The sequence below is a fragment of the Streptomyces sp. cmx-4-9 genome (genome assembly GCF_046548835.1).
Taxonomy (GTDB): domain Bacteria; phylum Actinomycetota; class Actinomycetes; order Streptomycetales; family Streptomycetaceae; genus Streptomyces.
Genome location: NZ_JAEBEE010000002.1, coordinates 1 through 55,377 on the forward strand (window position 1 = coordinate 1; position 55,377 = coordinate 55,377).

A 55,377-nucleotide genomic window follows, 5' to 3' on the forward strand; every position below is an offset into this window, starting at 1 on the left:
GGTGGTCATAGCGTTAGGGAAACGCCCGGTTACATTCCGAACCCGGAAGCTAAGCCTTTCAGCGCCGATGGTACTGCAGGGGGGACCCTGTGGGAGAGTAGGACGCCGCCGAACAATCATTGTGGGATAGCCCCGCACCAGCCCTTCATGGGCACGGTGCGGGGCTTTTCTGCGTTCCGGTCACCTGTGCGGTCTCCTGTAGGGTCAGGGGGCACCGTTCGATGCTTTTTCTACCGTCACAGTGGAGGCCCCCGGGTGGAGGTCCAGGAGACTCGGGTTCAGACCGACCGAATTTTCACCATTCCGAACATCCTGAGCATGGCTCGCCTGGCCGGCGTACCCCTGTTCCTGTGGCTGATCCTGGCCGAGCACGACGGATGGGCCCTGGCGGTCCTGATGCTCAGCGGCATCAGCGACTACCTCGACGGGAAGCTTGCCCGGCGCTGGAATCAGATCAGCCGCCTCGGCCGGCTGCTGGACCCCGCCGCGGACCGGCTGTACATCCTCTCGACGCTCTTCGGCCTGACCTACCGCGATCTCCTGCCCCTGTGGCTCACCGGAGCCCTGCTGGCGCGGGAACTGATGCTGCTGGTCATGGTGTGGATCCTGCGGCGCCACGGGTATCCGCCGCCCCAGGTGAACTTCCTGGGCAAGGCCGCGACCTTCAACCTGATGTACGCATTCCCCTTGCTCCTGCTCAGTGACGGCACCGGTTGGTTGGCCTGGATGGGGTCAGTTTTCGGATGGGCGTTCGCTGTTTGGGGTACAACTCTGTATTGGTGGGCAGGAGTGCTGTACGTGGTTCAAGTCCGTCGTCTCGTGAAGGCGGACTCCACGGCCGATTGAGCGCGCTCGGCGCCGGATGACGCGGAGGAGTTGCGGAGTCACCGCCCCGGACGGGTGAGGTCGGCGAGATCGTCGTCTCTCAAGGAGGACTCTTCCGACATGAAGGCCGTCGTGATGGCCGGTGGCGAAGGCACGCGTCTTCGCCCCATGACCTCGAGCATGCCCAAGCCGCTCCTGCCGGTGGCCAACCGGCCGATCATGGAGCATGTGCTCAGGCTGCTCAAGCGGCATGGGCTCAATGAGACCGTGGTCACCGTGCAGTTCCTGGCGTCGCTCGTCAAGAACTACTTCGGTGACGGCGAGGAGCTCGGGATGGAGCTCACCTATGCCAATGAGGAGAAGCCACTCGGGACCGCCGGCAGCGTGAAGAACGCCGAGGAGGCCCTGAAGGACGACACCTTCCTCGTCATCTCCGGCGATGCGCTCACCGACTTCGACCTCACCGACCTCATCCGTTTCCACAAGGAGAAGGGCGGGCTCGTCACCGTCTGCCTGACCCGGGTTCCGAACCCCCTGGAGTTCGGCATCACCATCGTGGACGAGGAAGGCAAGGTCGAACGCTTCCTGGAGAAGCCGACCTGGGGGCAGGTCTTCTCGGACACCATCAACACCGGCATCTATGTGATGGAGCCGGAGATCTTCGACTACGTCGACGCCGACGTGTCCGTCGACTGGTCCGGTGACGTCTTCCCCCAGCTCATGAAGGAAGGCCGCCCGATCTACGGCTACGTCGCCGAGGGCTACTGGGAGGACGTGGGCACCCACGAGAGCTACGTCAAGGCGCAGGCCGACGTACTCGAGGGCAAGGTCCAGGTCGACATGGACGGCTTCGAGATCTCTCCCGGCGTATGGATCGCCGAGGGCGCCGAGGTCAGCCCGGACGCCGTCCTGCGGGGACCCCTCTACATCGGGGACTACGCGAAGGTCGAGGCCGGAACGGAGATCCGCGAGCACACGGTCATCGGGTCGAACGTCGTCGTCAAGAGCGGCGCCTTCCTGCACCGGGCCGTGATCCACGACAACGTCTACATCGGGCCGCACAGCAACCTGCGCGGCTGCGTCATCGGCAAGAACACCGACATCATGCGGGCCGCGCGGATCGAGGACGGAGCCGTCATCGGCGACGAGTGCCTCGTGGGAGAGGAGTCGATCGTCCAGGGCAACGTCCGCGTGTACCCGTTCAAGACCATCGAGGCCGGCGCTTTCGTCAACACCTCGGTCATCTGGGAGTCCCGCGGGCAGGCACACCTGTTCGGGGCGCGCGGGGTCACCGGCATCCTGAACGTGGAGATCACTCCCGAGCTGGTGGTGCGCCTCGCGGGCGCCTATGCGACGACCCTGAAGAAGGGGGCCATCGTCACCACCGCACGTGACCACTCCCGCGGTGCGAGAGCCCTCAAGAGGGCCGTGATCTCGGCCCTCCAGGCCAGTGCCATCGAGGTGCGGGACCTGGAGAACGTACCGCTGCCGGTGGCGCGGCAGCAGACCGCGCGGGGCAGCGCGGGCGGGATCATGCTGCGGACCTCGCCCGGCATCCCGGACTCCGTGGACATCATGTTCCTCGACGAGCGGGGCGCCGACCTGTCGCAAGCCGGGCAGCGCAAGCTGGACCGGGTCTACGCGCGCCAGGAGTACCGGCGCGCCTTCCCCGGCGAGATCGGCGACCTGTCCTTCCCCTCCAGCGTCTTCGACTCGTACACGGGCGCCCTGCTCCGGCAGGTCGACACCACCGGGATCGGCGACGCCGGCCTCAAGGTGGTCGTGGACGCCTCCAACGGCAGCGCCGGACTCGTCCTGCCCAGCCTGCTGGGCCGGCTCGGGGTGGACGCCCTGACGATCAACCCTGGTCTGGACGAGTCCCGTCCGACGGAGAGCATCGAATCCCGTCGCGCCGGGCTGGTACGGCTCGGGGAGATCGTCGCCTCGGCGCGCGCCGCCTTCGGCGTCCGGTTCGACCCGGTGGGAGAGCGCATCTCCCTGGTGGACGAGCGCGGGCGGATCATCGAGGACGACCGGGCGCTCTTGGTCATGCTCGACCTGGTCGCTGCCGAGAAGCGCAGCGGCAAGGTGGCCCTCCCGGTCACCACGACGCGGGTGGCCGAGCAGGTGGCCGCCTACCACGGCACCCAGGTGGAGTGGACGACGACCTCGCCCGACGACCTGACCCGTGTGGGCCGGGCGGACACCACGATCTTCGGTGGTGACGGCCGGGGCGGGTTCATCGTCCCGGAGTTCAGCAGCGTCTTCGACGGGTCCGCGGCCTTCGTGCAGCTCCTCGGCCTGGTGGCGCGGACCCAGCTCACCCTGAGCCAGATCGACGCCCGCATTCCGCGGGCGCACGTCCTCAAGCGGGACGTGCCCACGCCGTGGGCGGTCAAGGGCCTGGTCATGCGCAGCGTCGTGGAAGCCGCCGGCGACCGCCAGGTGGACACCACCGACGGAGTGCGGGTGGTCGAGGCGGACGGGCGCTGGGCGCTGGTCCTCCCTGACCCCGCCGAGGCGGTGACCCACCTGTGGGCCGAGGGGCCGGACGACACCTCGGCGCAGGCACTGCTCGACGAGTGGGCGGCCGTGGTGGACGGGGCGGGGAACTGACCGCCGGGTAGGAACGAGCGGAAACGTCGTCCTGCGGGCCGGGAGCGCACTGCGCGCCCCACGGCCCGCAGGACGACTGCATTCGGTGCGGACGGCGCCGACATGCGACGATGTGCGGCATGTCGCAGCCGACCCCCAACAGGAGTTCGGCGTCCCCGCCCGCGCGCCCGGACGCCTCCATGTCGCTGCTGACGCACGTGATGGACCACAGTCTCGACGAGGGGTACGCCGAGGCCTCCGCCCGCCGGGAAGCCGACGGCACGGCAGGCCTGCCGCGCAGCCTGAAGGCGAAACTGGGTCTCGCGGCCGGTCTCGTGCTCGCCGCGATGGTGGTCACGCTGGGCGCCGCCGAGGCGCGGTTCTCCGCCCCCGTGCTGGCCAAGGAGAGGCAGGAGCTGATCGACCGCGTGGAACGCGCCGACGGGCGCGCCACCGGTCTGGAACGGGACATCGAACGGCTGCGGGCGAACGTCGCGGACCGCCAGCGGGCCGCGCTGGAACAGCACGGCGGTGACCAGGGGCAGCTCGTGGGCCTGCTGTCCGGTGCCACCGAGGTCCGCGGACAGGGCGTGAAGCTCGTTGTGGACGACGCGAAGGGCGCGTCGGCCGCCGGCGGCGGTCCCCGGGAGAGCGCCGGGTTCTCCGACACCGGCCGGCTCCGGGACCGCGATATGCAGAAGATCGTCAACGGGCTCTGGCAGTCCGGCGCGGAAGCCGTCTCGATCAACGGGCAGCGGCTGACGGCGCTCTCGGCGATCAGAGCCGCGGGCGACGCCATACTGGTCGACAACAGGCCGCTGGTGCCCCCGTACGAAGTGCTGGCGATCGGGGACAAGAAGCGGCTCGGCACCGCTTTCCAGGACTCGGTGGACGGCCAGTACCTGCACGTCCTGCAGGAGAACTACGGAATCGGCTCCACCCTGACCGCGGCGGACGACCTGCGGCTGCCGGCCGCCTCCAGTCTGACCGTACGGACAGCCACAGCAGAAGAGCAGCAGAAGGGTGCATCGTGATCGCGGTACTGGGCCTCGTGGCCGGAGTGGTGGTCGGACTTCTGGTCCGGCCCGAGGTGCCGGCCGTGGTGGAGCCTTATCTGCCGATCGCCGTGGTGGCGGCGCTGGACGCGGTGTTCGGCGGCCTGCGCGCGATGCTCGACGGCATCTTCGTGGACAAGGTCTTCGTGGTGTCGTTCCTGTCGAACGTGGTCGTGGCCGCGCTGATCGTCTTCCTCGGCGACAAGCTGGGCGTGGGCTCGCAGCTGTCCACCGGCGTGGTCGTGGTCCTCGGCATCCGCATCTTCTCCAACGCCGCGGCGATCCGCCGCCACGTGTTCCGGGCGTGAGGCCGATGAGTACGAACGAAACCCCGCCCGAACCCTCCGCAGGACCCCTGGGACCTGCCGCGTCCGGTCACTCCGCGCCGCCCCCGGCGCCCGGGCCCCCGCCCCCGCCGCCCCCCACGCCGCCGGCGCCCCCCGGCGGACCGGCGCAGCCGCCGGACCCGGCCGGACCCGCCGAGCCCGGGCAGAGCGGCCGGCAGCGGCTCGCGGCCGGGCTGTGGCCGCCGCGGGTGAGCCGGGCGCAACTGATCGTGGCGCTGCTCCTGTTCGTCCTCGGGCTGGGGCTGGCCATCCAGGTGCGGTCCAACAGTGACGAGAGCGCCCTGCGCGGCGCCCGTCAGGAGGACCTCGTACGGATCCTGGACGAGCTCGACGGGCGCACCAAGCGCCTGGAGGACGAGAAGCAGCGGCTGGAAGACCAGCGCAGGGAACTGGAGAGCAGTTCCAACCAGGCCGAGGAGGCCCGCAAGCAGACCGTCGAGAAGGAGCGTCAACTCGGCATCCTGGCCGGTACGGTGGCAGCGCAGGGACCGGGCATCACCTTGAGGATCAGTGATCCCACGGGCCAGGTGCAGTCCGACCAGCTGCTGGACACCCTTCAGGAGCTGCGGGCGGCCGGAGCCGAGGCGATCCAGATCAACGGCGTGCGCATCGTGGCGGGCTCGTACTTCTCGGACGAGGACGGCGGGGTGGGCATCGACGGTAAGAAGATCACACAGCCCTATGAGTTCAAAGTGATCGGCAAGCCGCAGGACCTGGAACCCGCGCTCAACATCCCCGGCGGCGTCGTCCAGACGCTGGAGAAGGAGCAGGCCGCCGTCACCGTCACACGACCGGCGAAGATCGTCGTGGACGCCTTGCGGGTTGCGGAGCAGCCTGACTACGCTCGGTCGTCAACGCCGTGAGACGGGACGGAGCGCGGACCGGCTCACGTGGGCGGATGCCTGCGGGGGGTCGGCGCACGGAAGTCGCCGTGCGTGGTGGAAACTGTCTGGTGGTTACGGACGTTGTGAGGGTGTCCGGGTCGGCAGGTGTGTGCATGTGGAGTTCGTCCTGCCCCACGGGCGGGTCTATTTCGGTCAAGGGGAATCGCCCGTGAAGTTGTTTGAGAAGTTGTTCGGCAAGAAGAACCGCGAGGAAGGCGGCGCGGCACGTCACCGTGCCGGGCACGGTGACGTGGAAGGGCAGGGCGACCGGCCGCTCTTCCGCGACGAGGTCGCGGGCGCGGGCGAAGTTCCGGGCGGCCGCGGCGCGTCGTCTGTTGACCCTGCCGGTACCGGACGCATAGGTTTCGGGGAACCGTCAACCTCAAGTTCGGGTGGAGGGTTTGCCCCCGATCCGTATGCCACCAATGCCTCCGCGGGGCAGCCGCGGCGCGAGGAGCCGTCCATGTCGGCCGAGCAGATTTGCAGCAGGTGCGGGCACCGCAGCGACGCGGCGAGCCGGTTCTGCTCCAACTGCGGGGCGCCGCTGCGGGCGGGCCTGACGCCGGAGCGGGCCTCGGAGACCACGTCCACCATCTCGATCTCGGGCCTTGAGGCCTACGAGGCAGAGGTGTCGGGACAAGCGCACGCGTCGTCCTCGCTGTCCCCCGAGGCCCAGGCCGCGGTGGAGGCGCTGCCCCCCGGTTCCGCCCTGCTGATCGTGCGGCGCGGGCCCAACTCGGGCAGCCGCTTCCTGCTGGACGGCGAACTGACCACGGCAGGCCGGCACCCGCAGAGCGACATCTTCCTGGACGACGTCACCGTCTCCCGGCGCCATGTCGAATTCCGCAGGGGCCAGGAAGGCGGCTTCACCGTCTCCGACGTGGGCAGCCTCAACGGCACGTACGTGAACCGTGAGCCGATCGACTCGGTCGCCCTGCACAACGGCGACGAGGTGCAGATCGGCAAGTACCGGCTGGTCTTCTACGCGAGCCTGCGGGGCATCTGACCTGCAAGGAAGGCCCCATGCTGCGCACCCCGACCGGCGGTGCCCCGAAGAACGGCACCGCCGGTACCACCGGTCCGGCCGGGCGGCTGGTGAGCATCGGCACGGTGCTCACCGAGCTGCGTGACGAGTTCCCCGACGTCACCATCTCCAAAATCCGCTTCCTGGAGGCGGAGGGGCTCGTCGAGCCCCGGCGCACACCGTCCGGATACCGCAAGTTCAGTGCGGAGGACATCGAGCGGCTGGCGCGCATCCTGCGGCTGCAGCGCGACCACTACATGCCCCTGCGGGTCATCCGCGAGCAGCTCGACGCCCTGGAGCGCGGCGAGCAGATCCGCATCCCGTCGCCCGCGGGCCACCGGGAGGCCGGCGGCGCGTCCGACCCCGCCGGTCCGGCTGCCGTGTACGGCGCGGTGGGCCGCGAGCGGGCCACCGCGCCCCGGGTGGGCCGGGCGGAGCTGCTCGCCGCCGCGGAAGTGGACGAGGTGCAGCTGGCCGAGTGGGAGTCGTACGGGCTGCTGGCCGAGGACCCGGGTGGCGGATTCGACGCCGAGGCCGTCACGGTGGCCCGGCTCGTCGCGGATCTGGGGCGGTTCAACCTGGAGCCGCGGCACCTGCGGGCCATGAAGGCGGCCGCCGACCGGGAGGCCGGGCTGGTGGAGCAGGTCGTGAGGCCGCTGCGCAGGCACCGCAACCCGCAGACCAGGGCCCATGCCGAGGCCACGCTGAAGGAGCTCGCGGGGCTCTCCGTACGGCTGCACGAGGCGCTCGTCCAGACCGCTCTCGGCGTCCGGTTGCGCTGAGCGGGCTGGTCGCAGAGGGGCCCCGACTACCCAAACCTGCCGGGCAGGTCCTAGGGTTGCTGTGTGAACGAGCTCGACGTTGTGGGTGTCCGGGTGGAAATGCCCTCCAACCAACCGATCGTGCTCCTGCGTGAAGTGGGAGGCGATCGGTACCTCCCCATCTGGATCGGTCCAGGGGAGGCGACCGCCATTGCCTTCGCGCAGCAGGGCATGGCCCCTGCCCGCCCGCTGACGCACGACCTGTTCAAGGACGTGCTGGAGGCGGTCGGTGAGGAACTCACCGAGGTCCGCATCACGGATCTGCGGGAGGGTGTCTTCTATGCGGAGCTCGTCTTCGCCAGCGGGGTCGAGGTGAGCGCGCGGCCCTCCGACGCCATAGCGCTGGCCCTGCGGACGGGGACGCCGATCTACGGCAGTGACGGCGTGCTGGACGACGCCGGGATCGCCATTCCGGACGAGCAGGAGGACGAGGTGGAGAAGTTCCGCGAGTTCCTCGACCAGATCTCGCCGGAGGACTTCGGCACCGGCCCGCAGTGAGACACCGACCGCGTGGTCCCCGGAGCATGGTCAGCCCATTCGACTAGCCCTTCCCCGCGATGGGGTACGGGAAACCACTCTCAGGGTGATTATCACTCGGCGTGCCGAGTGTGGCGATCGTTGACGCACCCCTGGTGACTGCCTACCTTCGAGGTGGGCAGGTCAAGGACGGAGGGTCGGCGTGAGGATCACGGGCGACGGTACGACCGGGGGCACCCCCGCACGCAGTGGCGGTGGGCCGTACCCGTTGCACAGCACCGCGGCGGGTTCCTCGCGCCGCCAGCCGGACACGACGCCGGTCGGGCCGGCGGACGGCGAGCCGGCGCCGGAAGAGGTCGGCTACCGGGGACCGACCGCGTGCGCCGCGGCCGGGATCACCTACCGGCAACTGGACTACTGGGCGCGCACCGGACTGGTCGAGCCGAGTGTGCGGCCCGCCTACGGATCGGGCACGCAGCGCCTCTACAGCTTCCGGGACGTGGTGGTCCTCAAGATCGTCAAGCGCTTCCTGGACACCGGGGTGGCGCTGCAGAACATCCGGGCCGCCGTCCAGCACCTGCGCGAGCGCGGGTTCTGCGACCTTGAGCGCATGACGCTGATGAGCGACGGGGCCAGCGTCTACGAGTGCACCTCGCCCGACCAGGTGGTCAGCCTCCTCCAGGGCGGCCAGGGCGTCTTCGGCATCGCCGTGGGCGTCGTGTGGCGCGACGTGGAGAACGCCCTCTCGCAGCTGCACGGCGAGCGCGTGGACAGCGGTGAGACCGTGGTCGGGCACAATCCCGCGGACGAGCTGGCGGCCCGCCGCAACCGCGCGGGCTGAACCCGCGGCAGACGGCGGGCGGCCCCGGGGCGGCCCGCCGGCGGCGCCTTCGGCCGCGCGGGCCTGCGGGCTTGGGCCGCAATGTCAGTGCGGTAGGGCAGCATCGGGGCGTGAGAGCCGCGCCGACCATCCTGCACCTGGACATGGACGCCTTCTACGCCGCCGTCGAGCAGGCGTCGAAGCCGAGCCTGCGGGGCAAGGCGGTCATCGTGGGCGGTCTGGGACCGCGCGGGGTCGTCGCCACCGCCTCGTACGAGGCCCGGCGCTTCGGGGTCCATTCGGCGATGCCCATGGCCCAGGCCCGGCGGCTCTGCCCGAACGGCGCGTGCCTGATCCCGCGCTTCAGCCTGTACCGCGAGGTCAGCGAACTGGTCATGGGCCTGCTGCGGGAGCTCTCGCCGTTGGTGGAGCCGCTCAGTCTGGACGAGGCCTTCGTGGACCTGGAGGCCGGTGGCACGGCCTTCGACGCGGCCGGGGCCCGCGCCACGGGCGAGAGGCTGCGGGCCGACATCCGGGCCGCCACCGGCCTCAGCGGGTCGGTAGGGCTGGCGGGGTCCAAGATGCTGGCCAAGGTCGCCTCCGAGGAGGCCAAGCCCGACGGGCTGCTGCTGATCGAACCGGGCACGGAGCGGGCGCTGCTCGCGCCGATGACCGTACGGACCCTGCCCGGCGTGGGACCGGCGACGGGGGAGCACCTGCGGCGGGCCGGCATCACCACGGTGGGGGAGCTGGCCGAGGCCGGTGAGGACGAGCTGGTCCGGATGCTGGGGCGGGCGCACGGGGTGGGGCTCCACCGGATGGCGCTGGGCCGCGACGACCGGCCCGTGGTGGCCGAGCGGGACGCGAAGTCGGTGTCGGTGGAGGACACCTTCGACGTGGACCTGCACGACCGGGTCCGGATCCGGGGCGAGGTGCAGCGGCTCGCCGACCGCTGCGTGCAGCGGCTGCGCGCCTCCGGGCACTCCGGGCGCACCATCGTGCTGAAGGTGCGCCGGTACGACTTCTCGACGCTGACCCGCTCGGAGACGCTGCGGGGGCCCACGGACGACCCCGGGGTGGTCCGGGAGGCCGCCGCGCGCCTCCTGGAGGCGGTGGACACCACGGGCGGGGTGCGGCTGCTGGGGGTCGGCGTCACGGGACTGGCGGACTACACCCAGGAGGACCTGTTCGCGCAGGCCCTCACCGCCGAGCCGGCGGAGGCCTCTGCGACGGCGCGTACGGCCGAGCCGGACGGGCCGGCCGGTGCGCGCGGGACGGACGCAGGCTCGGAGGCCGGCCGGGCGGCCGCGGAGGCCCAGGGGGCCGCGGAGCCGCCTCGGGAGCCGGGGGCGGGGTCCGCGGCCTCCGCGTCCGGAGCGGCCGCGGAGGCGCCTGCCGAGCCTCCTGCCGAGCGGCGCTGGGCGGCCGGCAGCGACGTACGGCACACCGTGTACGGGCCGGGGTGGGTGCAGGGCAGCGGGGTCGGGCGGGTGACGGTGCGGTTCGAGCAGCCCGGCTCGCCGGTCGGCCGCGTGCGGACCTTCCGGGTGGACGACCCGGAGCTGGAGCCGTCCGCACCGCTGCCCCTGGTGGGCGAGGTCGTGGAGGGGCCCGCCGGGGAGGCGGGCCGGGACCGGCAGGATCCGGACGGGGCGGCTTAGCCCTCCCCGCCGGCCAGGCGGCCGAATCCGCGGTCGGGGCCGGTGGCGGGCGGGTGGCGGAACTCGCCCGGCAGGGTCACGTCCAGGCCGTAGTGGTGGTAGAGCTGGAGCTCCTGTTCGGGGGAGAGGTGGCGGCCGACGCCGAAGTCGGGGGCGTCCTTGATCAGCGAGCGCTCGAAGGGGACGTGGAGGCTGTCGCCGACCAGTTCGCTCGGCTCCAGGGGGACGAAGGCGTCCCGGCCGAACAGGCCGGTCCGGACGGCGGCCCACTCGGGGGCGCCGGTGGCATCGTCGAGGTAGACCTCGTCCACGGTGCCGATCTTGGTGCCATTGCGGTCGAACGCCTTGCGGCCGATCAGGCTGCGCGGATCGATGTCGGTCTGCACGGTCCCTCCAATTGGTCGCAACTGCTCCGTAATGACTACAGAAGGGCATATTCGAAGCTGAGGCCACTCGGGGAGGGCCCGGATCCTCGCTGGTAGGCTGGGTGGCGGCTGTCGACCCTGTGCGGGAGAGTCCTCCGAGTGAGTACGACGGAGGCGCCGAAGGAGCAAATCCTCCCCGGAATCTCTCAGGCATACGTACCGCACGGACGAGGCCACTCTGGAAAGCAGGGGAGACACCGGGCGCAGTGCCGGTGCCTCTCCTCACCGACGGTGAAAGCCGGATCTCTCGGGCGACCCCCGCGAGGCCCGGTGAAGCTCTCAGGTTGAGATGACAGAGGGGGAGGCCGTCCGGGTGCCCGCGCCGTGGTGCCCCTCGCAGGTCATACGACCAGGAGGCCTCCGTCATGACCGCCAACCGCATTCCGCTCTCCCAGCTGGAGCGAGGCATCCCCTTCGAGCAGCGCCACATCGGCCCGGATGCCGAGGCGCAGGCCAAGATGCTCGCCCACGTGGGCTACGGCTCCCTGGACGAGCTCACCGCCGCCGCGGTCCCGGATGTGATCAAGACCGCCGAGGCGCTGAACCTGCCCGAGGCGCGGACCGAGGCGGAGGTACTGGCCGAGCTGCGCTCCCTCGCCGACCGCAACCAGGTCCTGACCTCGATGATCGGGCTGGGCTACCACGGCACCTTCACGCCGCCGGTGATCCTGCGCAACGTCATGGAGAACCCGGCCTGGTACACGGCGTACACGCCCTACCAGCCGGAGATCTCGCAGGGCCGCCTGGAGGCGCTGCTGAACTTCCAGACCGTGGTCGCCGACCTGACCGGCCTGCCGACCTCCGGCGCCTCCCTGCTCGACGAGGGCACCGCGGCGGCGGAGGCCATGACCCTGGCGCGCCGCGTGGGCAAGGCCAAGGGCAACGTCTTCCTGGTCGACGCCGACGCCCTCCCGCAGACCATTGCCGTCATCGAGACCCGCGCCGAGCCGCTCGGCATCGACATCGTCGTCGCGGACCTCTCCGAGGGCATCCCGGCCGAGATCGCCGAGCGCGGCGTGTACGGCGTGCTGCTCCAGTACCCGGGTGCCTCCGGGGCGGTCCGGGAGATCAAGCCGGTCATCGAGCAGGCGCACGGGCTCGGCGCGATCGTCGCCGTCTCGGCCGACCTGCTGGCCCTGACCCTGCTGACCTCCCCGGGTGAGCTCGGCGCGGACATCGCGGTCGGCACGACCCAGCGGTTCGGCGTCCCGATGGGCTTCGGCGGCCCGCACGCCGGCTACATGGCCGTCCAGGCCAAGCACGCCCGCTCGCTGCCCGGCCGCCTCGTCGGCGTCTCCGTGGACGCGGACGGCAACAAGGCCTACCGGCTGGCCCTGCAGACCCGCGAGCAGCACATCCGCCGCGAGAAGGCCACCAGCAACATCTGCACCGCGCAGGTGCTGCTGGCCGTCATGGCCGCGATGTACGCCGTGTACCACGGCCCGGACGGCCTGCGCACGATCGCCCGCCGCACCCACCGCTACGCGGCCCTGCTGGCCGCGGGCCTGCAGGCCGGCGGGGTCGAGATCGTGCACGGCTCCTACTTCGACACGGTCACCGCCCGGGTTCCGGGGCGGGCCGCCGAGGTCGTCGCCGCCGCCCGCGAGGGCGGGATCAACCTGCACCAGGTGGACGCCGACCTGGTGTCCGTCTCGTGCGACGAGACCACCCTGCGCGCCCATGTCGAGGGCGTGTGGACGGCCTTCGGCGTGACCGCCGACATCGAGGCGCTCGACGCCGCGACGGCCGACGCCCTGCCCGAGGGCCTGCTGCGCTCGGACGAGTACCTGACGCACCCGGTCTTCCACCAGCACCGCAGCGAGACCGCGATGCTGCGCTACCTGCGCAAGCTCTCGGACAAGGACTACGCGCTGGACCGCGGCATGATCCCGCTGGGCTCCTGCACCATGAAGCTCAACGCGACCACCGAGATGGAGCCGGTCACCTGGCCCGAGTTCGGCCAGCTGCACCCGTTCGCCCCGGTCGAGCAGGCCGAGGGGTACCTCACGCTCATCACCGAGCTGGAGGAACGTCTCTGCGAGGTCACCGGCTACGACAAGGTCTCCATCCAGCCCAACGCCGGCTCCCAGGGCGAGCTCGCCGGGCTGCTGGCCGTCCGCGCCTACCACCGCGCCAACGGCGACGAGCAGCGCACCGTCTGCCTCATCCCGTCCTCCGCGCACGGCACCAACGCCGCCAGCGCCGTCATGGCCGGCATGAAGGTCGTCGTCGTCAAGACCGCCGACGACGGCGAGGTGGACGCGGCCGACCTGCGTGCCAAGATCGAGCAGTACCGCGACCAGCTCGCGGTCCTGATGATCACCTACCCCTCCACCCACGGGGTGTTCGAGGAGCACGTCGCCGACATCTGCGCCCAGGTGCACGAGGCCGGCGGCCAGGTCTACGTCGACGGCGCCAACCTCAACGCCCTGGTGGGCCTGGCCAAGCCGGGCCACTTCGGCGGCGACGTCTCGCACCTGAACCTGCACAAGACCTTCTGCATCCCGCACGGCGGCGGCGGCCCGGGCGTCGGCCCGGTCGGTGTCCGGGCGCACCTCGCCCCGTACCTGCCGAACCACCCGCTCCAGCCGACGGCCGGCCCGGAGACGGGCGTCGGTCCGATCTCGGCCGCCCCCTGGGGTTCGGCGGGCATCCTGCCCATCTCCTGGTCGTACGTGCGCCTGATGGGCGGCGAGGGCCTCAAGCGCGCCACCCAGGTGGCCGTGCTCGGCGCCAACTACATCGCCAAGCGCCTGGAGCCCCACTACCCGGTGCTCTACACCGGCCCCGGCAACCTGGTCGCCCACGAGTGCATCATCGACCTGCGCCCGCTGACGAAGACCACGGGCGTGAGCGTGGACGACATCGCCAAGCGGCTGATCGACTACGGCTTCCACGCCCCGACGATGTCCTTCCCCGTCGCGGGAACGCTGATGATCGAGCCCACCGAGTCCGAGGACCTCGGCGAGATCGACCGGTTCTGCGACGCGATGATCGCCATCCGCGCCGAGATCGAGCGGGTGGCGGGCGGCGAATGGCCCGCGCAGGACAACCCGCTGGCCAACTCCCCGCACACCGCCGCCGCGCTGGGCGGCGAGTGGAACCACGCGTACACCCGTGAAGAGGCCGTCTTCCCGGGCGGGGTCACGCCGGCCGAGAAGTACTGGCCGCCGGTCCGCCGCATCGACGGCGCGTTCGGCGACCGCAACCTGGTGTGCTCCTGCCCGCCGCTGGACGAGTACGACAACTGACCGCAGCGCGTGCGCGAAGGGGCCGGCCCGGGAGACTCCTCTCCCGGGCCGGCCCCTTCTCGCGTCCGTCCGGTACTGCTCCCCGCTGTTACGCCACCGCGAGCGGGCGGTGCGGGGCGATGATCTTGCCGTCCGGCAGCAGCTCACCGGTGTCCTCGAAGAGCAGGACGCCGTTGCACAGCAGGCTCCAGCCCTGTTCCGGGTGGTTGGCCACCGGAAGCGCTGCCTCCCGGTCGGCTGAGTCGGCTGACGGGCAGGCTGGCTGGTGCTGGCACATGGATGCGTTCTTTCGCTGCGGTGTGGTCTGCGTGCTACGGCTCGATGCGTGGTTCATGGCCGTCCCCCTGGGTCATCCCCGCACCCGCGGGGAGCTTGTCATCAGTGTTCCCCCACGACAGCCGCTTCGCAGGTATTTCCCGGCAGCTGTCCTCATACAGTGATGACGCATCACCCGTGCGGGCGGTTCAGGCCAACTCCCCTGTCATTTTGGGTGGTTCGCGAGTGGTCAGTGTGGACTAGGCCGAATGGGTCAGGCGGGTCAGGCTGCGGGCGCGGCCACCGTGGGAGGCGGCGCGGGGGTGAGCCGGTGCGTCAGTACGGGCAGCAGTTCGGAGACCAGGTGCGGCCGGTACGCGGCGATCCCGGGCGGCGCCGGAGCCAGCGGGATCAGCAGGTCCTCGCCGGCGGGCAGGCCGGCGGAGGCGTCGGCGCCCACCGCCCCGTGCAGCCACAGCGTCAGCATGTACAGCTCCGGCACGGACAGCAGCCGCGGCTGGTAGCTCTTGCCGAGCGACTCCGCCTGGTGCAGGGCGCGTTCCGTCGCCGCCACGTAGGGGCCCTCGAAGAAGTGGGAGAACGCCCATCCGTCCGGGGTCAGCCGGGTGTCGGCCGCGGCGACGTGGCGGTCCCCGCTGCGGATCAGGAACCGCCAGCCCGTCAGCCGGGTGCGCGGCGGCCGGCCCGCCGCGGCGAGGCTCGACGGCTGCAGCCGATCCAGTACGTGGACGGGCAGCGGGAGTTCGGCGGTCAGCGGGCCCTGGATCGCGCGCAGGGCCGGAGTGTGCGCCTCGTGGACGGCGGTGGGGGATCCGAGTGCCGCGAGGACGCTGCGCAGGGCGGGTGCGGGAGCCGGGGGGACATGCAGCGGCATGGTGGGTCGCCTCTCACTTGGGAGACCGTGGGAACGGGGGCAGGTGCGGACGGCGCTGTCGCATTCTGGGGCCAGAGGGGGGCTGAGGGGCAATGGCCGCGCGCCAACTCTCTGCCTCGTCAGCGGAGTTTATACGACACGTGTTCACGCAATGTTTCGGCTAGCTGTCCCGGCTATTGCCGACAAGGCGCTTACCGGTCCCGCTGTCACGGGATTCGTGCCGTACGGGCCGGAAGTCACGGTCCTGACCTGGGAGGCTACCGGAAAGGGGCTCGGCTGGAAAGCGCCTGTTATCGGAAACAGGCAAAGTCGCCGGGGAATGTGCAGAGAGCGAGTTGCCACGTGAATGTGCCGAAGCGCCGTTCGGCCAAACCGGCGCGCGCTCCCGGCCGCACGCGCCCCCGCCGCGTTATGGATCACTGCGCCGGGGCATCATCGACCGTAACGCGCGCCTGGGTGCACTGGGCCAGGCCCACTCGAGGGAGGGACGCTTCGATGGGGGAGAAGGTCGTGGCGGGCGGATTCGACCTGTCCGATCGGCAGCGGTATCGAAGGAAGCTTCACGAGTGCCTGGAGGGGCTGGAGCGACTTTTGGCGGAGAAGAGGTTCGATCGTCCCAAGAACATGATGGGGCTGGAGATAGAACTGAATCTCGCGGGTGCCGACGGGATGCCGAGAATGGTGAATGCACAGGTCCTGGAACGGATTGCGAGCCCCGATTTCCAGACTGAACTCGGAATGTTCAACCTGGAGGTCAACGTCCTTCCGCACCGGCTCGGCGGACGGGTATTCGACCAGCTCGCGGAAGAACTCAGCACGGGCCTCGCCTATGCCCACCGGCAGGCCTCGGAGATCGACGCGGGGGTGGTGATGATCGGCATCCTGCCCACGATCTCCCGCGAGGACCTCGTCACCGCGAACCTCTCCGCCGTGGACCGTTACTCGCTGCTGAACGAACAGATCCTGATGATGCGCGGAGAGGACTTCCGGCTCGACATCGACGGGGTGGAACGGCTCGTCTGGACCTCGGGGTCCATCGTGCCGGAGGCCGCCTGCACCTCCGTGCAACTGCACCTCCAGGTCACCCCGGCCCGGTTCTGCGACGTGTGGAACGCGGCGCAGGCGGTGGCTGCCGTACAGGTGGCCGTCGGCGCCAACTCGCCCTTCCTGTTCGGGCGGGAGCTGTGGCGGGAGTCGCGGCCACCCCTGTTCACGCAGGCCACCGACACCCGGCCGCCCGAACTCCAGGCGCAGGGGGTGCGGCCGCGCACCTGGTTCGGGGAGCGCTGGGTGGACTCCCCGTACGAGCTGTTCGCGGAGAACGTGCGCTACTTCCCGGCCCTGCTGCCGATCTGCGACGAGGAGGAGCCGCTGCGGGTGCTCGCGGAGGGCGGGGTGCCGAACCTCCAGGAACTGGTGCTGCACAACGGCACCGTCTACCGGTGGAACCGGCCGGTGTACGGGGTCGCCGACGGGGTGCCGCACCTGCGCGTGGAGAACCGGGTGCTGCCCGCCGGGCCGACCGTCGCCGACGTGGTCGCCAATGCCGCGTTCTACTACGGCCTCGTGCGCACCCTCGCCGACGAGCCGCGGCCCGTCTGGGGCCGGCTGCCGTTCGCCGAGGCGGAGGCCAACTTCGACGCGGCCTGCCGGTACGGGATCGACGCGCGGCTGCGCTGGCCGCGTCGTGGCCGCGCCGGGGGACTGGCGAGCGTGCCCGCCGTACGGCTGGTCCAGGACGAACTGCTGCCCATGGCCGCCGCCGGGCTGGACGCGTGGGGCATCGAGCCCGCCGACCGGGACTACTACCTCGGGATCATCGGGGAGCGCTGCCGGCGCCGGGTGAACGGGGCGACCTGGCAGGTGGACACCTACCACCGGGCGCTCGCGGCGGGCCTGGACCGGGAGCCGGCGCTGGCCGCGGTGACCCGGCGGTACAGCGAGCTGATGCACCGGGGCGAGCCGGTGCACACCTGGCCCGTGGGGCTCGCCGAGGAGGAGGTGGACACCGCCGTGTCCGCCGGGCGCTGAGCCCGGGCCGCCGCCGGCTCCCGGCGCGAGCACCCCCCTGACGCGAGGAGGAGGCAGTATGGGGTGATCGCGAACAGGCCGTCGCGGTCAGCGGGCGACGGCGGGACAGGAGTCGGACGTGCGGGCGGAGCCGGAACCGGTGGTGGCGGGGCTGGACGGGGACGGGCTGCGCCCGGGGCGTGCGGTCCTGCGCACCGAGACGCTGCTCGTGCTGGCGCTGTCGCTGGGCGCGAGCGGCGTCTCGGCGCTCATCAGCTTCATCGGCTCCCTCACCAAGCCGGGCGGGCTCAAGGACCAGGCCGCCACCCTCAACGGCTCGTACGCACCCGGCCGCCCCTGGCTGGACCTGGCCTGGCAGCTGTTCGGGATCGCGAGCGCGCTGGTCCCCGTCCTGCTCGTGGCGCACCTGCTGACCCGCGAGGGCGCACCGGGCCTGCGGGTGCTGGGCTTCGACCGCACCCGGCCGCTGGGCGACCTGGGGCGCGGCGCGCTGGTCGCGGCCGGGATCGGGAGCGCGGGCCTGGCGTTCTACCTCGGGGCGCGGGCCGCCGGCTTCAACCTGACGGTGGTGCCGGAGGCGCTGCCCGACGTGTGGTGGAAGTTCCCCGTGCTGATCCTCTCCGCGGTGCAGAACTCCGTGGTGGAGGAGGTCATCGTGCTGGCGTACCTGCTGCGCCGGCTCGACCAGCTGGGCTGGTCCCCGACGGCCGCGCTGCTGGCCAGCTCCGTGCTGCGCGGCTCCTACCACCTCTACCAGGGCATCGGCGGGTTCATCGGGAACATGGTGATGGGCGCCGTCTTCGTCCTGGCCTACCGCCGGTGGGGCCGGGTGGGGCCGCTCGTCGTGGCGCACGCGCTGCTCGACATCGTGGCCTTCGGCGGGTACGCGCTGCTGGCGGGCAAGGTGGGCTGGCTGCCGACCCCGTGACGGGGCGGACGCGGGGGCGGTGCGCACCGCCCCGGCACGCCCCCGGCGTCGCCTCACGGAGAGCTGAGGAGCTCCCCGTCGAGCACGGTGACCGCGTGTCCGGTCAGCAGGGTGCGGGCCCCCGCCAGGGTGACCCGCACGAGGCCCCTGCGGGCCCCGCCCTGGAGGCCCGTCAGCTCCGTACGGCCCAGGCGGGCGGCCCAGAACGGGGCGAGGGCGGTGTGCGCGCTGCCGGTGACCGGGTCCTCGTCGATCCCGAAGGCCGGGAAGAAGCCGCGTGAGACGAAGTCGTAGCCGCGGGAGGGGTCCTCGGCGGGGGCGGTGACGATCACCCCGCGCTTGGCGAAGCTGCGCAGGGCGGTGTGATCCGGGGCCAGCTCGTGGACGGTCCTCTCGTCGGCGAGCTCGATCACGAGGTCGCCGACGTGCGCCGCGGTGTCGTGCACGGAGAGGATCGGAGCGCCGCCGAGCGCGTGGTCCACGGCTCCGGGCGCGTCCACCGGGGTCAGCGAGGACGTCGGGAAGTCCAGGGTGATGCTGCCGTCCCCGGCGGTCTCGGCGGTGAGGATCCCGCAGCGCGCGGTGAACCGGATCAGGCCCTCGGCCAGCCCGCCCGCGGCCAGGACGTGCGCGGTCGCCAGGGTGGCGTGACCGCACATGTCGACCTCGGCGGCCGGGGTGAACCAGCGCAGCGCCCAGTCGGCCTCCCCGCCGGGCGGCAGGGGGTGGGCGAAGGCGGTCTCCGAGAGGTTCATCTCGGCCGCGACCTGCTGGAGCCAGGCGTCCGGCGGGAACCCGCTCTCCAGGAGCAGGACCGCGGCGGGGTTGCCGTGGAAGGGCCGGTCGGTGAAGGCGTCGACGATTCGGATGCGCATGGCTCGACGTTAGGACGCCCGGCCGACCCCTGACAAAGGCCGATCGGCCCCTCTCCGGGAGGATTCCGGGCTCCGGCCGGCCGGGCGCGGGCTCACAGGGCCGCGAGGCGGGTCCTGAGCAGGCAGAACTCGTTGCCCTCAGGGTCGGCGAGGACGTGCCAGGTGGCCTCGGCGGGCTGGCCGATGTCGACGGGTTCCGCCCCGGCGGCCAGCAGGCGTTCGAGTTCGGCGTCCTGATCGCGGTCGGTGGCGTTGACGTCGAGGTGCAGCCGGGTGCTGCCGGCCTTCGGTGCGTCGTCGCGGATCAGGAAGATCGTCGGCTGCGGGCCGCCGAACCCCTCGCGCGGACCGATCTCGATGCAGCCCTCCGCCTCCCGGCCGAGCTCGACGAAGTCCAGCACCTCGCACCAGAACCGGGCCAGGACCTCGGGGTCCCGGCACTTGAGCACGATCTCGCTGATACGGCACGCCATCGAAGGACCTGCTTTCCGTGGGAGGACCGCCCGGCAGCCGCACGCTTGGCGGGTGGCGGCCCGGCAGCGGGAGCCGTGGCGACGGTACCGGGCGGGGGGCGCGGAGGCGAAGGGATTTCGGACTGCCCGCACGGGTCCCCGAGCGCGGCAGGGCCGGTGCGGCGCTCTGTTCGAGGATCGGTCCCGCCGGCCGTTCGGTGAAGAGTTTCCGATATATCGTTGACGCATCGCGATGGGTCAGTGATAGTGGAGGAGTCGGACAACCGACATGACATGACAAATGATGGAAGGAGCGCAGCCATGCGTTCACACGGACAGCACGAACAGCACGGCCACGACCACGGGCACGAGCGGGGCCGGGGGCACGGGCATTGCGGGCCGGACCGCCGGGAGGAGTTCAGGGGGTTGCGCGGCGCCTTCGGTCCGTTCGGCCCGCCCTTCGGCGGCGGCCCCTTCGGCGGGCGCGGCGGACGCGGCGGGCCGCGGGGCCGGGCGCGGCGCGGTGACGTGCGCGCCTCGATCCTGGCGCTGCTCACCGACCGGCCGATGCACGGCTACGAGATGATCCAGGAGATCGGCGAGCGCAGCGGCGGGGCCTGGCAGCCCAGCCCCGGGTCGGTGTACCCGACGCTCCAGCTCCTGGAGGACGAGGGGCTGATCACCAGCGAGAGCGAGGGCGGCAAGAAGCTGTTCACGCTCACCGACGCCGGCCGCAGCGAGGCCGGCTCGGGCCCCGAGGCCCCCTGGGCCGAGGCCGGGCGCGGTATCGACTTCGAGGCGATGAACGAGATCCGGACGGCCGGGTTCGGCCTGATGGAGGCCTTCGGGCAGGTCTGGAAGACCGGCTCCGCCGAGCAGCGGGACAAGGCCGTCGCGGTCATCAACGACGCCCGCAAGAAGCTCTACCTGATCCTGGCCGACGAGCACTGACCGCCCCGCACGTACGGGGCGGGAAGGTCAGGCGACCAGGCCGGCCAGCTTGCGCAGGGACTCGTTCAGGGCCGCGCTCGCCGAGTCCTTGAGCTTTCCGGCCATCAGGGAGACCGCGGCCCCCGTGAACTCCCCGTCGATGCGGACGGTGGTGGCCCCGCCGTCGGGGATCAGGGTGTAGCGCGTGAGCACCGCCACGCCCATCGGGCCCTTGCCGGTGATCGCGAAGAGGCGCTCGTCCTCCAGCTCCGAGACGGTCCACAGCACCTCGGCGGGGAAGCCCATCATCTTCATGTTCTCCGCGAAGGTCGCGCCGACCGCCAGGTGCTCCGGACCGCCCTTCGGGAAGTTCGTGTGGGTCATGCTCCACCGGCCGTAGGAGTCCCAGTCCGTCAGCTGGGCCCAGAGCTCCGCGGCGGGCGCCTCGATGCGTGATTCCGCGGTGACTTCGGCCATGCGACCACCCCTTCTCGTCGGGCTACGTGCGGCGGAAGGTAGCCCCGGCGGGCGGAACATTCAATACTGACGACCCGTCAGAAATAGCCTTGGCCGACACGGCCCGGCGGGGAGCCGTCTCAACAGGCGTCTGGTCGCGGACGGTGCTGACCGATCCTGTCATGATGGCCCGATGCAAGCGTCAGGGAAGAACGCCGGACTGGGCCTCGCCCTCGTCTCGGCGTGTGCGTTCGGTGGTTCCGGGGTGGCGGCGAAGCCGCTGATCGAGGCGGGTCTGGACCCCCTCCACGTGGTGTGGCTGCGGGTGGCCGGGGCGGCGCTCGTGCTGTCCCCGCTGGCCTGGCGACACCGTGGTCTGCTGCGCCGCAAACCCGCCCTGCTGGCGGGCTTCGGGCTGATCGCTGTCGCAGGCGTCCAGGCCTTCTACTTCGCCTCCCTGTCCCGGATCCCGGTCGGCGTGGCCCTGCTGCTGGAATACCTGGGGCCGGCCCTGCTCCTCGGCTGGATCCGCTTCGTGCAGCGCAAGCCGGTGACCCGCGCGGCAGCGGCCGGAGCCGCGGTGGCCGTCGTGGGCCTGGCCTGTGTGGTCGAGGTGTGGAGCGGACTGAGCCTGGACCCGCTCGGAGTGCTGCTCGGCATCGCCGCCGCCTGTTGCCAGGCCTTCTACTTCATCCTGGCCGACCAGGGCGCGGAGGGGGACGAAGCCCCGGACCCGCTGGGCGTGATCGCGTACGGGATGCTCGTCGGAGCCCTGGTGATGACGGTCGTGGCCCGGCCCTGGGAGATGGACTGGGGCGTTCTCGGCGGGACGGCGGCCCTCGGGGACACCGCAGTGCCTGCGGTGGTGCTCCTCGGCTGGGTGGTGCTCGTCGCCACCGTCTTCGCCTACCTGACCGGCGTGGTCTCGGTGCGCAGGCTCTCCCCGCAGGTCGCGGGCGTGGTGGCCTGCCTGGAGGCGGTCGTCGCGACGGTGCTGGCCTGGGTGCTGCTCGGGGAGCACCTCGCGGCCTGGCAGGTCGCGGGCGGGGCCCTGGTGCTGACCGGAGCCTTCGTGGCGCAGTCGCTGCGGCCCACCCCGCCGGCCGCGGCCGATCCGGCGGTACCGGACCCGCAGACCACCGGCGTCCGCTGACCGCGGACAACCGGCGCTGACGGGGGACCCCGGGGTGCCTGGCGCGGGCGGCGCGGCAGCCCGTAGGGTGGCGGCCATGCAGACGACCGTGCTTCCGCCTCCCGCCGCCTAGGCGGGCGGCGCCCTCACCACCGAACCACCCGGCCCGGGCTGTTCCCGGGCGGGTGCGCGCTGCCCGCGAAGAGATGACCTGTTCCTCTCATCCTTCACGCATGCGCGGAGAACCACGTGTCGAACCATTCGCCCGCTGCCGGGCGCAGTCTGCTGTACCTCGTCGTCGCCGGAGCTGCCTGGGGCACCGCCGGGGCGGCGGCCTCCCTCCTTTTCCTGGCCAGTGACCTCGGTCCGCTCGCCCTGTCCTTCTGGCGGTGCGCGGGCGGGCTCGCGGTGCTGCTGGGGGTGCTCGCCGTACGCCGGCGGCCCGTCCCGGCGCCCGCCCGCCCCTCCGCCCGCTCGCTGATCGCGACGGGGCTGCTGTTCACCCTGTTCCAAGCCGCCTACTTCGGCGCGGTCCGCGAGACGGGGCTCGCCGTCGGCACCGTGGTCACCCTCGGGGCCGGGCCGGTGCTGATCGCGGTCGGGGCCCGGTACTGGATGGGCGAACGCCTCGGCCGGGGCGGGACCGCCGCCGTCCTGGGGGCGCTGGCCGGGCTCGGCGTCCTGGTGCTCGGCAGCGGGGCGGGCGAGGTGCGCCCGCTCGGGGTCGGCTGGGCCCTGCTGTCCGCCGCCGGGTACGCCGCGATGACGCTGCGGGCCCGGTGGCTCGGGCAGCGCGGAGCGGGCGGGGACGCGCTGGTCACCACCGCCTGGTCGGTCGGGGTCGGCGCGGTGTGCCTGCTGCCGCTGGCCGCGCTGGAGGGGATCCTGCCGCACACCGCCGCGCCCGGCCGGGTGTTGTGGCTGCTCGTGTACGTCGCCGTCGTGCCGACGGCCCTGGCGTACGCGCTGTACTTCACCGGCGCTGCCGCCGTGCGGGCCGCGACGGTCTCCGTGATCATGCTGATCGAGCCGGTGAGCGCGGCCGCCATCGCCGTCCTGCTGCTCGGGGAGCGGCTGACCGGCGCGGTGGTGCTGGGCACCGTCCTGCTGCTGACGGCGGTGGGGGCCCTGATCGGGGCGGAGTCGCGCCGTCCGGCCGCCGGGCCGGCCGGCGCTCCCGCCGTCGGGCCCGCCGCCGCGCCGCAGGCGCCTCAGAGCGCCGCGAGGTAGTCCGGGACGGGGATGCCGGGGGTCAGGTCCGCGGCGGGCTCGGGGGTCCCGTACGCCGGGGCCACCGGGACCACGCCCGCCCAGTAGGGCAGGGTCAGGTCCTCGGCGTCGTCGTTCGGACCGCCCGTCCGCACCTTCGCGGACACCTCCGCCAGGTCCAGGCGGATCACCGCGGTGGCCGCCAGCTCCTTGGCGTCGGCGGGCCGGGAGTCCGCGGAGCGGCCGGGCACGACCTGGTCCACCAGGGCGTCGAGGGCCAGGCGGCGCTCCGCCTCGTCGGTGACCTGGTAGGCGGTGCCGTGGACGACCACCGAGCGGTAGTTCAGCGAGTGGTGGAAGGCCGAACGGGCCAGCACCAGCCCGTCGACGTGGGTCACCGTCACGCACACGGGCAGCCCCGGATCGGTGGTGCGGGCGGCGAGCAGCGGCCGCGAGCCGGTGGAGCCGTGCAGGTACAGGGTCTCGCCGACCCCTCCGAACAGCGTGGGCAGGACCACCGGGGCGCCGTCGCGGAGGAAGCCGAGGTGGCAGAGGTACGCCTGGTCGAGTATCGAGTGCACCGTCTCACGGTCGTACCGGGCCCGTTCGCGGGAACGGCTCGGGACCGTGCGGACGGTGGGCTCGTAGCGGCCGGTCGGTTCGGCGGCCGGCCCGGTGGTCTGCTCGGCGGCGGGAGTGGTGGCCATGAGGTCGGCTCCGTTGTACTAGTGCATAATGGGCTTTGTGCTAGAAGATTATAGGATCGTGGGGCGGCGCGCATCGGATATCGCCGCCAGTGTCGAGACGGGCGTCGGCTCCGGTGCGCTCGCGCCCGGCACGCTGCTGCCGCCGATGCGGGAACTGGCCGGCGCGCTCGGGGTCAACCCGAACACCGTGGCCGCCGCATACCGGACCCTGCGCGAGCGCGGGGTGATCGAGACGGACGGGCGGCGCGGCAGCCGCGTCCGCGCCCGTCCGTCGAGCACGCCCCGGGACGCGCTGCGCACGGCGGTGCCCGCCGGCGTACGGGACATCAGCGCGGGCAACCCCGACGCCGCGCTGCTCCCCTCACTGGACGGGGCGCTGGCCGCCGCTGCCCGGCGGTACGCGCAGGCGCCCACCCTCTACGGAGAGGACCCGCTCGCCCCCGACCTGGCACGGCTCGCCCGGGCCGGCTTCGACGCGGACGGGGTGCCGGCCGGCCCGATGGCGCTCACCTCCGGCGCCCTCGACGGCATCGAGCGGGTGCTGTCCGTGCACCTGCGGCCCGGGGACGCGGTGGCGGTCGAGGACCCCGGGTGGAGCAGCGTGCTGGACCTGGTCCCGGCCCTGGGGCTGCGCATCCTGCCGGTCGCGGTGGACGACGAGGGCCCGGTGGCCGACGCCGTGGCGCGGGCGCTGGCGGACGGGGCGCGGGCCCTCGTGGTGACCTCGCGGGCCCAGAACCCGACCGGGGCGGCGGTGAGCGCGGCGCGGGCGCGGGAGCTGCGCGAGGTGCTCGCCGGGTACCCCGGGGTCCTGCTGGTCGAGGACGACCACGGCCACGGCTTCGTGGACCTGCCGCTGAAGACGCTGGCCGGGGCGACCCGGAACTGGGTGCACATCCGCTCCACCGCGAAGACGTACGGGCCCGACCTGCGGCTGGCGGTCCTGACCGGCGACGAGGTGACGCTGGACCGGGTGCGCGGACGGCAGCGGCTGGGCCCGGGATGGGTGAGCCGCCTCCTGCAGTACGCGGTGGTCGAGCTGTGGGCCTCGGGCGCGGTGGACCGGGCCGCGGTGGCCCGTGCCTACGGGGAGCGGCGCGACGGGCTGGTCGGGGCCCTGCGGGAGCGGGGGGTGCGGGCGTACGGCCGCAGTGGGATGAACGTGTGGGTGCCCGTCACCGACGAGACGGGGGTGGTGACCCGGTTGCTGGCCGCGGGCTGGGCCGTCGCCGCGGGGACCCGCTTCCGCGTCGGGACGGGTCCCGGCGTGCGCTTGACGGTGTCACAGGTGGCGCCCTCCGAGATCGCCGGCTTGGCGGACGCTCTCGCCGCGGCGGTCCGCCCGGGCCTGACGGGCGTGCGCTACGACTGAGCGCGCATCCCCCGGGGGCCGGCCCGGCGGGCGGGCCGGGTCTGGGTGAGGGCGGCCCCGGCCAGGACGATCGCGGCGCCGACCGGGGTGTTCCAGTGCAGCTGCTCACCGAGGACGAGGACACCCGCCGCGGTGGCGATGACCGGGATGAAGTAGGTGACCATCTGGGCGGTGGTCGGCCCGACCTCCGTCACCAGGCGGTACTGCATCTGCAGGGCCATCCCGGTGCCGAGGGCGCCGAGCGCCACGACCGACAGCGTCGGCCACAGCGGGAAGGCGGCCGGGGCAGAGGTGAACAGGGCGCTGACGAGGGCGAGCTGGAGGGTGGAGACCAGCAGCTGGGCGCCGGTCAGCGCCGCCGGGGAGCCGGGGACCGCGGCCAGGGTGCGGCGGACGTAGATCCAGCCGATGGGGTAGCAGAGCGCCGCCAGCAGGGCGAGCGCGGTGCCCCCGGCGTCGATGCCGGCGAAGCCCTGCCAGGCCCCGAGGACCGTCAGCACCCCGAGGAAGCCCAGCCCGAGCCCTGCGAACCGGCGCCGCGTCGGCCGGTCCTCGGACAGGGCGACCAGTGACAGGGCCATGCCCCAGAGCGGGGAGGTGGCGTTGCAGATCCCGGCGAGACCGGAGGGGATGCTCAGCTCCGCGTAGGCGAAGAGGGAAAACGGGGCGGTGTTCAGCAGCAGCGCCGCCACCGCGAGGTGCCCCCAGGTGCGCAGGCCCCGGGGGAGCGGTTCTCGCCGTACGAGCAGCACGCCGAGGAGGGCGAGGGCGCCGAAGAAAACCCGCCCCAGGGCCACCTGGAACGGTGCGTACGCCTCCGTACCTGCCTTGATCAGCAGGAAGCTGAAGCCCCAGATCACCGACAGGACGGCGAAGCGGACGCGCCAGTCCAGCCCTCGACTCCGGCGCCCCGTGCCGGCGGCTGCCGGGGCGGGGGCGGCCGGGACCGCGCCGGGCGCGGCGGGGGAGGGGAGGGGCGGCCGGGGTGCGGCGGGTGCGCTCATGGCTTTACTGTGCGCGCATCAACTTCGTAGGACAAGCGAGAGTTCATGGCAGTGACGGCGTAGCATCACTTACATGTTGAACCTGGAGCGCCTGCGCACCCTCGACGCCCTCGCCCGGCACGGCTCGGTCAGCGGGGCCGCCGACGGGCTCCACGTCACCACCTCCGCCGTGTCCCAGCAGATGGCCAAGCTGGAACGCGAGGTCGGCCAGCCGCTGGTCGCCCGCAACGGGCGCGGGGTCCGGCTCACCGACGCGGGCCGGCTGCTCGCCGACCACGCCGCCCGGATCATCTCCCAGGTGGAGCTCGCCCAGGCCGATGTCGAGGCCCGGCGCGGCTGCGCCGTCGGCGAGCTGCGGATCGGCGCCTTCCCGACCGCCATGCGCGGGCTGCTCCCGCAGGTCCTGTCCGCCCTGCGCGCGGACCATCCGGAGCTCCGGGTCCGGGTGCGCGAGCAGGAGCCGGAGGAGAGCATGGCGGCGGTCGTGCGCGGGGACCTGGACCTCGCCCTCGCCATCGACTGGTACAACAAGCGGATGCCGGTCCCGGCCGAGCTGACCCGGGCGCACCTGCTCGACGACTCCGCCGACATCGCGGTCCCGGCCGGGCACCCGCTCGCCGGCTGCGCCGAGGTCTCGCTCGCCGAGCTCGCCGCCGACGACTGGATCTCCTGGAACGAGGGCCAGTTCTGCCACGAGTGGCTGGTCTACACCCTGCGCGGTACGGGCATCGAGCCGCGGATCACCCACATCGCCGAGGAGCACCACACCCAGCTGGCCTTCGTCGAGGCCGGGCTCGGGGTGTGCGTGGCGCCGCGACTGGGGCGCGGCCCGGTGCCGGACGGCGTCCGCCTGCTGCCCGTGGCCGACTCCGTCCACCGCCACGTGTACGCGGTCTGGCGGGCCGACGCCGACCGGCGCCCCTCCGTCCGGGCAGCCGTCGACGCACTGCAGCGGGCCGCCGCCCGCCAGGTGTGACCCGGCAGCCCTACAGCTTGCGGAAGTCCCACGAGACCACCGACTCCGGGGTGAGGCGGATCCAGGCGTGACGCCCGTCATGCGGCATCTCCTCGATGCCGAAGTTCTTGACCGGGAAGATCCTCTCCGCCTCGGCCAGTTCAGGGCACGGTTCGCCGGTGCGCGGGGCCTCGCCCACGAAGACGGCCGTGCCGGACAGCTCCACGCCGCGCAGCTCGTCGTAGGCCTCGCCCGCGTCCACGACCACCGAGATCCGCGGATCCGCGCGCAGGTCGGACCAGCGGCGGCTGCGGGTGATCGAGTACAGCCACAGCGACGTGCCGTCCCAGGCGAACCACAGGGCGCCCACGTGCGGCCGCCCGTCGGGCGAGACGGTCGCCACCCGGCACGTCCTCTGCTCCCTCAGGAAGGCGTCCACCTCGGCCCCGGTCATCATGATCCGGCGCCCGCGCCGCTGCGTGCGGTCCGCGCGTGTCTCGTCCATCAGCCGTGCACCCCTTCACATCTGATTGTGTGTCAGGAATCATGGGCGCTCTTCCGTCGCCACGCCAGGGGGAGCCGTGCCCGAACTCGATCCCGCCACCACCGCGCTGCTCACCGTCGAGTGCCAGAACGGGGTGGTCGGAACCGAGAGCGCCCTGCCCGAACTCGCCAAGGAAGCCCGGGAGTCCGGGATGCTCGACCGGATCGCCGCCCTCGCCGACGCCGCCCGCGGGGCCGGCGTGCAGGTGGTCCACGCGGTCGCCGAGCGGCGCCCGGACGGGCTCGGCGCCAACACCAACGCGCGGCTGTTCCGCGCCGCCGGCAGGCTGCCCGTACGGCAGCTGACCGGCAGCGCGGCCGTACAGGTGGCGGCGCCCATCACGGTGTCCGGGCAGGACCTCGTCGTCCGCCGGCTGCACGGCCTCTCCCCGATGGCCGGGACCGACCTGGACGCGCTCCTGCGCAATCTCGGCATCCGCACCCTCGTGGTCACCGGGGTCTCCTCGAACATCGCCATCCCGAACACCGTCTTCGACGCGGTGAACCTCGGCTACCAGGTCGTTGTCCCGGCCGACGCCATCGCCGGGGTGCCCGCCGCCTGCACCGGCGAGGTGATCCGCAACTCCCTGGCGCTGGTCGCGGCCATCACCACGGCACAAGACCTCCTCAGCCAGTGGGCTCCCGCGCCCTGACCCCCGTAACCTGGGCGGATGCTGTCCGAAGTGATCGCGACCCGCTACGTCACGCCCCTGCGTGAGGGCGGCTCGCTCCCGGGAATCGTCGAGGCCGACGACCTCGGTACCTACGTCATGAAGTTCACCGGAGCCGGCCAGGGCCGCAAGACCCTGGTCGCCGAAGTCATCTGCGGCCGCCTGGCCCAGCGGCTGGGCCTGCGGGTCCCGCGGCTGGTCCGGATGCAGCTCGACCCCGTCATCGGGCTCGGCGAGCCCGACCAGGAGGTCCAGGAGCTGCTCAAGGCCAGCGGCGGACTGAACCTCGGCATGGACTACCTGCCGGGCTCGATCGGCTTCGACCCGCTCGCCTACCAGGTGGACCCGGTCGAGGCGGGCCGCGTGGTCTGGTTCGACGCGCTGATCAACAACGTCGACCGGTCCTGGCGGAACCCGAACATGCTGGTCTGGCACGGGGACCTCTGGCTCATCGACCACGGCGCCACCATGATCTGGCACCACAACTGGCCCACGGCCGAGGCCGCGTCCGCCAAGCCGTACAACGCCTCCGACCATGTACTGGCCCCCGTGGGACCGGACATCGAAGCCGCGGCCGCCGCGCTCGCCCCGCAGGTCACCGAGGAACTCCTCACCGAGGTGGCGGCCGACGTCCCGGACGAGTGGCTGGTGGACGAGCCCGGCTTCGACTCCACGGACGCGCTGCGCCGGGCCTATGTGGAGGCGCTGCTGCCGCGCGCGGCCACGATCCACGAAAGGATCTCGACGACGGCCGAGGTGAGGCCGCGGTCCGGCCCGCCCGGCTGGCTCGCCGAGCGCCTCGCCCCCCAGCCCAACCGGAAGAAGAGCGACAGCGAGTGATCAAGCGGGACGTGTTCGAGTACGCGCTGGTGCGCGTGGTGCCCCGGATGGAACGCGGCGAGTGCTTCAACGCGGGTGTGATCGTCTACTGCCGAGCGCACTCCTACGTCGCCGCGCGCATCCACCTCGACGAGGCGAAGCTCCTCGCCCTGGACCCCGGGGCCGACGTGGCCGGGGTCCGGGCCGCCCTGCGCGGGGTCGAGGGGGTGTGCGGCGGAGGCGAGCAGGCGGGCCAGGCCGCCGGTGACGACCCCGGGCGGCGGTTCCGCTGGCTCATCGCCCCGCGCAGCACGGTGGTGCAGCCCGGCCCGGTGCACACCGGTCTGACCGCCGACCCCGCGGCGGAGGTGGAACGGCTCCTGGACCTGCTGGTGCGCTGAGCGGCGCGGTCCGCGCGCGGGGCGGCCACCGTTGACACCGGGTGCCATGCCTCCTAGCGTCTCCTCAGCTGAAGCTACTAAGCGGTTGCTCACCTCAGGGCGGCCGTCTCTCAAGGGCGAGGAGATCCAGCATGTCCACCACCGAGCAGCGCGTCGCGATCGTGACCGGGGCGGCCCGGGGCATCGGCGCGGCCACCGCCGTACGCCTGGCCGCCGAGGGCCGCGCGGTCGCCGTACTCGATCTCGACGAGGCGGCCTGCAAGGACACCGTGGAGGCGATCACGGCGGCCGGCGGCCGGGCCCTGGCCGTGGGCTGCGACGTCTCCGACGCCGCGCAGGTGGAGGCGGCCGTCGCGCGCGTCGCCGGCGAGCTGGGCGCCCCGACGATCCTGGTCAACAACGCTGGCGTGCTGCGCGACAACCTGCTGTTCAAGATGAGCGAGACGGACTGGGACACCGTCATGAACGTGCACCTGCGCGGTGCGTTCCTGATGGCGAAGGCCTGTCAGAAGCACATGGTGGAGGCCGGGTTCGGCCGCATCGTGAACCTCTCCAGCAGCTCGGCCCTCGGCAACCGCGGCCAGGCCAACTACGCGGCCGCCAAGGCGGGCCTGCAGGGCTTCACCAAGACCTTGGCCATCGAGCTCGGCAAGTTCGGCGTCACCGCGAACGCCGTCGCGCCCGGTTTCATCGTCACCGAGATGACCGCCCAGACCGCCGCCCGCGTCGGCATGGGCTTCGAGGAGTTCCAGGCGGCCGCCGCCACCCAGATCCCCGTACAGCGCGTCGGCTTCCCCGAGGACATCGCGAACGCCATCGCCTTCTTCACCGGTGAAGCCGCCGGCTTCGTCTCCGGCCAGGTCATGTACGTGGCCGGCGGCCCGCTCAACTGACGCGCTCCCGAGAGGCAGGTCGCAGCTCATGACGTACGACGGTATCGACAGCGGCAAGGTCGCACTGATCACCGGAGCCAGCCGGGGCATCGGCTACGGGATCGCCGAGGCGCTGGTCGCCCGCGGCGACCGGCTCTGCATCACCGGGCGCAGCGAGGACGCCCTCAAGGAGGCCGTCGAGCGGCTCGGCGCCGACCGGGTGATCGGGGTGGCCGGAAAGGCGCACGACGAGGCCCACCAGGCCGTCGCCGTGGAGCGGACGATGGAGGCCTTCGGCCGGGTCGACTTCCTGGTGAACAACGCCGGCACCAATCCGGTCTTCGGCCCGATCGCGGACCTCGACCTCGGGGTCGCGCGCAAGGTGTTCGAGACGAATGTGATCTCGGCGCTCGGTTTCGCCCAGCGGACCTGGCACGCCTGGCAGAAGGACAACGGCGGCGCGATCGTGAACATCGCCTCGATCGCCGGGCTCTCGGCTTCGCCCTTCATCGGGGCGTACGGGATCAGCAAGGCGGCGATGGTGAACCTGACGATCCAGCTCGCCCACGAGATGGCCCCCGGGGTCCGGGTGAACGCGATCGCCCCCGCGGTGGTCAAGACGAAGTTCGCCCAGGCCCTCTACGAAGGCCGGGAGGAGGAGGCCGCGGCCGCCTATCCGCTCGGCCGGCTCGGGGTGCCGGAGGACATCGGCGGGGCCACCGCATTTCTCACCTCGGCCCAAGCGGAATGGATCACTGGGCAAACTCTGGTGATCGATGGAGGAATGTTCCTCAATGCCGGAGTGCATTGACCGATAATCGGACGCAGTTCGCTCGAAAAGAGCGACAAATGCATACCGAATATGCACGGAACCGGTCAAGTGCCCCACGGAACCACCTCATTGGTTTCGTGGGGCACTGCGGTAGGGTCTGCCGCACCCCTGGCTGATCGAGGAGCGTGCACGTGTTCAACCGGACCAGATGCCTGCAGATCACTGCGGCCCTTGCGTCCATATCCCTGCTCGCCGGATGCGGCCTTCTCTCGGAGGACGACGGCGAGGACGCCAAGCGGATCGTCGTGGGCACGACCAGCGCCCCGAGCACTCTCGACCCGGCGGCGGCGTGGGACGGCTCCTGGGAGCTGTACCGGAACGTCTACCAGACCCTGCTGGCCTTCCCCACCGGCTCCACCAAGCCCCAGCCGGACGCCGCCCAGAACTGCGAGTTCACGGACACGGCGAACCAGGCGTACCGGTGCACGCTCCGCAAGGGCCTGAAGTTCTCCAACGGCGAGCCCCTCGACGCCAAGGCCGTGAAGCACTCCCTGGACCGGATCAAGACCATCGGGTCCAAGGTCGGCCCCAAGGACCTCTTCGGCAGCCTGCAGAAGATCGAGACCCCCGACGCGCTGACGGTCGTCTTCCACCTGAGCACCGCCGACGCCACCTTCCCCTACGTCCTCGGCTCGCCCGCCGCCTCGCTGGTCGCCCCCAAGGACTACCCCGCGGACAAGGTCCGCTCGGACGGCAAGATCACCGGCTCCGGCCCCTACGTCCTGGACTCGTACAAGGAGGGCGCGGAGTCCGTCCTCAGCCGCAACGACAGCTACACGGGCTTCGCCAACCGCCGCAACGGGGCCGTGACGATCCGGTACTTCACCGAGTCCACGAAGATGGTCTCCGCGCTCAAGGACAAGGAGATCGACGCCACCTACCGAGGCTTGTCGGCTCCGGAGATCAGGGACCTCCAGACCCCCGAATCGCACGCGCAGGGCGTCCAGGTCGTCGAGAACGTCGGCGCCGAGATCCGCTACCTCGTCTTCAACCCCAAGGACCCGGCGGTCAACAAGCTCCCGGTCCGCCAGGCGATCGCGCAGATCATCGACCGCGGGGAACTCGTCTCGAAGGTGTACCAAGGCACCGCCGAGCCGCTGTACTCGATGGTCCCCAAGGGCGTCGTCGGCCACAAGACGCCCTTCTACGACCAGTACGGCCACTCGGACGTGGAGAAGGCCAGGAAGATCCTCAAGGAAGCCGGGATCACCCAGCCGGTCGAGCTGACCTTCTGGTACACCACCGACCGGTACGGCTCCTCCACGGCCGACGAGTTCACCGAGCTCAAGCGGCAGCTGGACGAGAGCAAGCTCTTCAAGATCACCCTGCGCAGCCAGCCCTGGAAGGCCTTCCAGGAGGGCTACAAGAACGGCGAGTACCCGATCTTCGGCCGCGGCTGGTTCCCCGACTTCCCGGACCCGGACAACTTCATCGCGCCGTTCGTCGGCAAGGAGAACGCGGTCGGCACCCCGTACGAGCCCGCCGACATCCTGAACGACATCCTCCCCAAGACCCGCCGCGAAAGCGACCGGTCGGCCGGGGTCCGCGAGTTCGAGCAGGCCCAGCAGACCTTTGCCCAGGACGTCCGGCTGCTGCCGCTGTGGCAGGGCAAGCTGTACGTCGCCGCCCGGGAGGACATCGCGGGCGCCGAGCGGGCGCTGGACCCGCAGACCGCCATGCAGATGTGGGAGCTCCACCGCAAGACCAGTTGGTGACCGCGGGCGGCGGGGTCGTTGTCAGTGGCCGCCGGTAGGTTCTGAGCAGTTGCACGAACTTGTACCGGAGGTTGTCGCCGTGACCCAGATGCTGCCCGAGTCCTGGCTCCCCGTCCTCGGCGGGGAGCTGGAGCAGCCCTACTTCAAGGAACTCACCGAGTTCGTCGAGAAGGAACGGGCGAACGGGCCGGTCTACCCGCCCCGCGAAGAGGTCTTCGCGGCCCTGGCCGCCACCCCCTTCGACCAGGTGAAGGTGCTCGTCCTCGGCCAGGACCCCTACCACGGCGCCGGCCAGGGCCACGGCCTGTGCTTCTCCGTGCGGCCCGGGGTCAGGACCCCTCCCTCGCTGCGCAACATCTACAAGGAGATGAAGGAGGAGCTCGGCCTGCCCGTCCCGGACAACGGGTACCTGATGCCGTGGGCGGAGCAGGGCGTCCTGCTGCTGAACGCGGTCCTCACGGTCCGCGAGGCCGAGCCCAACTCCCACAAGGGCAAGGGCTGGGAGAAGTTCACCGACGCGGTCATCCGCGCGGTCTCCGAGCGGCCCGACCCGGCCGTCTTCGTGCTGTGGGGGGCCTACGCCCAGAAGAAGCTCCCGCTGATCGACGAGGAGCGGCACGTCGTCGTCAAGGGCGCCCACCCCTCCCCGCTGTCGGCCAAGAAGTTCTTCGGGTCCCGGCCCTTCACCCGGATCAACGAAGCCGTGGCCGCCCAGGGCCATGAGCCGATCGACTGGCGGATCCCGGACCTCGGCTGAGCTCCCACGCGCCTCGGCGCCATTGCCGGTGCCTCCGGCTAACTTCTTGATGATCGGACCGGAGAAGGTCCGGCAGACAAGCCGGAGGCCCCCTTGACGGAGCAGCAGGAGGCGTCGGAGGACGCCGTCATGACCAGGATCGGCCAGGCGGTCATCCTGCTCCACGCAGGGGACCGCGAGGAGGCCCGCAACCGGCTCGGCGCCCTGTGGTCCGAGATCGGCGAGGCCGGGGACCCGCTCCACCGCTGCACGCTCGCCCACTACCTGGCCGACGCCCAGGACGACCCCGCCGACGAACTGGCCTGGGACCTGCGCGCGCTGACCGCCGCCGACGCGATCCGCGACGCGCCCGCGGCGGGCCCCGAGCCGCACCTCGCGATGCAGGTGTTCTACCCGTCCCTGCACCTGAGCGTCGCCGCCGACTACGTCAAGCTGCACCGCGCCGACGCGGCCCGGGTGCACCTCGCCCGGGCCCGCGCGGCCAGCGGGGCCCTGCCCCATGACGGCTACGGCAACGGCGTACGGGCCGCCCTCGTCCGATTGGAGCGGCGCCTGGCCGAAGGACCCGGGAAAGGCCCGCGGCCCTTCCCCGAGCAGTCTCCCTGAGCCGCCTCGTGCGGACCGCCCACGTCAGGGCCGCCCCCGGCGCAGCGAGACGCGCAGGTTGTCCGCCTCGTCCCGGGCCACGAACAGGGCCGCGCCGTCGAGGCCGGTGTGCTCGGGGACCAGGACCCCCGCACCGAGCGCCTCGACCGCCGGATCGGGGGAGCCCAGGCTGATCCGCGCGGTGACGCGCGGAGCGTCGGAGTCCACCAGCCCGTAGGCCGTGCCGTCGTCGCCGACCGCCAGGACGTCGACGGACTTGCGGTTTCCGTCGCCCTGCAGGCAGACGCCCTTGCCGCGCTCGATGTCGAAGGCGACGGGCCCGGCGGCCAGGAAGCGCCCCGACGGGGAGGCGACCACCGGATGGTCGGTGCGGCCGCGGTAGGAGATGCCGCTCAGCTGCTCGGAGTACGCGCACTCCATACGGGCCAGCAGGCGGCCCGAGTCCAGGTCGTGGACCGACCAGGTGGGGGCCGTGCTGCTGCCGTTCTTCCCCTCGTTCTCCCACTCGGCAAGGAAGCGGCCGCCCGCCACTCCGTACACGCCGCCGTTCCAGACCTTCCAGGAGCCGGCCTTCGCGGCAACCCCCTCGGGCCGGACGGCGTCGCTGAACCAGCGTCCCGGTACGCCGAACCCGCCGCCGAGGCCGACCAGCGGTCCGGCGGCGCCGGCCGCCAGCACCCGCGCGGAGCAGTGCGGGCGCTCGCACTGCGGCAGCAGGGCGGCCGGCTGGTCGTAGGGGGTGACGGAACCCGTGACCAGGTCGGCCGCGGCCGACCACTGCGGGTAGTCCCCCTGCTCCCCGTACGCGACGAGCACCCGGCCGCCCCGCGCCTGGACGACCACCTCGCCTGCGGTCGCGTGCACGGGGACGTCGATCTCGCGCAGCGGCGCAAGGTCCTTCCCCTTGGCCTCGGCGGGGTACACCGCGAGGCGGACCACCTCGGTCCCCTCGTGCAGGTCGTCCTTGCCCGTGATGCCGTGCGCGGCCAGGACGACGAACCGCTGCCCGCCCTGCTCGACGCCCAGGACCTTGGGGACGAGGGCGTGCTCCTTGGCGTCGGGCTTGGGAACGGGGCGCTGCCAGGGTCGGGAGGACCACAGGGGCTCACCCGAGGCTGCGGAGTCCACGCGGACGGTGAAACCGCCGTCCGCCCGGTCCACCACGGCGACCGCCCGGGCCCCCGGTACCACCGCGACCGGATACTGCGCGTTCTGCGGCACCCAGGTGAGCGTCCGGTCCCAGCCCCGGGTTCCGTCCCAGGCCGCCGGCACGGTGAGCCGGGCCGTCTGCTGCGGAGTGGCCGAGGCCTCGGCCGCCCCGCCCCCGGCGCCCTTGCCGGCCTCTCCGTCCCCGTCCCCGCCGCCGCAGCCGGTCAGCAGCGCGGCGGCCAGCACCGAGGCCACGGCGGCCTGCCCAGCATGTTTCGAACGCTTCACCATCGTCGGTGTCCCCCTGTGACGTACATGATCAAGACACCGGGACGGTACCAACGCTGACGGACCGTCGGCTGATCGGGTCCCCGGGCAGGCGGGCGGCAAGGCGCCCGGCCGGGCGGCCTGGTCGCTCAATCGGTGTGGACGCCCGCGCAGATGCGGGCCTCGGGGCTGTCCGGGTGCCACCGGCCGTGCCGGCGGCCCAGCGCGCACACGTCGGCGGGGCGCACCGGCAGCTCCCGCAGCAGTTCCTGCGGCGCCGACGACCCGGGCCGGGGCCGGTGCGGCCGGCCGCCCGGGTGCTTGACCGTGCGGCCGGCGGGATCCGCCGGCGCGGCGGCCGCGGAAGCCGGCGGCGCTGCGGGCGCCCGGGTCGCCGCCTCCCGCGGGGCGGGGGTGGAGACCGGGCCGGCCGGGCCCGGGACCGCGGGCCGGGCGGACTGCTCCGGCGCCGCCTCCAGGGCCTCCAGGGCCTCCAGGGCGGGAGCCTGGACGACCACGGGCAGGTTCACCGGGCCGCCGCGGGGGCCGTGCTGCGGCGGCGTCCCCGAGGACGGGCGGGTCGGGGGCTGCGCGGGGCCTGGGCTCACGTTCACACAGCCGGTGACGGCCGAGACGGCGCAGGCGGCGCCGAGCAGCAGCGTGGTCGTGGTTCGGGTGGGATGCACCCGGGCAACTCTGCTGCGTGAACCCCCCGTTGCAGAAACCCGCGGTGCAAAATCACCCCGCACGGGTGATGCGCAGGACGGTGACCGGCGGATCCGCCGCGGCCGCCCGCGGCCCCGCCCGGGGCGCGGATCCCGCGCGGCTACTCGCCCGTGGCGCCGTCGATCTGCTCGCGCAGCAGATCGGCATGGCCGTTGTGGCGTGCGTACTCCTCGATCAGGTGGGTGTACACCCAGCGCAGGTTGAACACCTCGCCGCGGTGGTGGCTTGCCGGATCCGACCGGTGGTCCAGGGAAAGGCCCTTGACGGCTTGCCGGGCCAGCTCGATCTCGGTCTGCCACACCTGCTCGGCGCGCGCCCAGGTGTCGCCGTCGGTGACGTGGAAGTCGCCGTCGGGGTCCTCGCTCGTGCAGAACAGCTCGGGCAGGTCCTCACCCAGGATGATCTCCCGGAACCAGTACCGCTCCACCTCGGCCAGGTGCCGTACGAGGCCCAGGAGGGACAGTTCCGACGGCGGCAGCGCGGCGCGGCGCAGCTGCTCGTCGGACAGCCCCTCGCACTTCCAGGCCAGGGTGGAGCGGTGGTAGTCGAGCCAGCCGTCCAGCATCTCCCGCTCGTCGGCGGTGGTGGAGGGTTCGGGGCGGTGTGATCCGGAGTTGGTGGTCATGGACCCATCCTCGGCGAAGCGGGGCCCGCCCCACCAGGGATTAAGCTGCTGGCGTCCCACAAAGGGGCGCATCAGGGCAACGCACCAGGAGGCTCCCGGTGAAGGTCGGCTGCATCGGACTCGGCGACATCGCGCAGAAGGCGTACCTGCCCGTCCTCACCACCCGCCCGGGGGTCGAGCTGCACCTGCAGACCCGTACCCCCGCCACCTTGCAGCGGGTCGGTGCGGAGCACCGCGTCCCGGCCGGGCGCCTGCACACGGATCTCGGCGCACTGCTGGCCGAAGGGTTGGACGCCGCCTTCGTGCACGCACCGACCGCCGCCCACCCCGAGATCGTCACCCGGCTGCTGGAGGCGGGTGTGCCGACCTACGTGGACAAGCCGCTCGCCTACGCGTACGCGGACTCCCGGCGCCTGGTGGAACTGGCCGAGGAGCGCGGGGTGTCGCTGGCCGTCGGCTTCAACCGCCGCCACGCGCCCGGCTACGCGCAGTGCGCCGACCACTCGCGCGAGCTGATCGTCATGCAGAAGAACCGGATCGGCCTGCCCGAGGACCCGCGCACGCTGGTGCTGGACGACTTCATCCACGTCGTCGACACCCTGCGGTTCCTCCTGCCGGGGGAGGCCGAACACGTCGACGTCCGCGCCGTGGTGCGGGACGGGCTCATGCACCAGGTCGTCCTGCAGATGTCCGGCGAGGGGTTCATCGCGCTCGGCATCATGAACCGGCTGTCCGGCTCCAACGAGGAGGTGCTGGAGGTCTCCGGGCAGGACACCAAGCGGCAGGTCGTCAACCTCGCCGAGGTCATCGACCACAAGGGACAGCCGACCGTGCGCCGCCGCGGCGACTGGGTGCCGGTCGCCCGCCAGCGCGGCATCGAACAGGTCGTGGACGCCTTCCTGGAGGGCGTCGCCGCCGGACGGACGCTCAGCGCACGGGACGCGCTGCTCACCCACGAGTTGTGCGAGCGGGTGGTGCGCTCGGCTCTGGACCAGGCCTCCTGAGCGCGCGGTACCCCGCGGCCGCGCAGTAGGCGGCCAGGGCGGCCAGCGCCGCACCGACCGGCCAGTCCCCGAAGCGGAGGTACACGGTCGCCCCGCGGGCCAGCGGGACCTCGTACACGGCCGCGGTGCTCGCCGTGGTGGGCAGGGGTGCGCCGATCCGCTCCCCGGAGGGGCCGTGCACGGCGCTGATGCCGGTGAGGGTGGCGTGCACCACCGGCCGACCGCTCTCGGCGGCCCGCAGGGCGGCCAGCGAGGCGTGCTGGGCCGGGGCCCAGCTGTCCTGGAAGCTGGAGGTGGCCGACTGCGCCACGAGCAGGTCCGCTCCCTCGCGGGCCAGGTGGCGGCTCATGTCGGGGAAGGCCGACTCGAAGCACACGAGCGGCCCGACCCGCACGCCCCCGGGGAGGCCCATGACCACGGGGCCCTGCCGGGCACCCGGTCCTCGCCGGCCGCCTTCCCGACGGACGTGGCCCAGCCGAGCAGGGCGCGGGCCGGCACGTACTCCCCGAAGGGCACCAGCCGCATCTTGTCGTACCGCGCACCGGTCGGCCCGGAGGGGCCGACGAGCACCGAGCTCTTGTGGATCCCCGGCCGGTCCGAGCGGCGCGCGTCCACGTTCACCAGCAGCGGCGCCCCGAGCTGCGCGGACAGGGCCGCCAGCCGCCCGGCCAGGTCCGGTCGGGCCGCCAGGTCGGCCCCGACGCTGCTCTCGCCCCACACCACCAGGTCCGGGCCCGGCCCCGACCCGGCCAGTGCCCGGGTGAGGCGCTCCCCGGTGTCGAAGCGCTGCTCCGCGCCGTCCTCGCCGACCACCTGCCCCGGCTGGACCACGGCCACCCGCAGTACGCCCGAGACCTCGGGCCGCGGAACCCACAGCCACACCGCCCCCGTGAGGAGCGCGCCCCCGGCCACCGCGGCCACCGCCGGGACCCGGGCCGCGGGCACTGCCAGGAGCAGGACCAGCGCGCAGTTCACCCCGACCACCACCAGGCTCACCAGCCACACGCCGCCCACCGATGCCAGCCGCAGCGCGGGCGGCACCTGCCACTGGCTGGCCCCCAGCAGCCCCCAGGGCCCGCCCAGCCCCTGCCAGGACCGCACCAGCTCCGACAGCAGCCACCCCGCCGGTACGAGGACCAGCGCGGCCCCCGCCCGCCCGGCCGCCGGGACCCCGCCGAGGAGCTGCCGCACCAGCAGGGCCCACGGGATCCACAGCAGCCCCAGCAGGGCGGCCAGCGGCACCAGGAACACGTGCAGGCTGGGCAGCAGCCAGTGGTGGACGGCCACGATGAACGCGGCGCCGCCCAGCCAGCCCTCCAGGGCCGCCCGCCGCCCGGTGGCGGCCGACCTCAGCAGCAGCATCCACGGCACCAGGGCGGCATGGGCGAACCACCACAGGGCGGGCGCCGGGAAGGCGAGGGCGGGCAGGGCTCCGCAGGCGACGGCGGCGGCGGCACGCCACCGCGCGGACCGAGCGTCGGGAACCGGGACCATGGCACGCCTCCGCGTCCAGTGTGGCAGTGCCGTCCGGCCCGGGCGGGCCGGCGGCGGCGCGGCGCTCACAGGGAGAGGTGGCGCCATTTCTCGTGCACGGTGACGCGGGTGAGCCGCCACCCGTCAGGGGTGCGCGCGAGGAGGAAGGTGTAGCGCCCGGCGGCGACAAAGTTCGGGGCGGTGGGGGCGTCGGGCGCCCGCGCACCGCTGCTCCCGGCGCCGTCGGCCTCCTCCGGTCCGGCCAGCCGCATCGGATTGACGAAGTCCGCCTGCACCTCGGCGCGGTCGCCCGGTCCGCCGCCGGGGTCCTCCAGGCGCACCAGCCGGTTCACGACCAGGTGCTGGCGCACCGGGAACAGCTTCAGGGTCTCCGCCAGCCAGCCGGCCACCTCGCCGGCCGGGCCCTCGATACCGCCCGCCGAGCGGTAGTCCGCCCGGCCCCCGGCGGTGAACAGGGCGCGGTAGGCCGCCCAGTCGCCGTCGTCCACGGCCACCGCGTAACCCGTGACCACCTCGTCGACGGCCAGCCGGTCCATCACGGCCGCCAGGTCCACACGCTGCGTCATCGGGTCAGTGTGCGGCTGCGGGCGACGGACGCCAAGGGGCGGGATCCGGCGGGATCGCCGAAAACGCCCCGCCGGGCCGGTCAGTGACCGGAACGCACCTCCCGCTGCCGGACCACGACGAGGAACGCGTCACTGTCCAGGTCCATGACCACCTCCGCGGCCACGCCCTCGCGCATCCGCTGCGCCGCGTACTCCTCGGCGGGCCAGCTTCCCCGCGGACTTCCGGCCGGAAAACGCTCCAGCACCACTCGACCCATTGGGACACCCCCTGCTGCTTGCCTTCAGGTCTCTGCTGGCACAACGACGCGGAGGCCGCCCGGGAACGTTCCCGAACGGCCTCCGGTTCACGCGAAGCGGTGATGCGGGGCCGGACCGGCCTGGCGGCACGGTCCGCGGAAGACGGCCGAAGACGGCCTAGGAGCCGGACTCGCCCGCGTGCGGGCTGAGGACGTCCGTGCCGATCAGGGCGAAGAGCAGGATGCCGAGGGCGATGCGGTAGATCACGAACGGCATGAAGCTCTTGGTCGAGATGAACTTCATGAACCACGCGATCACCACGTAGCCCACGAAGAAGGCGATGACCGTCGCGAAGATCGTCGGGCCCCACGCGATGTGGCCCGGGGTCTCCACGACGTCCTTGATCTCGAACGCCCCGGAAGCCAGCACCGCGGGGATGGCGAGGAGGAAGGAGTACCGCGCCGCGGCCTCGCGGGTGAAGCCGAGCAGCAGACCGCCGGAGATGGTGGCGCCGGAGCGCGAGACGCCGGGGATCAGGGCCATGGCCTGGCAGAGGCCGAAGACCAGGCCGTCCTTGACGCCGAGTTCGGCCAGGGTCTTGCGTTCGCGGACCGCCCGGTGCCGGCCGCCTTCCTCGTCGCGGGCCGCCAGCCGGTCGGCGACGCCGAGCACGATGCCCATCACGATCAGGGTGGTGGCCGTCAGCCGCAGATCGCGGGCCGGACCCACGATCGCGTCCTTGAACACCAGGCCGAGGACGCCGATCGGGATCGATCCGACGATCACCAGCCAGCCCATCTTCGCGTCCTGCTCGGAGCGGAGGGCCTGGGTGTGGAGGGAGCGGAACCACGTGGAGATGATCCGCGCGATGTCCTTGCGGAAGTAGATCAGCACGGCGGCCTCGGTGCCGATCTGGGTGATCGCCGTGAAGGCCGCTCCGGGATCGTGCCAGCCGGCGAACGCCGCGGTCAGCCGCAGGTGGGCGCTGGAGGAGATCGGGAGGAACTCCGTAAGCCCCTGGACGAGACCGAGGATTAGGGATTCGAACCAGCTCATGTCGGGGTGCGCTCGTCCTTGTGATCGTCGGGCAGTTCGGGTCCGATGCTAGGGCCCGTGCGAGGCGCCGCTGACCACAGGGGGGTGCAGGGGCGTCAGTTCGTACGCTGCGACGGGTGTGCGAGGGGGTGCCAGCCGGTGCCGCTTGCGCCACGCGACGCCTCCCGCGACCACCAGGGAGACGGCGATGAAGCCGAACGAGGCCAGGAAAGCGGGCGATCCGGGTGAGGAGGCGCTGGCACCCGCGATCACGTAGGCGGCGGTGTTCGGGACCACCCCGAGCGTCGTGGCCAGCAGGAAGGGGGACCAGCCGCAGCGCGAGACGGCCGCGCAGTAGTTGGCCACCACGAAGGGCACGCCGGGGAAGAGCCGCACCGCGAGCATCGAACGGAAGCCGTGCCGGCTGAGCTGGCCGTCGGCCGCCTCCAGCCAGCGGCCGCGCAGGAAGGGCCGCAGGGCCTCCTGGCCCATGACCCGGCCCAGGCCGAAGGCGATACCCGCGCCGAGGACCGTGCCGCCGACCGCCGCCGGCAGGCCGGACTGCGCCCCGAAGACGGCGCCCGCGGCAAGGTTCAGCAGGGGGCGGGGCACGAAGGCCGCCGCGCACACCCCGTACACGGCGGCGAACAACGCCACGGCCGCACCCACCGGCAGCCCGGGCGGCCAGCCCTCCGAGAGGATGCGCTGCGGCTCGAACAGCAGCACACAGGTCCCGGCGGCCACCAGCAGCACGACGAGCAGCGACAGCCGGACGCGCGGGGCAAGGAGGAGGGACATCCCGGGAGACTAACCGACGCATGCGGCGCCGCGCCGTCATCCGTGTCTCACCCCGGCGGACCCCCGGCGGCTCCCGGCCCCCGCCGTGCGGGGTCCCGGCGGGACCGGCCCGCTGCCCGGTGCCCCGCCGCCGTCCGGGCACAGCGCGCGCCCCAGGGCTGCGGGGCGGAGGGAAATTCGCTCGACGGGCGGCTGCCCGTCCGGCAGGATCCGAGGCATGTCCCGGTACGCCTTCCCCGCAGCGCCGTCCGCAGTCGCGGACGCGCCGAAGGCTGCCGCAAACGCAGGTGCACCTGCCCCGGCCGCATTCTACGGCGCACGAAGCTGACCCTTCCCGGATCGTCCGGCGGACCCCGCAGGGGGAGGGTCGGTCGGCTCCAGGGGTCCCCTCACGGTTTCGAGCCACGGGACATCATCATGGCCAAGACGGCCTTCGTGCGGACCAAGCCGCACCTCAACATCGGCACCATGGGTCACGTCGACCACGGCAAGACCACCCTCACCGCCGCCATCACCAAGGTCCTCGCCGAGCGCGGCGGCGCCTCCTTCGTGCCCTTCGACCGGATCGACCGGGCCCCCGAGGAGGCCCGCCGCGGCATCACCATCAACCTCACGCACGTCGAGTACGAGACCGACACCCGGCACTACGCCCACGTGGACATGCCCGGCCACGCGGACTACGTCAAGAACATGGTCACCGGCGCCGCGCAGCTCGACGGGGCCATCCTCGTCGTCTCCGCGCTCGACGGGGTCATGCCGCAGACGGCCGAGCACGTGCTGCTCGCCCGCCAGGTGGGCGTCGACCACATCGTGGTGGCCCTCAACAAGGCCGACGCCGCGGACCCGGAGCTCGCCGACCTGGTCGAGCTGGAGGTCCGCGAGCTCCTCACCGCGCACGGCTACGGCGGCGACGCCGCGCCCGTCGTACGGGTCTCCGGGCTCGGCGCGCTGGAGGGCGACCCACGCTGGACGGGGGCGGTCGAGGCGCTGCTGGACGCGGTGGACACCTACGTGCCGATGCCGGTGCGGTACACCGACGCGCCGTTCCTGCTCCCGGTGGAGAACGTGCTGACGATCACCGGACGCGGCACCGTCGTGACCGGGGCCGTCGAGCGGGGCCGCGTCGCCCTCGGCGACCGCGTGACCCTGCACGGCGGCGGCGACGACGTCACCGCGGTCGTCACCGGACTGGAGACCTTCGGCAAGCCGATGGAGTCCGCCGAGGCCGGGGACAACGTGGCGCTGCTGCTGCGCGGGGTCCAGCGCCACCAGGTGCGCCGCGGGGACGTGGCGGCCGCGCCCGGGAGCGTCAGCCCGAAGCGGCGCTTCACCGCGCAGGTGTACGTGCTCTCCGCCCGCGAGGGCGGCCGGACGACCCCGGTCGCCAGTGGATACCGGCCGCAGTTCTACATCCGGACCGCCGACGTGGTCGCGGAGGTGGACCTCGGGGAGGCCGGCGTCGCCCGGCCGGGGGAGACGGTCACCATGACGGTCGAGCTCGGACGGGACGTGCCCCTGGAGGCAGGCCTCGGCTTCGCGATCCGGGAGGGCGGGCGGACCGTCGGGGCGGGCACGGTGACCACCGTGCTCGGCTGATCCGGCCCCCTCTGTGGTGACGGCGGCCCGGCTGCGTCAGACTGCCGTCACCACGGGCGGACACGGAGGGCGGGCGGGGATGAGCGGCAAGAGCGCACTGGTGCTGGGCGGCGGCGGACTGACCGGCATCGGATGGGAGTGCGGGATCCTCTACGGCCTCGCGCGCGCCGGCGTCGACCTCACCGGAGCCGACCTCGTCGTCGGCACCTCCGCGGGTTCGGTCGTCGGCGCCCAGCTGACCTCCGGACTGCTCACCTCCCAGGAGCTGTACGAGCGCCAGCTCGGCGAGGCCGCCGGGGAGAGCGCGGCGCGGCTGGGGGCCGGGGTGCTCGCCCGGTACGCCCTGGCCATGGCGCGCTCGCGCACCCCGGCCGCCTACCGGCAGCGGGTCGGCGCGATGGCCCTGGCCGCCCGGACCACCGGGGAGGGCGAACGGCGCGAGATCCTGGCGGCCCGGCTCGTCTCGCACCGCTGGCCCGAGCGGCGGCTCGTCGTCACCGCGGTCGACGCCCTCACCGGCGAGCCCGCCGACTTCGACCGGGAGAGCGGGGCCGGGCTCGTCGACGCGGTGTCCGCGAGCTGCGCCGTGCCCGGGGTCTGGCCGCCGGTGACGGTCGGCGGACGCCGGTTCATCGACGGCGGCGTCCGCTCCGCCACCAACGCGGACCTGGCCGCCGGCCATGCGCGCGTGGTGATCCTGGCCCCCCTCTCGCTCGGCTCCGGGCTGGTCCCCTCGCCCGCCGCGCAGGCCGCCCGGCTGCGTGCGGCGGGGGCGCGGGTGCTGCTGATCACCCCGTCCCCCGCGGCCCGCAAGACCTTCGGCCGCAACGTCCTGGACCCGGCCCGCCGGGACCCGGCCGCGCGGGCCGGCCTCGCGCAGGCCGCGGCGCACGCAGCCGAGGCCGCCGCCGTCTGGTCGTCCTGAAGGGCCCGACAATGGCGGGGTGAGCGAAGAACAGATCCCGGTGTTCCGGAACGTGGGCCAGGGCGCCGCCAAACTGATGCCGGACGTGGACCGCGGACGGGCCTGGCTGCTGACCGTCAACGGCGCCCCGCAGTCCTATGTGGACCTCGACGAGCCGGAACACCTGGAGTTCGAGTACGTACGCCGCCTCGGGCACGTCCTGGACTGTGCGGCGCAGCCGGGACGGGCACTGGACCTGCTGCACCTGGGCGGCGGCGCGCTGACCCTGCCGCGCTACGCGGCGGCGACCCGGCCCGGATCCCGCCAGGACGTCGTGGAGTTCGACGCGGCCCTGGTGGAGCTGGTCGCCGAGCACCTGCCGCTGCCCGCCGCCGCCGGGATCACGGTGCACGCCGCCGATGCCCGCGCCTGGCTGGAGGCGGCGCCGGCCGGGAGCGCGGACGTCCTGGTCGCCGACGTGTTCCACGGCTCGCGGGTGCCGGCGCAGCTGACCTCGGTGGAGTACGCCCGCCAGGCGGCGCGGGTGCTGCGGCCCGGCGGGCTGTACGCGGCGAACCTGGCCGACGGGGCGCCCTTCGGCTTCCTGCGCTCGCAGCTGGCCAATGCCGCCGAGGTGTTCGGCGAGCTCGCCCTGGTCGCCGAACCCCCGGTGCTGCGCGGGCGGCGCTTCGGCAACGCGGTGCTGCTGGCCTCCGACGCCCCGCTGCAGGTGGCCGCGCTGGCCCGCCGGTGCGCGGCTGACGCGTTCGCGGCCCGGGTGGAGCACGGGGAGCCGCTGGCCCGGTTCATGCGCGGCGCCCTGCCGGTGGCGGACGCGGACGCCGCGCCCTCCCCGGAGCCGCCGGAGGGAGCCTTCAGCCTGGGATGACGGCGGGGGCGGGGTCTGCCGCGTCGGTGGCTGCGGGGGCGGCGTGGGCCGCGGGCCCGGACGCGGCCGGGCGGGGTCCGGGGTGCGCCGCGCGGGTCACCCGGCGCACGTCCGGGACCAGCAGGACCAGCGCGGTGACCAGCACGACCAGCGCCGCGCAGCCCCACAGCGCCGGGGTGCGGCCGAAGGCCGATTCCGCCGGTCCCGCCAGGGCGGTGGCGAGCGGGAGCATCGACACCGAGCCGAACCAGTCGTAGGCGGAGACCCGGGAGAACTTCTCCTCCGGGATCTCCTGGTGCAGGGTCGTCATCCAGTTCACGCCGAACACTTCGATCGCGGCCCCGCTGACCAGCATCACCGCGCACAGCCCCCAGACCGGCAGCGGCACGGCCAGCCCCGCCGAGGGCAGCGCCAGCGGGAACACGCACAGGGTGCCGACCAGCAGCAGCCGCCGGGGCTTCCACAGCATCATCAGGACGGCGCCGGCGAGGGTGCCCGCCCCGAAACACGCCAGGGCGAGGCCCCAGGGAGCGGGGCCGCCGAGCCGGTCTTGGGCCACGAGCGGACCGTAGACCGACTCGGCGGCGCCGACGACGGCCACCACGACGGAGAACTGGAGCACGATGCCCCACAGCCAGGGGCGGGTGCGGAACTCGGTCCAGCCCTCGCGGAGGTCGGCCAGCAGGCCCCCGCCGGGGGCCCGTTGCGCGAGGCGGCCGACCTTGAGGAAGGCGCGCAGGGCGCCGGCGACGGCGAAGGCCGCCGCGTCCACCGCCAGCACCCAGCCCGGTCCGATCGCGGCGATCAGTGCGCCGCCCAGGGCCGCGCCGCCGATGCCGGCGCCGTGCATCGCCATCCGGAACAGGGCGAAGGCACGGTTGGCGTGTTCACCGGAGACGGTGGACAGCAGCATGCCCTCGGCTGCCGGGTTGAAGAAGGCCGTGCCGGTGCCGCACAGCGCGGTCAGCAGCATCATCTGCCACAACTGCGGGTCCCCGGTGAGCACGAGCCCGGCGAGGGCGGCCTGCGACAGGCAGTTGAGGGCGTTGGCCGCCACCATCACGCGGTGGCGCGGCAGCCGGTCGGCGAGGGCCCCGCCGACGAGGAGGAAGAGGACGAGAGGCAGCGTGCGGGCCGCCGCGACCAGCCCCACGTCACCGCCGGTCCCGCCCGCCTCCAGGACGGCGAAGGCCGTGGCGACGAGCGCTCCGTGGCTGCCCAGGTTGGTCACCACCGCGGCAGCCGTCAGCAGGCTGTAGTTCCGGCCCGCCCAGGCGGGGCGGCGGCGGGATGCGGGCGTACGGGGCGCGGGAGCGCCGGAGGGGGCGACGGGAGGACTCACCCCCGGACTGTCCCGGTTCCGGGCCGGGAATCCAAACGGATTTCCGGCCCGGCGGGCCGTACGGAGGCGATCAGCCGCTGAGGCGGACCGAGCTCAGGATCTTGTCGACGGTCTCCTGGGGCACCTCGCCCGGCACGCCGGCGACGGCGTAGAGGACCCAGGAGGCGAAGTCACCCTTGGCGTTCTTGAAGCTGAACGCGATGGACTTGCCGTCCGTGTCGCACTTGTTCTCCTTCGGCACCCCGGTGGCCGTCGCCGTGGCGGTGTGGCCCTTGAGCCCCGAGGAGGTGGTGTACTCCTTGGCGTCGGACACCTTGACGGTCTCCTTGGGCGCCTTCTGCGCGTAGGCCCCGACGACCCAGCTGGCCGCCGCGTTGCGGGAGGCCTCGGCGGTGTCCTTGGCGCCCTGGGCGCCCTTGGAGCCCGTGCCCGCCAGCTCGGTCGACTCCTCCTTGCCGTCCTTGTCGGAGTCGACCTTGCACCAGTCCTCCTTGAAGTAGGCCGGTGCGGACATCACGACGAACGGGGACCCGTCGCCCTTGGTCGCGTCCTCGAAGCCCATGCTGACGCCCGAGCCGGCGACCTTCCACTCCGGCGGCACGTCGAAGGCGGTGCCGTGCCCGGGGTTGACGACCACCTTCCAGCCCGGGATGACGGGCTTGAGGTCGCCGCCGGCGCGGGGGTTGGCGCTGCTGCCGGCCGGAGCGGGAGCCGTGGGGGAGACGGGGGCCGAGGAGGAGGCGGCGGGCTTGTCGTTCGCCTCGACCTTCTTGTCGTCCCGGGTCAGGACGAAGGCGCCGGTGGCGGCCGCCGTCACCACGACCGCCGAAGCCGCCACGATCGCCACGGTCCGGGTCGCGAACGGGCTCCCGCCGCCGCCCCGCGCAGGTTCCGGCTGCTGGGGACGGCCCCAGTCCGGGCCGCCCGGAACGGTCGGGGGCTGCTGGTATCCCGGCTGCTGCGGGTACCCGTAGCCGGGCTGCTGCTCACCGTAACCCGGCTGCTGCTGGTAGGGGTTGGGCTGCCCCGGCTGTCCTGGCTGCTGCTGGTACGGGTTCTGTTGCGCGTCCTGGGGGTTGTGCTCGCCCCCGGGCGGCTGCTGCTGTCCTGGCCACATGGCCGGTAACGATAGTGGGCGGGCGCCGGGGGAGCCACGGCCGCCCCCGGTACGGCTCTGGCCAAGACTGTCTACTCGTGGGTAACATCGCGGGTCATGAGCGCAGACCAGATGAACGTGGGCGAACTGCTCGCCGCGACCGTGCCGATGGCCCGGACCCTGAACCTCCAGTTCCTGGAGACCACCCCCGAGCGCGCGGTCGTCCGGCTCCCGGACCAGCCGGACTTCCACAACCACGTCGGCGGACCGCACGCGGGCGCCATGTTCACCCTCGCCGAGTCCGCGAGCGGCGCGATCGTCCTGGCCGCCTTCGGCGAGCAGCTCTCACGCGCCGTGCCGCTGGCCGTGCGGGCCGACATCGGCTACAAGAAGCTGGCCAAGGGCGTCGTGACCGCCACCGCCACCCTCGGCCGCCCGGCCGCGGAGGTCGTGGCCGAACTCGATGCGGGCGGCCGTCCCGAGTTCCCGGTCACCGTGGCCATCCAGCGCGAGGACGAGGCCGTGACCGGCGAGATGACGGTGGTCTGGACCCTGCGCCCCCACGCCTGACCAGGCTCCTGCGGGGCGCCTCGCCAAGCCCCGCGCGGGCGGCGGACCCGCCCGCGCCGACCGGCCCGCCGCGACCCGGCGGGCCGGGCCCTGCGCTTCCCGCCCTCCCGCGGTCCGCGGCGGATAGAGTCCCCGCACGACGACCCAGGGGGTATCCGTGGCCAAGGTCAGCATCAGCCTCGACGCCGAGCTCGTGGTGGAGGTGATGGTCCTCGCCGGGGTCGGCTCCCCGCAGGACGCGGTGGAGGCCGTCGTACGGGACTACATCGCGCGCGGGCACCGTACCGAGGCGCGGGTCCAGCGCCAGGACGAGGCGCGCCACGACGCCGACAGCGTGCAACCCCCGCCGCAGGGCTGAACCTCGGCGCCCCGGTGGCGCGTCTGGACCGGGGCCGGCGCAGCCCGGCGCACAGTGGGCCCGGGGGCGGCCGGCGCGGGTCGCCCCCCGCCGACCGACGCCGCAGGGAGCGCCCATGAGCCAGGCCGTGTCCAGACGTACGGCGATCCGGCTGCTCGCCGGGGCCGGCGGGGCCCTCGCCGCGGGCGGCTGCGCGGCCACCCTCCCACCCGGCGCCGCACGGCCCGGCGCCCCTTCGCCCGCGGCCCCGACCGGCGCCCCCGGCCCCGGCGGCCGGGCGGCCCGGGTCGCCTCGCTGCTGGAGCGGCTCACCCTGGAGGAGAAGACCGCCCTGCTGCACGGCGCCCCGGACCCGGCCCCGCTGGGCCAGGCCGGTTACCTGCCCGGGGTGGCCCGCCTCGGCATCCCGGCCCTGCGGATCGCCGACGGATCCGCCGGGGTACGGGTCGCGGCGGCGGCCACCGCCCTGCCCGCGCCGGTCCTGCTGGCCTCGGCCTTCGACCCGGCGCTCGCGCGCGAGTACGGCCGCGTCATCGGCCGCGAGGCCCGCGCCCTCGGCCAGGACGTCCTGCTCGCACCCATGGCCAACCTCATCCGCACCCCGTACGCAGGGCGGAACTTCGAGACCTTCGCCGAGGACCCGCGGCTCACCGCCGACCTGGTCGCCGCGGTGGTCCGCGGCATCCAGGACGAAGGGGTCGTCGCCACCGTCAAGCACTTCGCCCTCGCCCACCAGGAGAAGGGCCGCGACACCGTCGATGTGATCGTCGGCGAACAGGCCCTGCACGAGACGGAACTGCGCGGCTTCGAAGCGGCCGTTGCCGCCGGAGCCGGCGCGGTGATGGCCGCCCGCCACAAGGTCAACGGAGCCGCGGCCGGCGAGAGCGGACCACTGCTCGGCGAACTGCTGCGGGAACGCTGGGCGTTCGACGGCTGGGTGATGTCCGACTGGGACGCCACCCACAGCACGGTCGCCGCCGTCGGCGCCGGCCTCGACATGGAGATGCCCGGCGGCACCCACTTCGGGCGCCCGCTGCGGGAGGCCGTGCGCGCCGGATCCGTGTCCCAGGCGAGCGTCGACCGCGCCGTGCGCCGCGTCCTGACCACCCTCGACCGCTTCGGGCTGCTGGCCGCCCGGCCCGCGCGCCGTCCCCCGCGCGACGCCGCCGCCGGCGCCCGGACCGCCCGCAAGGTGGCCACCGCAGGGGCCGTGCTGCTGCGCAACGAGCACGGGACGCTGCCGCTGACCGGCGCGGCCGCCCGCTCCATCGCCGTGATCGGGCCCACCGCCCGGGTTCCCTTCATCAGCGGCGGCGGCAGCGCGCACGTGGTCCCGGAGTCCGCGGCCGCCCCGCTCGCCGCCGTCCGGCAGCGCGCCGGGAACGGCTCCACCGTGCGCCACGCCCTCGGCGAGGACCTGTACGGGCGGCCCCTCCCGCCGGGACTGCTGACCCCGCCGGCCGCCCTGGACGACCGGCGGGTGGGAGCGGGGCGCAGCTGGAGCCATGCGGGGGAGTTCCGCCTCACGGCGGACGACGAGTGGACCCTGGTCCTCCACTACACCGGGCTGCGCCCCGGCGTCCGGCTCGACGGGGTGGAGCTGTTCCCCGTCCTGCAGGGCCCGGCCGAGCAGTACGCGGGCGGACTCCTCGGCGCCGCACCCGACGGGATGGCCGTCCGCCGCCGCACCCTCACCCTCAAGGCGGGCACCCACCGGCTCGCCGTGAACGCCCAGGGCGGCGCCGGCGGACAGCGCTTCCGCCTGCGGCACACCACCGGCGCGACCCGGGCCGCGGACCTCGCCGAGGCCGTGGCGTGCGCCAAGGAGGCGCGCAGCGTGCTGCTCTTCGCCTACGAGGACTCCACCGAGGGCCGCGACCGCACCTCCCTGGCCCTGCCCGGCGGCCAGGAGCGCCTGATCGAGGCCGTCACCGCCGTGAACCCGCGCACCACGGTCGTCCTGAACACCCCGTCCGCCACCACCATGCCGTGGCTCGCCCGCACCGGAGCCGTCCTCCAGATGTACTACCCGGGCCAGGAGGGAGCCGAGGCCACCGCCGCCGTCCTGTTCGGGGACGCCGACCCGGGCGGCCGGCTCACCCAGACCTTCCCGGCCGACGAGCGGACGACCCCGGTCGGCGGCGACCCCCGGCGCTACCCCGGGGTGGGCGGACGGCTGGAGTACGGGGAGGGGGTGCACGTGGGCCACCGCTGGTACGACGCCCGCAGGAGCGCCCCGCTGTTCCCGTTCGGGCACGGGCTCTCCTACACGGCCTGGGAGTACGGGAAGCTGGCGGTCCGGCCGGAGCGCGGTGGGCTCCGCGCGGAGTTCACGGTCCGCAACTCCGGCCGCCGCAAGGGCACCGAGGTGGCCCAGGTGTACCTCGGCCCCTCGCCGGACCTGGGACTCGACCAGCCGGTGCGCGCCCTCGCCGGCTACCGGCGGCTCACCCTGGCGCCCGGCCAGTCGCAGCGGGTCACCGTGGACATGGACGCCAGGACCCTGTCCTCCTGGGACCCGGCCGCGCACGCCTGGGTCCTGGGCACCGGCCGGCGCGAGGTGTTCGCCGGCCGATCCTCGCGGGATCTGCCGCTGAGGTCCGAGGCCGTGGTGAGGAGCCGATAGGCTGCCGGTCCGGCATGTCACAGGGGGCGCGCCGGGACGACACGGGAGGACGTACCGGTGCACATCCAGGAATGGCTGGAGACGATTCCGGCGGTCGCCATCTACCTCCTGGTGGGTCTGGTGATCGGGCTGGAGAGCCTGGGCATCCCCCTGCCCGGCGAGATCATCCTGGTCAGCTCGGCGCTGCTGGCCTCACAGCACGGGGACATCGACCCGGTCGTCCTCGGCATCTGCGCGATCGCCGGCGCCATCATCGGGGACTCCATCGGCTACGCCATCGGACGCAAGGGCGGCAAACCGCTGCTGGAGCGCCTCGGACGGCGCTTCCCCAAGCACTTCGGCCCCGACCAGGTGGCCATGGCGGAACGCTCCTTCGACAAATGGGGCATGTGGGCCGTCTTCTTCGGCCGGTTCGTGGCGCTGCTGCGGATCTTCGCCGGGCCGCTGGCGGGCGTACTGCGGATGCCGTACTGGCGGTTCCTGGTCGCGAACGTCCTCGGCGGGATCCTCTGGGCGGGCGGCACCACGGCCGTCATCTACTCGGTCGGGGTCGTGGCCGAGCCCTGGCTGAAGCGGTTCTCCTGGCTGGCCCTGCTGCTGGCCGTACTGATCGGCCTGACGGTGACCCTGGTCCTGCGCAGCCGGATGAAGAAGGCCGCCGCGGCCGCCGCGGCCGAGGCCGGCATCCCCGCACAGGCGGCGGCCCGGGCCACGGTCGGCGACTGACGGCCGCGGCGGACGGCGCGGCACCGGCCGGCCGGCAGATGACCGGGGACTGGTCGGCCGAGGGCCGCGCCGGGCAGTACCCCCCCCGGTGGCGAACGCGCCGGGGCGGGCCGCGGAAGCCGGCGAAGCGACCCTGGTGCGGCACCCTGCCGACGGGGGGAGCCGCGCCCGACGCATGGGCGCCGGGGGCCGCAGGGCGCTGGACCTGGCGGTGTGCGCAGGGCGCGCAGACGTCGTACGGCTGCTGCGCGGCGGGAGCCGACCCCGGTGGCCCGCGCCGGTCCCTACGACGAGGCGACGCCCCTGTGTTTGGCGGCGATGCGCGGGGACACGGCCGTGGCCCGGCTGCTCCTCGACGCCGGCGTCGGACCGGACGGACCCGTCGGACGGATGCGCTACGTCCCGCTGGTCCTGGCGGCCGCGCACGGGGACGGCCACGGCGGCCACCCGGACACCGTGGACCTGCTGCCGGAGCGGGGCGCCGGCATCGGGGCACGGATGCGGAACCGCACCGCGCTCGCCTGGGCGGTCCGCTGCGGACACCGGACGACGGCGGCCCGGCTGCTCGCGCACGGCGCCGCCGCGCCCACCCGGCGGGAGGCGCAGACGGCGCGGACGGCGGGGCCGGAGCGCGGCGCCCGCCGCCCGGAGTCCGGCCGGCCGGCCGGAGGTCCCCTAGGGCGCCACCGCGGCGCGGTGCTGCCCGGCCAGCGCCACGTACATCTGCGCATTGATCCGGATGTGCTCGCGCTCCTCCTCGGTCAGTGCGCGCCGCACCTTGGCCGGGACGCCCGCGACCAGCGAACCGGGCGGGACGACCATGCCCTGCGGGACCAGGGCCTGAGCCGCCACCAGCGAACCCGCCCCGATCACCGCACCGTTGAGGACGGTCGCACCCATCCCGATCAGGCAGTCGTCCTCGACGGTGCAGCCGTGCACGACGGCGTTGTGCCCGATGGAGACGCGCGCGCCGACGGAGACCGGGAAACCCGGGTCGACATGGAGCGTGCAGTTGTCCTGCACATTGCTGTCCTCGCCGAGCGTGATCGGCCCGCAGTCGGCGCGGAGCACCGCCGAATACCAGATGCTGGCCCCGGGCGAGACGGTGACGTCGCCGAGCACGACGGAAGTGGGCGCGGTGAATGCCGTGGGGTCGATGGCCGGGGTCTTCCCGCCCACCCCTGCCACGAGGGCCGGGGCCGCCTGATGCGTCATGTCTGTCATCCTCTGTGCTGTCGTCGGTACCGGGTCCGGATGCCGCGCCTACCGGCACCGTAGGCCACGCGGACACGGGCCCCGGCCGATGGGGTGAACATCACAGGATCATGGCCCGGACGACGGCCGCGAGGCGCACTACCGTGGCCGGGTGCCGAAGAAGCAGAACACGTTCTCCTCGCCGACGGCCTTGCGCCGCAGGTTCGCGAACCGCGTGGTCCATGCGTGCTGGCGCTGGATGCAGCAGGCCGGCGCGGTCACCGCGCAGACCCCCGGGCGGCTGCGCTTCGCGGCGATCGGGTACGGCACCCGGCTCGCCTTCCCGCAGGGCACGGTCTTCGGCGAGCCGTGGATCCGGCTCGGCGACTACTGCATCATCGGGGAGCAGGTCACCCTCACCGCCGGGATGATGCCGGACCTGGACCTCGGCGCGGAGCCGGTGCTGGTGCTGGGCAACGGGGTGGTCATCGGCCGCGACAGTCACGTCATCGCCGACACCCGGATCACCATCGGGGACGACACCTTCTGCGGTCCGGGGGTGTACATCACCTCCACCAACCACAGCTACGACGACCCCCACCAGCCCGTCGGCAAGCAGTGGCCGCGCAGCGAGCCGGTCGAGATCGGACCGGGCTGCTGGCTGGGCACGGGTGCCGTGATCCTGCCCGGAGCACGGCTGGGCCGCAACGTCGTGGTGGCGGCGGGGGCCGTCGTACGCGGCGAGGTGCCCGACCACGCGGTGGTGGCGGGCGCCCCGGCGCGCATCGTGCGGCGCTGGGAACCGGAGACCGGCTGGCAGCCGCCGCTGCGCACCCCGCCGCCGGTGCCCCTCCCCGACGGGATCACCCCGGAGCAGCTGCGCGGACTGGCGGAACTCGCGGAGGCCGAGCAGCAGACGACCTGAACGGCCGGAACCGGCTGCAGCGCCCACCGAGGGCTTGCCGCGCTAACCGAGGGCGGGGATCTCGATTGCGGGGCACCGGTCCATGACCATGCTCAGCCCCGCCTCGCGGGTCCGCTCGAAAGCGGCCTCGTCGACCACGCCGAGCTGGAACCAGACGGCCTGCGCGCCCACGGCCGCCGCCTGGTCGGCCACCGCCCCGGCCAGGTCGCTGTTGACGAACACGTCCACCACGTCCACCGGGAACGGCACCGCCTCCAGCGAGGGGTACCCGGGCTCCCCGTGGACCGTGTCGGCCTTGGGGTGCACGGGGACCACGCGCTTGCCGTACCGCTGCAGAACCCGGGCCACGCCGTAGGCCGCCCGGTCCTGGTTGTTGGACAGGCCCACCACGGCCCAGGTGTCGCCGAGTTCGGTGAGGATGGTGCGGATGGTCGCCGGGTCGCCGTACACGTGCCGCCTCCTGCTGCTCTGCTCCGTCTTCCTCCCGCATGCAACCGCGAGGACGCAGATCCGATTCCCGCCCCCTTCTGACCAGCGGGAACCGCAGCCGACCGGCGGCGGGCGGGGCGGCATCGGCCACGGCTTAGGGTGGAGTGGTGAAGGCAGACCAGTACGCGACGGTGGCCCGTGAGGGCGTGCATGAGTCCG

General features: G+C 73.1%; 56 protein-coding genes, 1 rRNA gene, 2 pseudogenes and 1 riboswitch (1 of these 60 only partly in view). Of the genes and pseudogenes, 38 read left to right on the top strand and 21 right to left on the bottom strand.

Features of this window, described 5'->3' with window-relative positions; genetic code table 11:
* The 11 genes from rrf to ACLJTM_RS05895 all read left to right on the top strand — a co-directional run.
* Window positions 1–114, top strand: a 5S ribosomal RNA gene (rrf, locus tag ACLJTM_RS05845); the annotation flags it as partial.
* Between the two features lie 141 nt (window positions 115–255).
* Window positions 256–846, top strand: a complete 591-nt coding sequence (locus ACLJTM_RS05850) for a CDP-alcohol phosphatidyltransferase family protein (protein ID WP_411102299.1) — start codon at window positions 256–258, stop codon at window positions 844–846.
* Between the two features lie 99 nt (window positions 847–945).
* A complete protein-coding gene (locus ACLJTM_RS05855) occupies window positions 946–3,441 on the top strand; it encodes a sugar phosphate nucleotidyltransferase (RefSeq protein WP_411102300.1) in 2,496 nt (831 codons plus the stop codon).
* 110 nt (window positions 3,442–3,551) lie between these two features.
* Window positions 3,552–4,454 carry a DUF881 domain-containing protein gene (locus tag ACLJTM_RS05860; protein WP_411102301.1) on the top strand — a complete coding sequence of 301 codons (903 nt, stop codon included), beginning with the start codon at window positions 3,552–3,554 and terminating at the stop codon, window positions 4,452–4,454.
* Window positions 4,451–4,783 (top strand): small basic family protein, encoded by a 333-nt coding sequence (locus ACLJTM_RS05865; protein WP_030158423.1) that lies wholly within the window; start codon window positions 4,451–4,453, stop codon window positions 4,781–4,783. The genes ACLJTM_RS05860 and ACLJTM_RS05865 overlap by 4 nt, the downstream gene beginning before the upstream one ends.
* Before the next feature lie 5 nt (window positions 4,784–4,788).
* Complete coding sequence (locus tag ACLJTM_RS05870) at window positions 4,789–5,685, top strand: DUF881 domain-containing protein (protein ID WP_411102302.1); 897 nt, start codon at window positions 4,789–4,791, stop codon at window positions 5,683–5,685.
* 130 nt (window positions 5,686–5,815) lie between these two features.
* Complete coding sequence (locus ACLJTM_RS05875) at window positions 5,816–6,712, top strand: FHA domain-containing protein (RefSeq protein WP_411102303.1); 897 nt, start codon at window positions 5,816–5,818, stop codon at window positions 6,710–6,712.
* Window positions 6,713–6,729: 17 nt separating this feature from the next.
* The gene (locus ACLJTM_RS05880) at window positions 6,730–7,512 is read left to right on the top strand and encodes a MerR family transcriptional regulator (RefSeq protein ID WP_411102304.1); all 783 of its coding nucleotides are present in this window, start codon (window positions 6,730–6,732) and stop codon (window positions 7,510–7,512) included.
* A gap of 63 nt (window positions 7,513–7,575) precedes the next feature.
* Entirely contained in the window at window positions 7,576–8,049 is a 474-nt protein-coding gene (locus ACLJTM_RS05885) for a bifunctional nuclease family protein (RefSeq protein WP_007262890.1), read from the top strand.
* A 181-nt stretch (window positions 8,050–8,230) separates the two neighbouring features.
* Entirely contained in the window at window positions 8,231–8,869 is a 639-nt protein-coding gene (locus ACLJTM_RS05890) for a MerR family transcriptional regulator (protein ID WP_411102305.1), read from the top strand.
* A gap of 110 nt (window positions 8,870–8,979) precedes the next feature.
* Entirely contained in the window at window positions 8,980–10,509 is a 1,530-nt protein-coding gene (locus ACLJTM_RS05895) for a DNA polymerase IV (protein WP_411102306.1), read from the top strand.
* Here ACLJTM_RS05895 and ACLJTM_RS05900 read toward each other — a convergent pair.
* A complete protein-coding gene (locus ACLJTM_RS05900) occupies window positions 10,506–10,895 on the bottom strand; it encodes a PRC-barrel domain-containing protein (RefSeq protein WP_411102307.1) in 390 nt (129 codons plus the stop codon). The genes ACLJTM_RS05895 and ACLJTM_RS05900 overlap by 4 nt on opposite strands.
* Before the next feature lie 112 nt (window positions 10,896–11,007).
* A riboswitch (glycine riboswitch) is annotated at window positions 11,008–11,106 on the top strand.
* A gap of 193 nt (window positions 11,107–11,299) precedes the next feature.
* Here ACLJTM_RS05900 and gcvP point away from each other — a divergent pair.
* Window positions 11,300–14,185: an aminomethyl-transferring glycine dehydrogenase gene (gene gcvP / locus ACLJTM_RS05905; protein ID WP_411102308.1), complete on the top strand. Its 2,886-nt coding sequence runs from the start codon at window positions 11,300–11,302 to the stop codon at window positions 14,183–14,185.
* A gap of 88 nt (window positions 14,186–14,273) precedes the next feature.
* Here the strand turns inward: gcvP and ACLJTM_RS05910 are convergent, their stop codons facing one another.
* Both ACLJTM_RS05910 and ACLJTM_RS05915 read right to left on the bottom strand, forming a co-directional pair.
* Window positions 14,274–14,462: a DUF5999 family protein gene (locus tag ACLJTM_RS05910; protein WP_411102309.1), complete on the bottom strand. Its 189-nt coding sequence runs from the start codon at window positions 14,460–14,462 to the stop codon at window positions 14,274–14,276.
* Between the two features lie 261 nt (window positions 14,463–14,723).
* Entirely contained in the window at window positions 14,724–15,335 is a 612-nt protein-coding gene (locus ACLJTM_RS05915; protein WP_411102310.1) for a hypothetical protein, read from the bottom strand.
* Window positions 15,336–15,830: 495 nt separating this feature from the next.
* Here ACLJTM_RS05915 and ACLJTM_RS05920 point away from each other — a divergent pair, with 495 nt between their 5' ends.
* A complete protein-coding gene (locus ACLJTM_RS05920) occupies window positions 15,831–17,366 on the top strand; it encodes a glutamate-cysteine ligase family protein (protein WP_411102311.1) in 1,536 nt (511 codons plus the stop codon).
* A gap of 118 nt (window positions 17,367–17,484) precedes the next feature.
* Complete coding sequence (locus ACLJTM_RS05925) at window positions 17,485–18,294, top strand: CPBP family intramembrane glutamic endopeptidase (RefSeq protein ID WP_411102312.1); 810 nt, start codon at window positions 17,485–17,487, stop codon at window positions 18,292–18,294.
* Between the two features lie 53 nt (window positions 18,295–18,347).
* On the opposite strand, the gene ACLJTM_RS05930 is transcribed toward ACLJTM_RS05925, so the two are convergent.
* Window positions 18,348–19,169: a PhzF family phenazine biosynthesis protein gene (locus ACLJTM_RS05930; RefSeq protein ID WP_411102313.1), complete on the bottom strand. Its 822-nt coding sequence runs from the start codon at window positions 19,167–19,169 to the stop codon at window positions 18,348–18,350.
* A 92-nt stretch (window positions 19,170–19,261) separates the two neighbouring features.
* A complete protein-coding gene (locus tag ACLJTM_RS05935) occupies window positions 19,262–19,642 on the bottom strand; it encodes a VOC family protein (RefSeq protein WP_411102314.1) in 381 nt (126 codons plus the stop codon).
* 300 nt (window positions 19,643–19,942) lie between these two features.
* Between ACLJTM_RS05935 and ACLJTM_RS05940 the strand changes: the two genes are divergently transcribed.
* Window positions 19,943–20,572 (top strand): PadR family transcriptional regulator, encoded by a 630-nt coding sequence (locus tag ACLJTM_RS05940; RefSeq protein ID WP_411102315.1) that lies wholly within the window; start codon window positions 19,943–19,945, stop codon window positions 20,570–20,572.
* Window positions 20,573–20,599: 27 nt separating this feature from the next.
* Here ACLJTM_RS05940 and ACLJTM_RS05945 read toward each other — a convergent pair whose 3' ends face one another.
* Window positions 20,600–21,028: an SRPBCC family protein gene (locus ACLJTM_RS05945; protein WP_411102316.1), complete on the bottom strand. Its 429-nt coding sequence runs from the start codon at window positions 21,026–21,028 to the stop codon at window positions 20,600–20,602.
* 172 nt (window positions 21,029–21,200) lie between these two features.
* Between ACLJTM_RS05945 and ACLJTM_RS05950 the strand changes: the two genes are divergently transcribed.
* Window positions 21,201–22,160 carry an EamA family transporter gene (locus tag ACLJTM_RS05950; RefSeq protein ID WP_411102317.1) on the top strand — a complete coding sequence of 320 codons (960 nt, stop codon included), beginning with the start codon at window positions 21,201–21,203 and terminating at the stop codon, window positions 22,158–22,160.
* 228 nt (window positions 22,161–22,388) lie between these two features.
* The gene (locus tag ACLJTM_RS05955) at window positions 22,389–23,369 is read left to right on the top strand and encodes a DMT family transporter (RefSeq protein WP_411102318.1); all 981 of its coding nucleotides are present in this window, start codon (window positions 22,389–22,391) and stop codon (window positions 23,367–23,369) included.
* Here the strand turns inward: ACLJTM_RS05955 and ACLJTM_RS05960 are convergent.
* Window positions 23,351–24,055: a pyridoxamine 5'-phosphate oxidase family protein gene (locus ACLJTM_RS05960; RefSeq protein ID WP_411102319.1), complete on the bottom strand. Its 705-nt coding sequence runs from the start codon at window positions 24,053–24,055 to the stop codon at window positions 23,351–23,353. The genes ACLJTM_RS05955 and ACLJTM_RS05960 overlap by 19 nt on opposite strands.
* A gap of 37 nt (window positions 24,056–24,092) precedes the next feature.
* On the opposite strand from ACLJTM_RS05960, the gene ACLJTM_RS05965 reads away from it, so the two are divergent.
* Window positions 24,093–25,427: an aminotransferase class I/II-fold pyridoxal phosphate-dependent enzyme gene (locus ACLJTM_RS05965; RefSeq protein WP_411102320.1), complete on the top strand. Its 1,335-nt coding sequence runs from the start codon at window positions 24,093–24,095 to the stop codon at window positions 25,425–25,427.
* Here ACLJTM_RS05965 and ACLJTM_RS05970 read toward each other — a convergent pair.
* Window positions 25,418–26,431: a DMT family transporter gene (locus ACLJTM_RS05970; RefSeq protein ID WP_411102321.1), complete on the bottom strand. Its 1,014-nt coding sequence runs from the start codon at window positions 26,429–26,431 to the stop codon at window positions 25,418–25,420. The genes ACLJTM_RS05965 and ACLJTM_RS05970 overlap by 10 nt on opposite strands.
* A 73-nt stretch (window positions 26,432–26,504) precedes the next feature.
* Here ACLJTM_RS05970 and ACLJTM_RS05975 point away from each other — a divergent pair, with 73 nt between their 5' ends.
* Window positions 26,505–27,407, top strand: coding sequence for a LysR substrate-binding domain-containing protein (locus tag ACLJTM_RS05975; RefSeq protein ID WP_411102322.1), 903 nt, complete (start codon window positions 26,505–26,507; stop codon window positions 27,405–27,407).
* Between the two features lie 10 nt (window positions 27,408–27,417).
* On the opposite strand, the gene ACLJTM_RS05980 is transcribed toward ACLJTM_RS05975, so the two are convergent.
* Window positions 27,418–27,891: a pyridoxamine 5'-phosphate oxidase family protein gene (locus ACLJTM_RS05980; RefSeq protein WP_411102323.1), complete on the bottom strand. Its 474-nt coding sequence runs from the start codon at window positions 27,889–27,891 to the stop codon at window positions 27,418–27,420.
* A gap of 25 nt (window positions 27,892–27,916) precedes the next feature.
* Between ACLJTM_RS05980 and ACLJTM_RS05985 the strand changes: the two genes are divergently transcribed.
* The 8 genes from ACLJTM_RS05985 to ACLJTM_RS06020 all read left to right on the top strand — a co-directional run bounded on the left by ACLJTM_RS05985 (window position 27,917) and on the right by ACLJTM_RS06020 (window position 34,602).
* Complete coding sequence (locus ACLJTM_RS05985; protein WP_411102324.1) at window positions 27,917–28,582, top strand: cysteine hydrolase family protein; 666 nt, start codon at window positions 27,917–27,919, stop codon at window positions 28,580–28,582.
* Window positions 28,583–28,600: 18 nt separating this feature from the next.
* Window positions 28,601–29,440, top strand: coding sequence for a HipA family kinase (locus tag ACLJTM_RS05990; protein ID WP_411102325.1), 840 nt, complete (start codon window positions 28,601–28,603; stop codon window positions 29,438–29,440).
* Entirely contained in the window at window positions 29,437–29,820 is a 384-nt protein-coding gene (locus ACLJTM_RS05995; RefSeq protein WP_411102326.1) for a DUF3037 domain-containing protein, read from the top strand. The genes ACLJTM_RS05990 and ACLJTM_RS05995 overlap by 4 nt, the downstream gene beginning before the upstream one ends.
* A gap of 131 nt (window positions 29,821–29,951) precedes the next feature.
* Entirely contained in the window at window positions 29,952–30,713 is a 762-nt protein-coding gene (gene fabG, locus ACLJTM_RS06000) for a 3-oxoacyl-ACP reductase FabG (RefSeq protein WP_411102327.1), read from the top strand.
* Window positions 30,714–30,741: 28 nt separating this feature from the next.
* A complete protein-coding gene (locus tag ACLJTM_RS06005; RefSeq protein ID WP_411102328.1) occupies window positions 30,742–31,503 on the top strand; it encodes an SDR family oxidoreductase in 762 nt (253 codons plus the stop codon).
* Window positions 31,504–31,655: 152 nt separating this feature from the next.
* Complete coding sequence (locus ACLJTM_RS06010; protein WP_411102329.1) at window positions 31,656–33,239, top strand: ABC transporter substrate-binding protein; 1,584 nt, start codon at window positions 31,656–31,658, stop codon at window positions 33,237–33,239.
* Between the two features lie 88 nt (window positions 33,240–33,327).
* The gene (locus ACLJTM_RS06015) at window positions 33,328–33,996 is read left to right on the top strand and encodes a uracil-DNA glycosylase (RefSeq protein WP_411103255.1); all 669 of its coding nucleotides are present in this window, start codon (window positions 33,328–33,330) and stop codon (window positions 33,994–33,996) included.
* 93 nt (window positions 33,997–34,089) lie between these two features.
* Window positions 34,090–34,602 carry a hypothetical protein gene (locus ACLJTM_RS06020; protein WP_411102330.1) on the top strand — a complete coding sequence of 171 codons (513 nt, stop codon included), beginning with the start codon at window positions 34,090–34,092 and terminating at the stop codon, window positions 34,600–34,602.
* A 24-nt stretch (window positions 34,603–34,626) separates the two neighbouring features.
* On the opposite strand, the gene ACLJTM_RS06025 is transcribed toward ACLJTM_RS06020, so the two are convergent.
* The 3 genes from ACLJTM_RS06025 to ACLJTM_RS06035 all read right to left on the bottom strand — a co-directional run bounded on the left by ACLJTM_RS06025 (window position 34,627) and on the right by ACLJTM_RS06035 (window position 37,369).
* Window positions 34,627–36,042, bottom strand: coding sequence for a hypothetical protein (locus ACLJTM_RS06025; protein ID WP_411102331.1), 1,416 nt, complete (start codon window positions 36,040–36,042; stop codon window positions 34,627–34,629).
* A 125-nt stretch (window positions 36,043–36,167) separates the two neighbouring features.
* Window positions 36,168–36,704, bottom strand: a complete 537-nt coding sequence (locus ACLJTM_RS06030) for a hypothetical protein (protein WP_411102332.1) — start codon at window positions 36,702–36,704, stop codon at window positions 36,168–36,170.
* A gap of 140 nt (window positions 36,705–36,844) precedes the next feature.
* Window positions 36,845–37,369, bottom strand: a complete 525-nt coding sequence (locus ACLJTM_RS06035; protein WP_411102333.1) for a DinB family protein — start codon at window positions 37,367–37,369, stop codon at window positions 36,845–36,847.
* Between the two features lie 98 nt (window positions 37,370–37,467).
* On the opposite strand from ACLJTM_RS06035, the gene ACLJTM_RS06040 reads away from it, so the two are divergent.
* The gene (locus tag ACLJTM_RS06040) at window positions 37,468–38,373 is read left to right on the top strand and encodes a Gfo/Idh/MocA family protein (protein ID WP_411102334.1); all 906 of its coding nucleotides are present in this window, start codon (window positions 37,468–37,470) and stop codon (window positions 38,371–38,373) included.
* Here ACLJTM_RS06040 and lnt read toward each other — a convergent pair.
* From lnt to ACLJTM_RS06065, 5 genes and pseudogenes are all read right to left on the bottom strand, one after another.
* Window positions 38,318–39,867 (bottom strand): annotated as a pseudogene (gene lnt, locus ACLJTM_RS06045) (apolipoprotein N-acyltransferase). The gene ACLJTM_RS06040 and the pseudogene lnt sit on opposite strands and share 56 nt — an antisense overlap.
* A gap of 65 nt (window positions 39,868–39,932) precedes the next feature.
* The gene (locus tag ACLJTM_RS06050) at window positions 39,933–40,433 is read right to left on the bottom strand and encodes a nuclear transport factor 2 family protein (protein WP_411102335.1); all 501 of its coding nucleotides are present in this window, start codon (window positions 40,431–40,433) and stop codon (window positions 39,933–39,935) included.
* Between the two features lie 80 nt (window positions 40,434–40,513).
* On the bottom strand, window positions 40,514–40,690 hold the full coding sequence (locus ACLJTM_RS06055; protein ID WP_411102337.1) for a hypothetical protein: 177 nt from the start codon (window positions 40,688–40,690) through the stop codon (window positions 40,514–40,516).
* A 157-nt stretch (window positions 40,691–40,847) separates the two neighbouring features.
* A complete protein-coding gene (locus tag ACLJTM_RS06060; RefSeq protein ID WP_411102338.1) occupies window positions 40,848–41,726 on the bottom strand; it encodes an undecaprenyl-diphosphate phosphatase in 879 nt (292 codons plus the stop codon).
* A gap of 48 nt (window positions 41,727–41,774) precedes the next feature.
* On the bottom strand, window positions 41,775–42,503 hold the full coding sequence (locus ACLJTM_RS06065; protein WP_411102340.1) for a TVP38/TMEM64 family protein: 729 nt from the start codon (window positions 42,501–42,503) through the stop codon (window positions 41,775–41,777).
* A gap of 417 nt (window positions 42,504–42,920) precedes the next feature.
* Here ACLJTM_RS06065 and tuf point away from each other — a divergent pair, with 417 nt between their 5' ends.
* From tuf to ACLJTM_RS06080, 3 genes are all read left to right on the top strand, one after another.
* Window positions 42,921–44,099, top strand: a complete 1,179-nt coding sequence (tuf, locus tag ACLJTM_RS06070; protein WP_411102342.1) for an elongation factor Tu — start codon at window positions 42,921–42,923, stop codon at window positions 44,097–44,099.
* Between the two features lie 79 nt (window positions 44,100–44,178).
* Entirely contained in the window at window positions 44,179–45,024 is an 846-nt protein-coding gene (locus ACLJTM_RS06075) for a patatin-like phospholipase family protein (RefSeq protein WP_411102344.1), read from the top strand.
* A 76-nt stretch (window positions 45,025–45,100) separates the two neighbouring features.
* Window positions 45,101–45,892, top strand: a complete 792-nt coding sequence (locus ACLJTM_RS06080; protein WP_411103256.1) for a spermidine synthase — start codon at window positions 45,101–45,103, stop codon at window positions 45,890–45,892.
* On the opposite strand, the gene ACLJTM_RS06085 is transcribed toward ACLJTM_RS06080, so the two are convergent.
* Window positions 45,879–47,234 (bottom strand): MFS transporter, encoded by a 1,356-nt coding sequence (locus ACLJTM_RS06085; protein WP_411102345.1) that lies wholly within the window; start codon window positions 47,232–47,234, stop codon window positions 45,879–45,881. The genes ACLJTM_RS06080 and ACLJTM_RS06085 overlap by 14 nt on opposite strands.
* A 70-nt stretch (window positions 47,235–47,304) precedes the next feature.
* Window positions 47,305–48,351, bottom strand: coding sequence for a hypothetical protein (locus tag ACLJTM_RS06090; RefSeq protein ID WP_411102346.1), 1,047 nt, complete (start codon window positions 48,349–48,351; stop codon window positions 47,305–47,307).
* Window positions 48,352–48,447: 96 nt separating this feature from the next.
* Between ACLJTM_RS06090 and ACLJTM_RS06095 the strand changes: the two genes are divergently transcribed.
* The 5 genes and pseudogenes from ACLJTM_RS06095 to ACLJTM_RS06115 form a co-directional block, all read left to right on the top strand.
* The gene (locus ACLJTM_RS06095; RefSeq protein ID WP_411102347.1) at window positions 48,448–48,900 is read left to right on the top strand and encodes a DUF4442 domain-containing protein; all 453 of its coding nucleotides are present in this window, start codon (window positions 48,448–48,450) and stop codon (window positions 48,898–48,900) included.
* Window positions 48,901–49,057: 157 nt separating this feature from the next.
* Window positions 49,058–49,258 carry a DUF2191 domain-containing protein gene (locus ACLJTM_RS06100; RefSeq protein WP_411102349.1) on the top strand — a complete coding sequence of 67 codons (201 nt, stop codon included), beginning with the start codon at window positions 49,058–49,060 and terminating at the stop codon, window positions 49,256–49,258.
* Window positions 49,259–49,373: 115 nt separating this feature from the next.
* Window positions 49,374–51,884, top strand: a complete 2,511-nt coding sequence (locus ACLJTM_RS06105) for a beta-glucosidase family protein (RefSeq protein ID WP_411102351.1) — start codon at window positions 49,374–49,376, stop codon at window positions 51,882–51,884.
* Between the two features lie 57 nt (window positions 51,885–51,941).
* Entirely contained in the window at window positions 51,942–52,610 is a 669-nt protein-coding gene (locus tag ACLJTM_RS06110; protein WP_411102352.1) for a DedA family protein, read from the top strand.
* A 267-nt stretch (window positions 52,611–52,877) separates the two neighbouring features.
* Window positions 52,878–52,970: pseudogene (locus ACLJTM_RS06115) on the top strand (ankyrin repeat domain-containing protein); the annotation flags it as partial.
* Window positions 52,971–53,285: 315 nt separating this feature from the next.
* On the opposite strand, the gene ACLJTM_RS06120 reads toward ACLJTM_RS06115, so the two are convergent.
* The gene (locus tag ACLJTM_RS06120; protein ID WP_411102353.1) at window positions 53,286–53,825 is read right to left on the bottom strand and encodes a gamma carbonic anhydrase family protein; all 540 of its coding nucleotides are present in this window, start codon (window positions 53,823–53,825) and stop codon (window positions 53,286–53,288) included.
* Between the two features lie 151 nt (window positions 53,826–53,976).
* Here ACLJTM_RS06120 and ACLJTM_RS06125 point away from each other — a divergent pair, with 151 nt between their 5' ends.
* On the top strand, window positions 53,977–54,729 hold the full coding sequence (locus tag ACLJTM_RS06125; RefSeq protein ID WP_411102354.1) for an acyltransferase: 753 nt from the start codon (window positions 53,977–53,979) through the stop codon (window positions 54,727–54,729).
* Between the two features lie 42 nt (window positions 54,730–54,771).
* Here ACLJTM_RS06125 and ACLJTM_RS06130 read toward each other — a convergent pair whose 3' ends face one another.
* Entirely contained in the window at window positions 54,772–55,179 is a 408-nt protein-coding gene (locus ACLJTM_RS06130) for a CoA-binding protein (RefSeq protein WP_411102355.1), read from the bottom strand.
* Between the two features lie 146 nt (window positions 55,180–55,325).
* On the opposite strand from ACLJTM_RS06130, the gene ACLJTM_RS06135 reads away from it, so the two are divergent.
* Window positions 55,326–55,377, top strand: partial view of a YigZ family protein gene (locus ACLJTM_RS06135; RefSeq protein ID WP_411102357.1) — the start only. Its footprint extends 575 nt past the window's final position; the window shows 52 of its 627 coding nt (coding positions 1–52); its start codon is at window positions 55,326–55,328; its stop codon lies beyond the right edge, outside the window.

Excerpts from the sequence above, each read along its gene's own strand:
- ACLJTM_RS05855 (WP_411102300.1), top strand. The coding sequence starts at position 946 with ATGAAGGCCGTCGTGATGGCCGGTGGCGAAGGCACGCGTCTTCGCCCC.
- ACLJTM_RS05860 (WP_411102301.1), top strand. The coding sequence starts at position 3,552 with ATGTGCGGCATGTCGCAGCCGACCCCCAACAGGAGTTCGGCGTCCCCG.
- ACLJTM_RS05870 (WP_411102302.1), top strand. The coding sequence starts at position 4,789 with ATGAGTACGAACGAAACCCCGCCCGAACCCTCCGCAGGACCCCTGGGA.
- ACLJTM_RS05880 (WP_411102304.1), top strand. The coding sequence starts at position 6,730 with ATGCTGCGCACCCCGACCGGCGGTGCCCCGAAGAACGGCACCGCCGGT.
- gcvP (WP_411102308.1), top strand. The coding sequence starts at position 11,300 with ATGACCGCCAACCGCATTCCGCTCTCCCAGCTGGAGCGAGGCATCCCC.
- ACLJTM_RS05910 (WP_411102309.1), bottom strand. The coding sequence starts at position 14,462 with ATGTGCCAGCACCAGCCAGCCTGCCCGTCAGCCGACTCAGCCGACCGG.
- ACLJTM_RS05915 (WP_411102310.1), bottom strand. The coding sequence starts at position 15,335 with ATGCCGCTGCATGTCCCCCCGGCTCCCGCACCCGCCCTGCGCAGCGTC.
- ACLJTM_RS05920 (WP_411102311.1), top strand. The coding sequence starts at position 15,831 with ATGGGGGAGAAGGTCGTGGCGGGCGGATTCGACCTGTCCGATCGGCAG.
- ACLJTM_RS05930 (WP_411102313.1), bottom strand. The coding sequence starts at position 19,169 with ATGCGCATCCGAATCGTCGACGCCTTCACCGACCGGCCCTTCCACGGC.
- ACLJTM_RS05935 (WP_411102314.1), bottom strand. The coding sequence starts at position 19,642 with ATGGCGTGCCGTATCAGCGAGATCGTGCTCAAGTGCCGGGACCCCGAG.
- ACLJTM_RS05940 (WP_411102315.1), top strand. The coding sequence starts at position 19,943 with ATGCGTTCACACGGACAGCACGAACAGCACGGCCACGACCACGGGCAC.
- ACLJTM_RS05945 (WP_411102316.1), bottom strand. The coding sequence starts at position 21,028 with ATGGCCGAAGTCACCGCGGAATCACGCATCGAGGCGCCCGCCGCGGAG.
- ACLJTM_RS05950 (WP_411102317.1), top strand. The coding sequence starts at position 21,201 with ATGCAAGCGTCAGGGAAGAACGCCGGACTGGGCCTCGCCCTCGTCTCG.
- ACLJTM_RS05960 (WP_411102319.1), bottom strand. The coding sequence starts at position 24,055 with ATGGCCACCACTCCCGCCGCCGAGCAGACCACCGGGCCGGCCGCCGAA.
- ACLJTM_RS05970 (WP_411102321.1), bottom strand. The coding sequence starts at position 26,431 with ATGAGCGCACCCGCCGCACCCCGGCCGCCCCTCCCCTCCCCCGCCGCG.
- ACLJTM_RS05975 (WP_411102322.1), top strand. The coding sequence starts at position 26,505 with ATGTTGAACCTGGAGCGCCTGCGCACCCTCGACGCCCTCGCCCGGCAC.
- ACLJTM_RS05980 (WP_411102323.1), bottom strand. The coding sequence starts at position 27,891 with ATGGACGAGACACGCGCGGACCGCACGCAGCGGCGCGGGCGCCGGATC.
- ACLJTM_RS05990 (WP_411102325.1), top strand. The coding sequence starts at position 28,601 with ATGCTGTCCGAAGTGATCGCGACCCGCTACGTCACGCCCCTGCGTGAG.
- fabG (WP_411102327.1), top strand. The coding sequence starts at position 29,952 with ATGTCCACCACCGAGCAGCGCGTCGCGATCGTGACCGGGGCGGCCCGG.
- ACLJTM_RS06005 (WP_411102328.1), top strand. The coding sequence starts at position 30,742 with ATGACGTACGACGGTATCGACAGCGGCAAGGTCGCACTGATCACCGGA.
- ACLJTM_RS06015 (WP_411103255.1), top strand. The coding sequence starts at position 33,328 with ATGCTGCCCGAGTCCTGGCTCCCCGTCCTCGGCGGGGAGCTGGAGCAG.
- ACLJTM_RS06025 (WP_411102331.1), bottom strand. The coding sequence starts at position 36,042 with ATGGTGAAGCGTTCGAAACATGCTGGGCAGGCCGCCGTGGCCTCGGTG.
- ACLJTM_RS06035 (WP_411102333.1), bottom strand. The coding sequence starts at position 37,369 with ATGACCACCAACTCCGGATCACACCGCCCCGAACCCTCCACCACCGCC.
- ACLJTM_RS06050 (WP_411102335.1), bottom strand. The coding sequence starts at position 40,433 with ATGACGCAGCGTGTGGACCTGGCGGCCGTGATGGACCGGCTGGCCGTC.
- ACLJTM_RS06055 (WP_411102337.1), bottom strand. The coding sequence starts at position 40,690 with ATGGGTCGAGTGGTGCTGGAGCGTTTTCCGGCCGGAAGTCCGCGGGGA.
- ACLJTM_RS06060 (WP_411102338.1), bottom strand. The coding sequence starts at position 41,726 with ATGAGCTGGTTCGAATCCCTAATCCTCGGTCTCGTCCAGGGGCTTACG.
- ACLJTM_RS06065 (WP_411102340.1), bottom strand. The coding sequence starts at position 42,503 with ATGTCCCTCCTCCTTGCCCCGCGCGTCCGGCTGTCGCTGCTCGTCGTG.
- tuf (WP_411102342.1), top strand. The coding sequence starts at position 42,921 with ATGGCCAAGACGGCCTTCGTGCGGACCAAGCCGCACCTCAACATCGGC.
- ACLJTM_RS06075 (WP_411102344.1), top strand. The coding sequence starts at position 44,179 with ATGAGCGGCAAGAGCGCACTGGTGCTGGGCGGCGGCGGACTGACCGGC.
- ACLJTM_RS06080 (WP_411103256.1), top strand. The coding sequence starts at position 45,101 with ATGCCGGACGTGGACCGCGGACGGGCCTGGCTGCTGACCGTCAACGGC.
- ACLJTM_RS06090 (WP_411102346.1), bottom strand. The coding sequence starts at position 48,351 with ATGTGGCCAGGACAGCAGCAGCCGCCCGGGGGCGAGCACAACCCCCAG.
- ACLJTM_RS06095 (WP_411102347.1), top strand. The coding sequence starts at position 48,448 with ATGAGCGCAGACCAGATGAACGTGGGCGAACTGCTCGCCGCGACCGTG.
- ACLJTM_RS06105 (WP_411102351.1), top strand. The coding sequence starts at position 49,374 with ATGAGCCAGGCCGTGTCCAGACGTACGGCGATCCGGCTGCTCGCCGGG.
- ACLJTM_RS06120 (WP_411102353.1), bottom strand. The coding sequence starts at position 53,825 with ATGACGCATCAGGCGGCCCCGGCCCTCGTGGCAGGGGTGGGCGGGAAG.